The organism is Haladaptatus sp. DYF46 (assembly GCF_021083305.1).
Classification (GTDB): Archaea; Halobacteriota; Halobacteria; order Halobacteriales; family Haladaptataceae; genus Haladaptatus.
Window position 1 is genome coordinate 987,135 of the sequence record NZ_JAJFAY010000001.1, and the last position, 54,836, is coordinate 1,041,970.

The 54,836-nt window shown below is 63.1% G+C and carries 59 protein-coding genes and 1 tRNA gene (2 of these 60 cut by a window edge); 30 read left to right on the forward strand and 30 right to left on the reverse strand.

What is annotated here, in order from left to right; all coding sequences use genetic code 11:
- Positions 1-418: the end of a BGTF surface domain-containing protein gene (locus tag LJF34_RS05585; RefSeq protein WP_231183810.1), read on the forward strand. The gene continues 1,601 nt to the left of window position 1, outside the view; the window shows 418 of its 2,019 coding nt (coding positions 1,602-2,019); its start codon lies off the left edge, out of view; it ends in the stop codon at positions 416-418.
- Positions 419-528: 110 nt separating this feature from the next.
- Here LJF34_RS05585 and dph5 read toward each other — a convergent pair whose 3' ends face one another.
- The gene (dph5, locus tag LJF34_RS05590) at positions 529-1,332 is read right to left on the reverse strand and encodes a diphthine synthase (RefSeq protein WP_231183811.1); all 804 of its coding nucleotides are present in this window, start codon (positions 1,330-1,332) and stop codon (positions 529-531) included.
- Positions 1,333-1,413: 81 nt separating this feature from the next.
- Between dph5 and LJF34_RS05595 the strand changes: the two genes are divergently transcribed.
- A complete protein-coding gene (locus tag LJF34_RS05595) occupies positions 1,414-2,394 on the forward strand; it encodes a class I SAM-dependent methyltransferase family protein (protein WP_231183812.1) in 981 nt (326 codons plus the stop codon).
- 171 nt (positions 2,395-2,565) lie between these two features.
- Positions 2,566-2,640: transfer RNA gene (locus LJF34_RS05600), tRNA-Thr, on the forward strand.
- Positions 2,641-2,821: 181 nt separating this feature from the next.
- Here the strand turns inward: LJF34_RS05600 and LJF34_RS05605 are convergent.
- The gene (locus LJF34_RS05605) at positions 2,822-3,949 is read right to left on the reverse strand and encodes a GNAT family N-acetyltransferase (RefSeq protein ID WP_231183813.1); all 1,128 of its coding nucleotides are present in this window, start codon (positions 3,947-3,949) and stop codon (positions 2,822-2,824) included.
- A 189-nt stretch (positions 3,950-4,138) separates the two neighbouring features.
- On the opposite strand from LJF34_RS05605, the gene LJF34_RS05610 reads away from it, so the two are divergent.
- Together LJF34_RS05610 and LJF34_RS05615 are read left to right on the forward strand one after the other, a co-directional pair.
- Positions 4,139-5,755 carry an AMP-binding protein gene (locus LJF34_RS05610; protein WP_231183814.1) on the forward strand — a complete coding sequence of 539 codons (1,617 nt, stop codon included), beginning with the start codon at positions 4,139-4,141 and terminating at the stop codon, positions 5,753-5,755.
- Between the two features lie 355 nt (positions 5,756-6,110).
- Positions 6,111-6,479 (forward strand): hypothetical protein, encoded by a 369-nt coding sequence (locus LJF34_RS05615; protein WP_231183815.1) that lies wholly within the window; start codon positions 6,111-6,113, stop codon positions 6,477-6,479.
- 21 nt (positions 6,480-6,500) lie between these two features.
- Here the strand turns inward: LJF34_RS05615 and coxB are convergent, their stop codons facing one another.
- Entirely contained in the window at positions 6,501-7,313 is an 813-nt protein-coding gene (gene coxB, locus LJF34_RS05620; protein WP_231183816.1) for a cytochrome c oxidase subunit II, read from the reverse strand.
- Positions 7,314-7,485: 172 nt separating this feature from the next.
- Between coxB and LJF34_RS05625 the strand changes: the two genes are divergently transcribed.
- From LJF34_RS05625 to LJF34_RS05635, 3 genes are read left to right on the forward strand one after another with little or no spacing between them, the layout of a single operon-like run.
- Positions 7,486-9,747, forward strand: a complete 2,262-nt coding sequence (locus LJF34_RS05625) for a DUF6789 family protein (protein ID WP_231183817.1) — start codon at positions 7,486-7,488, stop codon at positions 9,745-9,747.
- On the forward strand, positions 9,747-10,307 hold the full coding sequence (locus LJF34_RS05630) for a hypothetical protein (protein WP_231183819.1): 561 nt from the start codon (positions 9,747-9,749) through the stop codon (positions 10,305-10,307). The genes LJF34_RS05625 and LJF34_RS05630 overlap by 1 nt, the downstream gene beginning before the upstream one ends.
- A 50-nt stretch (positions 10,308-10,357) precedes the next feature.
- Complete coding sequence (locus tag LJF34_RS05635) at positions 10,358-10,777, forward strand: VOC family protein (protein ID WP_231183821.1); 420 nt, start codon at positions 10,358-10,360, stop codon at positions 10,775-10,777.
- Position 10,778: 1 nt separating this feature from the next.
- Here LJF34_RS05635 and LJF34_RS05640 read toward each other — a convergent pair whose 3' ends face one another.
- From LJF34_RS05640 to LJF34_RS05650, 3 genes are all read right to left on the reverse strand, one after another.
- The gene (locus LJF34_RS05640; RefSeq protein WP_231183822.1) at positions 10,779-11,612 is read right to left on the reverse strand and encodes a heme-copper oxidase subunit III; all 834 of its coding nucleotides are present in this window, start codon (positions 11,610-11,612) and stop codon (positions 10,779-10,781) included.
- A gap of 46 nt (positions 11,613-11,658) precedes the next feature.
- Positions 11,659-12,438: a GHMP kinase gene (locus LJF34_RS05645; protein ID WP_231183823.1), complete on the reverse strand. Its 780-nt coding sequence runs from the start codon at positions 12,436-12,438 to the stop codon at positions 11,659-11,661.
- A gap of 108 nt (positions 12,439-12,546) precedes the next feature.
- On the reverse strand, positions 12,547-12,906 hold the full coding sequence (locus tag LJF34_RS05650) for a hypothetical protein (protein ID WP_231183824.1): 360 nt from the start codon (positions 12,904-12,906) through the stop codon (positions 12,547-12,549).
- A gap of 82 nt (positions 12,907-12,988) precedes the next feature.
- Here LJF34_RS05650 and LJF34_RS05655 point away from each other — a divergent pair, with 82 nt between their 5' ends.
- From LJF34_RS05655 to LJF34_RS05665, 3 genes are all read left to right on the forward strand, one after another.
- Positions 12,989-13,783: a winged helix-turn-helix domain-containing protein gene (locus tag LJF34_RS05655; RefSeq protein ID WP_231183825.1), complete on the forward strand. Its 795-nt coding sequence runs from the start codon at positions 12,989-12,991 to the stop codon at positions 13,781-13,783.
- A gap of 66 nt (positions 13,784-13,849) precedes the next feature.
- Positions 13,850-14,149 carry a hypothetical protein gene (locus tag LJF34_RS05660; protein WP_231183826.1) on the forward strand — a complete coding sequence of 100 codons (300 nt, stop codon included), beginning with the start codon at positions 13,850-13,852 and terminating at the stop codon, positions 14,147-14,149.
- A 220-nt stretch (positions 14,150-14,369) separates the two neighbouring features.
- Positions 14,370-14,684 carry a spore germination protein GerW family protein gene (locus LJF34_RS05665; RefSeq protein WP_231183827.1) on the forward strand — a complete coding sequence of 105 codons (315 nt, stop codon included), beginning with the start codon at positions 14,370-14,372 and terminating at the stop codon, positions 14,682-14,684.
- Between the two features lie 29 nt (positions 14,685-14,713).
- Here the strand turns inward: LJF34_RS05665 and cruF are convergent, their stop codons facing one another.
- The 3 genes from cruF to crtI are packed head-to-tail and all read right to left on the reverse strand — an operon-like array spanning position 14,714 to position 17,860.
- A complete protein-coding gene (gene cruF / locus LJF34_RS05670) occupies positions 14,714-15,544 on the reverse strand; it encodes a bisanhydrobacterioruberin hydratase (protein ID WP_231183828.1) in 831 nt (276 codons plus the stop codon).
- Positions 15,537-16,364, reverse strand: coding sequence for a prenyltransferase (locus tag LJF34_RS05675; RefSeq protein WP_231183829.1), 828 nt, complete (start codon positions 16,362-16,364; stop codon positions 15,537-15,539). The genes cruF and LJF34_RS05675 overlap by 8 nt, the downstream gene beginning before the upstream one ends.
- Positions 16,365-16,372: 8 nt before the next feature.
- The gene (crtI, locus tag LJF34_RS05680; protein WP_231183830.1) at positions 16,373-17,860 is read right to left on the reverse strand and encodes a phytoene desaturase family protein; all 1,488 of its coding nucleotides are present in this window, start codon (positions 17,858-17,860) and stop codon (positions 16,373-16,375) included.
- Between the two features lie 363 nt (positions 17,861-18,223).
- On the opposite strand from crtI, the gene LJF34_RS05685 reads away from it, so the two are divergent.
- On the forward strand, positions 18,224-18,532 hold the full coding sequence (locus LJF34_RS05685) for a hypothetical protein (RefSeq protein ID WP_231183832.1): 309 nt from the start codon (positions 18,224-18,226) through the stop codon (positions 18,530-18,532).
- Between the two features lie 37 nt (positions 18,533-18,569).
- Here LJF34_RS05685 and LJF34_RS05690 read toward each other — a convergent pair whose 3' ends face one another.
- Complete coding sequence (locus LJF34_RS05690; protein WP_231183834.1) at positions 18,570-19,907, reverse strand: ATP-binding cassette domain-containing protein; 1,338 nt, start codon at positions 19,905-19,907, stop codon at positions 18,570-18,572.
- Positions 19,904-21,013, reverse strand: a complete 1,110-nt coding sequence (gene btuC, locus LJF34_RS05695; RefSeq protein ID WP_231183836.1) for a vitamin B12 ABC transporter permease BtuC — start codon at positions 21,011-21,013, stop codon at positions 19,904-19,906. Before btuC ends, LJF34_RS05690 begins: the two co-directional genes overlap by 4 nt.
- Before the next feature lie 60 nt (positions 21,014-21,073).
- Between btuC and LJF34_RS05700 the strand changes: the two genes are divergently transcribed.
- A complete protein-coding gene (locus LJF34_RS05700; RefSeq protein ID WP_231183837.1) occupies positions 21,074-22,159 on the forward strand; it encodes a PGF-CTERM-anchored ABC transporter substrate-binding protein in 1,086 nt (361 codons plus the stop codon).
- Between the two features lie 82 nt (positions 22,160-22,241).
- Here LJF34_RS05700 and LJF34_RS05705 read toward each other — a convergent pair whose 3' ends face one another.
- Positions 22,242-22,625 carry a hypothetical protein gene (locus LJF34_RS05705; RefSeq protein ID WP_231183838.1) on the reverse strand — a complete coding sequence of 128 codons (384 nt, stop codon included), beginning with the start codon at positions 22,623-22,625 and terminating at the stop codon, positions 22,242-22,244.
- 255 nt (positions 22,626-22,880) lie between these two features.
- Between LJF34_RS05705 and srp19 the strand changes: the two genes are divergently transcribed.
- The 6 genes from srp19 to LJF34_RS05735 all read left to right on the forward strand — a co-directional run bounded on the left by srp19 (position 22,881) and on the right by LJF34_RS05735 (position 26,684).
- Positions 22,881-23,162 (forward strand): signal recognition particle subunit SRP19, encoded by a 282-nt coding sequence (gene srp19, locus LJF34_RS05710; protein WP_231183839.1) that lies wholly within the window; start codon positions 22,881-22,883, stop codon positions 23,160-23,162.
- Positions 23,162-23,389 (forward strand): Gar1/Naf1 family protein, encoded by a 228-nt coding sequence (locus LJF34_RS05715; RefSeq protein WP_231183840.1) that lies wholly within the window; start codon positions 23,162-23,164, stop codon positions 23,387-23,389. Before srp19 ends, LJF34_RS05715 begins: the two co-directional genes overlap by 1 nt.
- An 80-nt stretch (positions 23,390-23,469) precedes the next feature.
- Complete coding sequence (locus LJF34_RS05720) at positions 23,470-24,513, forward strand: presenilin family intramembrane aspartyl protease PSH (RefSeq protein WP_231183841.1); 1,044 nt, start codon at positions 23,470-23,472, stop codon at positions 24,511-24,513.
- A gap of 73 nt (positions 24,514-24,586) precedes the next feature.
- Positions 24,587-25,903: an ATP-grasp domain-containing protein gene (locus tag LJF34_RS05725; protein ID WP_231183842.1), complete on the forward strand. Its 1,317-nt coding sequence runs from the start codon at positions 24,587-24,589 to the stop codon at positions 25,901-25,903.
- Positions 25,904-25,954: 51 nt separating this feature from the next.
- The gene (locus LJF34_RS05730) at positions 25,955-26,215 is read left to right on the forward strand and encodes a hypothetical protein (RefSeq protein ID WP_231183843.1); all 261 of its coding nucleotides are present in this window, start codon (positions 25,955-25,957) and stop codon (positions 26,213-26,215) included.
- Between the two features lie 100 nt (positions 26,216-26,315).
- Positions 26,316-26,684, forward strand: a complete 369-nt coding sequence (locus LJF34_RS05735) for a hypothetical protein (RefSeq protein WP_231183844.1) — start codon at positions 26,316-26,318, stop codon at positions 26,682-26,684.
- Positions 26,685-26,698: 14 nt separating this feature from the next.
- Here the strand turns inward: LJF34_RS05735 and LJF34_RS05740 are convergent, their stop codons facing one another.
- From LJF34_RS05740 to LJF34_RS05750, 3 genes are all read right to left on the reverse strand, one after another.
- Positions 26,699-27,697 carry an ornithine cyclodeaminase family protein gene (locus tag LJF34_RS05740; RefSeq protein ID WP_231183846.1) on the reverse strand — a complete coding sequence of 333 codons (999 nt, stop codon included), beginning with the start codon at positions 27,695-27,697 and terminating at the stop codon, positions 26,699-26,701.
- A gap of 174 nt (positions 27,698-27,871) precedes the next feature.
- Positions 27,872-28,093, reverse strand: coding sequence for a hypothetical protein (locus LJF34_RS05745; protein ID WP_231183847.1), 222 nt, complete (start codon positions 28,091-28,093; stop codon positions 27,872-27,874).
- A gap of 277 nt (positions 28,094-28,370) precedes the next feature.
- On the reverse strand, positions 28,371-29,630 hold the full coding sequence (locus LJF34_RS05750; protein WP_231183848.1) for an OFA family MFS transporter: 1,260 nt from the start codon (positions 29,628-29,630) through the stop codon (positions 28,371-28,373).
- Positions 29,631-29,717: 87 nt separating this feature from the next.
- Here LJF34_RS05750 and LJF34_RS05755 point away from each other — a divergent pair, with 87 nt between their 5' ends.
- Complete coding sequence (locus LJF34_RS05755; RefSeq protein WP_231183849.1) at positions 29,718-30,359, forward strand: SdpI family protein; 642 nt, start codon at positions 29,718-29,720, stop codon at positions 30,357-30,359.
- A 10-nt stretch (positions 30,360-30,369) separates the two neighbouring features.
- On the opposite strand, the gene LJF34_RS05760 is transcribed toward LJF34_RS05755, so the two are convergent.
- The 3 genes from LJF34_RS05760 to LJF34_RS05770 all read right to left on the reverse strand — a co-directional run bounded on the left by LJF34_RS05760 (position 30,370) and on the right by LJF34_RS05770 (position 31,893).
- Positions 30,370-30,771, reverse strand: a complete 402-nt coding sequence (locus LJF34_RS05760; RefSeq protein WP_231183850.1) for a TIGR03618 family F420-dependent PPOX class oxidoreductase — start codon at positions 30,769-30,771, stop codon at positions 30,370-30,372.
- 88 nt (positions 30,772-30,859) lie between these two features.
- Positions 30,860-31,279 (reverse strand): DUF3054 domain-containing protein, encoded by a 420-nt coding sequence (locus tag LJF34_RS05765; RefSeq protein WP_231183851.1) that lies wholly within the window; start codon positions 31,277-31,279, stop codon positions 30,860-30,862.
- 23 nt (positions 31,280-31,302) lie between these two features.
- Positions 31,303-31,893 carry a methyltransferase domain-containing protein gene (locus LJF34_RS05770; protein ID WP_231183852.1) on the reverse strand — a complete coding sequence of 197 codons (591 nt, stop codon included), beginning with the start codon at positions 31,891-31,893 and terminating at the stop codon, positions 31,303-31,305.
- 100 nt (positions 31,894-31,993) lie between these two features.
- Here LJF34_RS05770 and LJF34_RS05775 point away from each other — a divergent pair, with 100 nt between their 5' ends.
- From LJF34_RS05775 to LJF34_RS05795, 5 genes are all read left to right on the forward strand, one after another.
- The gene (locus LJF34_RS05775) at positions 31,994-32,539 is read left to right on the forward strand and encodes a GNAT family N-acetyltransferase (protein ID WP_231185041.1); all 546 of its coding nucleotides are present in this window, start codon (positions 31,994-31,996) and stop codon (positions 32,537-32,539) included.
- Between the two features lie 112 nt (positions 32,540-32,651).
- A complete protein-coding gene (locus LJF34_RS05780; RefSeq protein WP_231183853.1) occupies positions 32,652-33,677 on the forward strand; it encodes a thioredoxin domain-containing protein in 1,026 nt (341 codons plus the stop codon).
- A 107-nt stretch (positions 33,678-33,784) separates the two neighbouring features.
- On the forward strand, positions 33,785-34,765 hold the full coding sequence (fen, locus tag LJF34_RS05785; RefSeq protein WP_231183854.1) for a flap endonuclease-1: 981 nt from the start codon (positions 33,785-33,787) through the stop codon (positions 34,763-34,765).
- 40 nt (positions 34,766-34,805) lie between these two features.
- On the forward strand, positions 34,806-35,099 hold the full coding sequence (locus tag LJF34_RS05790) for a hypothetical protein (RefSeq protein WP_231183855.1): 294 nt from the start codon (positions 34,806-34,808) through the stop codon (positions 35,097-35,099).
- A 60-nt stretch (positions 35,100-35,159) separates the two neighbouring features.
- Positions 35,160-35,408, forward strand: a complete 249-nt coding sequence (locus LJF34_RS05795) for a BolA family protein (RefSeq protein ID WP_231183856.1) — start codon at positions 35,160-35,162, stop codon at positions 35,406-35,408.
- Positions 35,409-35,449: 41 nt separating this feature from the next.
- On the opposite strand, the gene LJF34_RS05800 is transcribed toward LJF34_RS05795, so the two are convergent.
- From LJF34_RS05800 to LJF34_RS05815, 4 genes are read right to left on the reverse strand one after another with little or no spacing between them, the layout of a single operon-like run.
- Positions 35,450-36,610, reverse strand: coding sequence for an ABC transporter ATP-binding protein (locus LJF34_RS05800; RefSeq protein ID WP_231183857.1), 1,161 nt, complete (start codon positions 36,608-36,610; stop codon positions 35,450-35,452).
- Positions 36,611-36,647: 37 nt separating this feature from the next.
- Positions 36,648-37,574: a carbohydrate ABC transporter permease gene (locus tag LJF34_RS05805; protein WP_231183858.1), complete on the reverse strand. Its 927-nt coding sequence runs from the start codon at positions 37,572-37,574 to the stop codon at positions 36,648-36,650.
- Positions 37,571-38,563 (reverse strand): sugar ABC transporter permease, encoded by a 993-nt coding sequence (locus LJF34_RS05810; protein WP_231183859.1) that lies wholly within the window; start codon positions 38,561-38,563, stop codon positions 37,571-37,573. Before LJF34_RS05810 ends, LJF34_RS05805 begins: the two co-directional genes overlap by 4 nt.
- Before the next feature lie 19 nt (positions 38,564-38,582).
- The gene (locus tag LJF34_RS05815; protein WP_231183860.1) at positions 38,583-39,848 is read right to left on the reverse strand and encodes an ABC transporter substrate-binding protein; all 1,266 of its coding nucleotides are present in this window, start codon (positions 39,846-39,848) and stop codon (positions 38,583-38,585) included.
- A gap of 229 nt (positions 39,849-40,077) precedes the next feature.
- Between LJF34_RS05815 and LJF34_RS05820 the strand changes: the two genes are divergently transcribed.
- The gene (locus LJF34_RS05820; protein ID WP_231183861.1) at positions 40,078-41,490 is read left to right on the forward strand and encodes a class II fumarate hydratase; all 1,413 of its coding nucleotides are present in this window, start codon (positions 40,078-40,080) and stop codon (positions 41,488-41,490) included.
- Between the two features lie 158 nt (positions 41,491-41,648).
- On the opposite strand, the gene LJF34_RS05825 is transcribed toward LJF34_RS05820, so the two are convergent.
- Positions 41,649-42,572 (reverse strand): hypothetical protein, encoded by a 924-nt coding sequence (locus LJF34_RS05825; protein ID WP_231183862.1) that lies wholly within the window; start codon positions 42,570-42,572, stop codon positions 41,649-41,651.
- 236 nt (positions 42,573-42,808) lie between these two features.
- On the opposite strand from LJF34_RS05825, the gene LJF34_RS05830 reads away from it, so the two are divergent.
- A complete protein-coding gene (locus LJF34_RS05830) occupies positions 42,809-43,270 on the forward strand; it encodes a PH domain-containing protein (RefSeq protein WP_231183863.1) in 462 nt (153 codons plus the stop codon).
- On the forward strand, positions 43,267-44,781 hold the full coding sequence (locus LJF34_RS05835) for a PH domain-containing protein (RefSeq protein WP_231183865.1): 1,515 nt from the start codon (positions 43,267-43,269) through the stop codon (positions 44,779-44,781). The genes LJF34_RS05830 and LJF34_RS05835 overlap by 4 nt, the downstream gene beginning before the upstream one ends.
- 10 nt (positions 44,782-44,791) lie before the next feature.
- Here LJF34_RS05835 and LJF34_RS05840 read toward each other — a convergent pair whose 3' ends face one another.
- Positions 44,792-45,973: a PAS domain-containing protein gene (locus LJF34_RS05840; RefSeq protein WP_231183867.1), complete on the reverse strand. Its 1,182-nt coding sequence runs from the start codon at positions 45,971-45,973 to the stop codon at positions 44,792-44,794.
- 165 nt (positions 45,974-46,138) lie between these two features.
- Between LJF34_RS05840 and gatE the strand changes: the two genes are divergently transcribed.
- Entirely contained in the window at positions 46,139-48,007 is a 1,869-nt protein-coding gene (gatE, locus tag LJF34_RS05845; RefSeq protein WP_231183869.1) for a Glu-tRNA(Gln) amidotransferase subunit GatE, read from the forward strand.
- Positions 48,008-48,023: 16 nt separating this feature from the next.
- On the opposite strand, the gene LJF34_RS05850 is transcribed toward gatE, so the two are convergent.
- The 3 genes from LJF34_RS05850 to LJF34_RS05860 are packed head-to-tail and all read right to left on the reverse strand — an operon-like array spanning position 48,024 to position 51,006.
- Positions 48,024-48,914 (reverse strand): ABC transporter permease, encoded by an 891-nt coding sequence (locus LJF34_RS05850; RefSeq protein WP_231183871.1) that lies wholly within the window; start codon positions 48,912-48,914, stop codon positions 48,024-48,026.
- Position 48,915: 1 nt separating this feature from the next.
- Positions 48,916-49,860, reverse strand: a complete 945-nt coding sequence (locus LJF34_RS05855; RefSeq protein ID WP_231183872.1) for an ABC transporter permease — start codon at positions 49,858-49,860, stop codon at positions 48,916-48,918.
- A gap of 6 nt (positions 49,861-49,866) precedes the next feature.
- Positions 49,867-51,006, reverse strand: a complete 1,140-nt coding sequence (locus LJF34_RS05860) for a PotD/PotF family extracellular solute-binding protein (RefSeq protein ID WP_231183873.1) — start codon at positions 51,004-51,006, stop codon at positions 49,867-49,869.
- Positions 51,007-51,177: 171 nt separating this feature from the next.
- Between LJF34_RS05860 and LJF34_RS05865 the strand changes: the two genes are divergently transcribed.
- Complete coding sequence (locus LJF34_RS05865; protein WP_231183874.1) at positions 51,178-52,245, forward strand: ABC transporter ATP-binding protein; 1,068 nt, start codon at positions 51,178-51,180, stop codon at positions 52,243-52,245.
- 61 nt (positions 52,246-52,306) lie between these two features.
- Here the strand turns inward: LJF34_RS05865 and LJF34_RS05870 are convergent, their stop codons facing one another.
- The 3 genes from LJF34_RS05870 to LJF34_RS05880 form a co-directional block, all read right to left on the reverse strand.
- On the reverse strand, positions 52,307-53,536 hold the full coding sequence (locus LJF34_RS05870; protein ID WP_231183875.1) for a chloride channel protein: 1,230 nt from the start codon (positions 53,534-53,536) through the stop codon (positions 52,307-52,309).
- 60 nt (positions 53,537-53,596) lie between these two features.
- Positions 53,597-54,028, reverse strand: a complete 432-nt coding sequence (locus LJF34_RS05875) for a universal stress protein (protein WP_231183876.1) — start codon at positions 54,026-54,028, stop codon at positions 53,597-53,599.
- Between the two features lie 72 nt (positions 54,029-54,100).
- Positions 54,101-54,836, reverse strand: the 3' portion of a protein-coding gene (locus LJF34_RS05880) for a phosphatase PAP2 family protein (RefSeq protein ID WP_231183877.1). Its footprint extends 101 nt past the window's final position; 736 of the gene's 837 nt are visible here — the last part of the coding sequence; the start codon falls outside the window, past its right edge; its stop codon occupies positions 54,101-54,103.

Here is a 54,836-nt window from a genome sequence, read left to right on the forward strand (position 1 = left end):
GATTCAGTCCCGTGCATCGGGTGTCTTCTTCATGGACCAGGACGTCAAAGTCAACCAGGACGGCACGTTCTCGGGCATGTTCGACTTCAGCGGCTACGACAACGGTACCGAATTCAGCGTGAAATCGATGGTGAACGGTCACACCGATTCCGTCAGCGGCACGCTGAACCAGAACGCCGACGAACCGGAAACGACGACTACGACGACCACGACGACCACGACCACGACCACGACGACGTCCTCGGAGACGACCACCTCGTCCTCGGAGACGACCACCTCGTCCTCCGAAAAGACGACCACCTCGTCCACGGAAGAATCCACCACGACGAACGACGATGGTCAGCCCGGATTCGGCGTCGCAATCTCCGTCGTTGCACTCCTCGCGGCTGCGCTCCTCGCGCTCCGCCGAGAGAACTAAATCGGACACCGAGTCTGGTTTCGACTGACGAAAACTACTTCATTTTTCGCACACTCGACCCGTGAGCGGCGGCGCTATCGAACGTGCTGAAATCGAGAAAACGAACCGTTCTATGCGACGTCGAGCAGGTCGCTCGGTGCGTCCGCGAGCGATTCCAACGCGTCCGCTTCGATGTGGTGTAAGTCGCCCGGAACGACGAGGAGATGCAGCGGGTCGCCGAAATCGCCGGTCGCGAGTTCCGAGAGTCGGTCGGCGTGGACCAGCGGGTCGGGGCTTCCGGCACGTGCGACGACGACGGCGAGCACGTCGTCGTAGCCGTCAGCGAGGAGTTCCGCCGCGTGGCTCGCCGTCATGTACTCGTCTTCCTCGGTTTCTTCTCCCTTTCTCGGGTTCCAACCGACTTTGATGTCGAGGTAGACGAGCGTGTGCAGGCCTCGCTCGCGGTTGTCGTCCAGCACGTCGGTCACGCTGGCAGGGAGGCCGTCCGCGCCGTGTGCGTACTCGAACGGCAGCGTGGTGGCTTTCCCGAAGCGATAGTTTTGCAGACCGGTGAGGCCGCTGGCCGCGGATTCGGCGGTCGGCGCGTGGATCACTCGCGTGTCGATACCGCGGTCCTCGGCGCGGAGTCTGAGGTCGACGTGCGTGGTGGAGATCATCGTGTCGCCGGCGGTGAGGAAGGCGGCGTGACCCGTTTCGGCGGCGGCGAGGATGTCCTCGGGGTCCTGTTCGACGCCGGCGCGGTCTCGAACCTCGATGGCCGTGTCGTGGAACGCTTCGAGGTCGGTCACGTCGGCACCGATGAGTTTGCTGGTGTAGAATTCGGCGAAGACGCCGTCGGCGTCCGCGACTGCGTCACGGCCCTCGACGGTAATCGAGCGCTCGTCGTACAGGCCGAGTCCGATGAAGGTGAGCATGCAGGGTGTTGGAATGAGGGACGTTTAAGGGGTGCGACCCGAAGCGTCAGCGTTAACGCCCGGTTCCGGCTACCATGACGTATGGACGTACCGTGCGTGCGCGTCGAACGGAGACAGGGGGAGGCGGCGCGCCGAGAACTCGCGGCGTCGGATCTGATAGTGGACGAGGTGGAAATCGTCGTCAAGGACGGCTGGCTTTACATCCCGGTCACGGATCCCGACGCGGTGTCGGAGAAGTTCGAGGTGGTCAGTCACGACCTCCCCACGCGGACGACGCAGCAGATGCCCGCCGACATCCTCGGCTTCGAACCGAGCTACGAGCGACTGGGCGAAATCGTCCTCATCGACGAGGAGGACCCCGAACGGGCGAACGAAATCGCGGAAGCGGTGGTTTCCTCCTCCCTCCCGGTCGGGACGGTGCTCAACCGCGCGTCGAAGGTGAAAGGCGAGACTCGCGTGCGCGACTGGGACGTGCTGGCCGGGAACGGCACCGAAACCGTCCATCGCGAATATGGCTGCGAATTCCTGTTGGACGTCGCGCGCGTGTACTTTTCCCCCCGACTCGCCACGGAGCGCCATCGCGTCGCTGAGCATGTCGAACCGGACGAACGCGCCTTCGACATGTTCGCGGGGGTGGGACCGTTCGTGGTTCCGTTCGCGAAGCGCGGTGCGACGGTCGTCGGCGCGGATGTGAACGACGTCGCCATCGACTACCTCCGCGAGAACGCTCGCCGGAACGGGGTGGAAGACCGTGTGACGGCGATCTGCGGAGACGTTCGGGAGACGGCGGCGGAGTACGAAAACTGGGCCGACCGCCTCGTCATGAACCTCCCGCACAGCGCGAACGAGTTCCTCGACACGGCGGTTCGCCTCGCAGGCGACGACTGCGTCGTTCACTACTACGACATTCAGCACGAGGACGACCCGTTCGGACCGGGAGAGGAAGCGATTCGCGCGGCGGCAGAGCCGGAGTACGACGTCTCGGTCGAGACGCGGCAGTCGGTGCGATCGTACGCGCCACACGAACTCAACGTCTGTCTGGACGTGCGATTGACGCGGTAGCGGGATGAATTAACACCACACGGCGCGGGCGTTTCGCAACCCTTATGCACTCCGTGGTGTCTACGTTGTAATGCAGTTAGACGCCCCACGCACGGGACGTAAACGCACGTGTGTGCCGGTGTTCGACCGAACGAAGTGAGGTCGAGCTCGGGACGCGAACGAAGTGAGCGTGCCGGTGTAGCTCAGACTGGCTAGAGCGATTCCTTCGTAAGGAATAGGCCGAGGGTTCAAATCCCTCCACCGGCTTACTTTTCAGCGAACTACTTGGTGAGTGGTGAGTTTTTGGAGGGATTGGAATCAGGGAGTGAAGCGAACGAAGTGAGTGGAACGACCGTGGTTCAAATCCCTCCACCGGCTTACTTTTCAGCGAACTACTTGGTGAACGGTGAGTTTTTGGAGGAGTTGAACAACGGTGTGAACGGTAGTTTCACCCGACTTCCAACTCGCAGAACGATAAGTTCCAGTTCTCCTCGTCGGCCAGTCGTCGTCCGTTGACCGTCCACTCCTCGCCGGACCCGCCGACGGGGCGGGCCGAGAACCAGTAGGCGGAGGTCAACCGCGAGAGCGGGAACCGGTCGGTCGGCAGGAATCCGTGTTCCGCCAGTACGGACCGGGGGAGCGTGGTTCCCGCCGCGGCGACGACGTCGGCGTCGCTGTAGACCGAGAGGAGGTGCCCGAAGAGCGCGGAGAGCGCCCGATTCCTCGATGGTCCGCCGGAAACCGGGAGCACGTCCGAGATGTGAACGATGGTTTGGTCCGTCCCGCGCTGTTCGCCGACGACGACGGCAACCGGGCCGTCCTCGCCGCGGTGGACGTAGGTCGTGTACTTGTAGCGGGGGTTTCGAAAGCGCCACGCGAAGAACTCCTCGTCGCGCACGGCGTGGGCGAGCGAGGTTCGTTGCGTGGCAGCGATGTCGGCGAGCATGGTCGGGTGGAGGTCGTCGTAGCGGTCGATGACGGCGTCCGATGCCGACGAAAACAACTGGTCGCGGGCGGCGAGATAACCCCGAATCGCGGGGAGCGCGGCGCTCGCAATCGGCGAATCGGTCAGGGCAGTGGGGTTCTGCACGCGGTAGTGTTCGGTGAAGTTCGTGAGAACGCCGTCTCGGAGGGAGAGTTTGTCGGCCAACTTCTCCAGTCCCGCTTTCACGGCCTCGTTCGGGAATCCGACGACGATGGACGGTTCTCGCGGGCCGTAGTAGTCGTAGACGTGTTTCGCCATCCGGGTGAACAACCCCTGTCGGCGGTGGTCCGGGTGGACCATTGGGTCCACCTGCACCAGCGCGAGTTCGCGCGTTCCGCCGACCGAGAGGGGAATCGGAAGGCTCGGTCGGGCACCGACGACGTTCCCGTCCCGCTCCGCGACACAAATCGGGACGTGTGACAGATACGGGTTGTCCCGGAACTTCCAGTCGAACCATTCGCCGCGGCCTCGACGGTCACCGAACACGGTTTCGTACAACGCCAGCACGCCCGAGCGGTCGTTGGGGGCGTACTGACGGACGACGTACGACCCGTCGGTTCCAGCGTCGGCGGTTGCCATCTCGTCGGCCATCGGGAAGTGGACGACCACGTCCGACGTAAATCGAGACGGTCGTTCAGGTATGTAGGTTCACGCTTCGGCAGCGAACGGAGGATACGGCTTCCCTGCTTCGATGGAAGAGATGGCGTAAATCGTTCCCCGACTGGCTCCACGGATGAACGATGCTCCGCGTTTTTCATGGGGTGTATCGGGTATGTCCGCATGAAGGCAGACTCGTTTTCGGTCGCGACCCGGACGGGGAACGTCGCGCGACTGTACGACGAAACCGCGGAGCACCACGCGGGGAAACTCGCGCTCGAAACGGACGGCGAACGGTACACGCACGTCGAACTTCGGGACCGTTCCGCGCGCTTTGCGGGCGGATTACGCGCTCGGGGGTTTCGCCCCGGCGACCGAATCGCACTCTTTCTCCCCAACTGTCCGGAGTTCGTCGTCGCGGCCCTCGGCGCGTTGAAGGCGGGGACGCCGTTCGTCCCGATGAACCCCCAGTATCGAACACGGGAAGTCGCCTACCGATTGGAGGACAGCGACGCGAAGGCCGTCGTCGTGGACGAATCGCTCCGCGAGACCGCCTTCGATGCGATACGGCAGGTCGATACCGACCCGCTGGTCGTCGGGCGACAGGCGGGAGACGGAAGAGAGGACGACAAGGTGGGAAGAGAGGACGATGAGACGGGGGGGGAGAATGATGAGGTGGAGAGCGAGGAAGTCCCCTTCGAAGCGGTGGACGACGACCCGTTCGTCGCCGATCGAACGTCCGACGACGTGGCGATGCAACCGTACACCAGCGGCACGACGGGGAGACCGAAAGGCGTCCTGTTGACCCATCGAAACCTCCGGGCACAGTCGTTCATGGGTTTCGAGCGAACGGTCCTCGACGCCGACGAGGAGCGGTTTCTGTCGGTTCTGCCGTTGTCGCACATCGCGGGGTTCATCAACCGGACGTGGCAACCCCTCGTTCGGGGTGCCAGCGTGTTTCTCCGCGATTCCGAGTCGTGGGATCCCGAGGATGCGATGGCGACCATCGAGGACGAACGGATCACGAAGTTCGGAGCAGTCGCCGCGATGTACGTCGATATCGTCGAGCACGAGTCCTTCGGCGAGTACGACCTGTCGAGCCTGAAGGAGTCGATGGAGGGCGGCGCGACGATGCCGACGCCGGTTCAACAGACGTTCGAGGACGGCGTCGGCGTGGAACTGTTCGAGGCGTACGGATTGACCGAGACGGGTGGCGGCACGCACGCCGGAATCAACGCGACGTTCGGGCCGCGCTCGGGCACCATCGGACAGCCGTTTCGTGCGACGGACTGTTTGGTGGTCGACGAGGAGGGCGAGGAGGTTTCGCCGGGCGAAGCGGGAGAACTGCTCGTCCGCGGGCCACACGTCATGGCCGGCTATCACGAGCGACCGAAGGCGACCGAGGAAGCGTTCACCGACGGCGGCTACTTCAAGACCGGTGACATCGTGCGTCGCGACGAGGACAACTACTACGAGGTTCTGGGACGGAAATCGGACCGCATCGTGACCGCGGGCTACAACGTTTATCCGCAGGAAGTTGAAGAAGTGCTCTACGACCATCCCGACGTGTCCGAGGCGGCCGTGGTCGGGAAACCGGATGAGCGGCGCGGCGAAACCATCGTGGCGTACGTCGTTCCGACCACCGGCGTGACACCGGACGCGAACCGACTGCGCGAGCACTGTCTGAAGACGATGGCGGCCTACAAACATCCGCGCGAAATCGAGTTCGTCGGGACGCTCCCGCGGACGACGAGCGGGAAGGTCCAGCGATTCGAACTCGGTGGACAGGCGGACGATTGAGTTCCGCGACGTCCTACCGGAAGACTGCGTGGGATGATGAACCGTCGTCGTCGAGAGGGGAAACGAGGAGTCGGTCAGTAGCCATCGATGGCAGTGCCGTACTCCGGCTTGCAGGCATCCGCTGTTTTTCGGGTAGGGCGACCCTATCTCGGCGAACGAGCCCACAACGACCACACGATTTCTCGTCCGATTTCGAGCGAGAGAAATCGGACGGTAGAACGCTCAAAACGCATCACAAGACTTTTTGACGGTTCTTTCAAACGAGGAAGCCCCTCAATGAACGGCCGTGGACTCGACAGAACCGTCGAAACTATCTACGCTGTTTTTTCCCGTTGGCGTCGGAGAAGGGAGTACCATGAGAGTTACACCGCGGAGACTCCTCGCAACCATGTCGATAGTCGCCCTCCTCCTCAGCGCAAGCGCGGGCGTCGCGCTCGCCGATGGACAGGCCACCGACAGCACCGTCACGAAAGTGGGTGGACAGGACATCACCATCAGCGACGCCACGATAACCGTCGCGGACACGACCCTGTCCGGGCCGGGATTCCCGAACCTCGACGTCGACCAGCAACAGTACACGCTCGAATGCTCCACGATGTCCATCGACGGCCTTCACGTCTCGTTCGACGGGAAGACCTACGAGGTCGGCCACGTGAACGTGACGCTGAAGAACATCGGCCTGACGCTCGAAAACGTTCACGTCTCGAACAGCGACGAAGCGTAGATACGACCGCCGAGAACCCTTTTATCCGGTCGCGTTGCCGTTCGTCGTCGAACTGTCGTTCACCGTCGCGTTGTCCTTCCCCGTCGAATTATCGAGCCACTGCCGATACTCATCCCTCGGGAGGACGCGAACGTTCGTTCGCATGCGGGCGTGACCGGTTCCACAGAACTCGGCGCAGTAGCCGCGGTACGTTCCCGGTTCGAAAACGCGCGTGTGGATCACCGTCGTTTTACTGGGAAACACGTCCTGTTTGACCCCGAGTTGCGGGACGAACAGGGCGTGTATCACGTCCGCGGAGGTCATCCGAACGTAGATGTCGGTGTGTGCCGGGAGGACGAGCTCGTCGTGCGTCGTGACGTTCGTCCCCGGATAGTCGAACTGCCATCCCCACTGGTAGGCGAGGGCGCGAACCGTCACGGTGTCGTTCCCGTTCGCGGCGTCGGCGAGGCCCGCCTTCGCGCCGCCGTCCGCCCCCGCGCCGCCCGACGGTTGGGTCGGCGTGATGTACGGACTCGTCAGCACGGTGAACGCGGCGACGCCGACGAACAGCAGGATGATGGCGGTTGCGATCGTCCACGTGATTTCCAGCGGCGGGTCTTCCGCCGTCGGAAGCGGATCGTCGTTGTTCCGAAACCGGAAGACCGCGTAGGCCAGAATGATTTCGACGAAGAGCGTCAGCGGCAGCGCCACGTAGGCGAGTTGGAAGTTGAGCGAGTCGATGAGGCGTTTGTTGACCGACTGTGCGACCGCTGGCTGGACGGCGGCGATTCCGGCGACGACGAACAGGCACACCAGCGTCCCCCACCGAGATGCCCCCCTGCGACGAACTCGCATCGTTCCCGAGTCAACAGACGTGCGGATATAGCTATCGTGCGCTCGGTGAACTGTATTTTATGTGTCAGAAATGGCGAACGCGCCCTGCGCTTTTATCGTGGTCGCCATTGACACGAGTGAGTATGCACGAGGGGTGGGGGACGAGCGAACGCTACCGGGAGGGGTTCCGACGATGAATCGAGCGCTGGTCGAGTTCACTGCACTCTTCCTCGTCGTCGCCGGTTGTTGGCTACTCGCGCGACGGTCACAGGGGCGGGCCGCGGAACCGGACGGCGGCTATCCCGCGCGGCGCGAGTTCGACTTCGACCTCGGTTCGGTGTGGCGAGGTATCACCCACTGGACGACGACGACGAACCACCGAGAAATCGGGACGCTGTACATCATCTTCGGGACGTTTGCGGCGCTCTGGGGCGGCATCGAAGCCATGATGATGCGGACGGAGTTGCTGACGCCCAACGCGAGCATCTGGTCCACCGAGACGTACAACGCGCTGTTCACCTCACACGGCCTCACGATGCTGTTCTTCTTCGTCACGCCGGTGTTCTTCGGCATCGCGAACTACTTCCTTCCGCTACTCATCGGCGCGGACGACATGGCGTTCCCGCGCCTGAACGCCATCGGGTTCTGGCTGCTTCCTCCCTCGCTGCTTCTCGTTCGTGGCGGCCTTCCAGCACAGGTCGTCGGCCAGTTCCTCCGCCTGTTCGGCGTCCACGGACCCCTCTTCGAGTTCTTCTGGACGCTCCGCGACCCGGAACTCGGGTGGACGCTGTACACGCCGCTTTCCATCCAGAGTACGAACCCGCAGATAGATTTCCTGCTCCTCGGCCTGCACCTGTCCGGCATCGCCACCACCCTCGGGGCCATCAACTTCATCGTCACCATCTTCTACGAGCGCGCCGAGGACATCGGGTTCGACTCCCTCGACATCTTCGTCTGGAACATCCTCGTGACGAGCGGGATAATCATCTTCGCCTTCCCGCTGCTCGGAAGCGCCGCCCTCATGCTTCTTTCCGACCGGGTACTCGGGACGACGTTCTACGCGCCACAGGGCGGCGGACCGCTCCTCTGGCAACACCTGTTCTGGTTCTTCGGTCACCCCGAGGTGTACATCATCTTCCTCCCTGCGGCGGGGCTGATGAGCTTCATCCTCCCGAAGTTCGCGGGCCGGAAGCTGTTCGGGTTCAAGTTCATCGTCTACTCCACGATGGGTATCGGCGTGCTCTCGTTCGGCGTCTGGGCCCATCACATGTTCACGACGGGCATCGACCCGCGCCTTCGCGCGAGTTTCATGGCCGTCTCCATCGCCATCGCGGTGCCGAGCGCCATCAAGACGTTCAACTGGATAACGACGATCTGGTCGGGGCGGGTTCGGCTCACGGCACCGATGGTGCTCTGTATCAGCAGCATCGGCACCTTCGTCGTCGGCGGCGTGACGGGCGTCTTCCTCGCGGCCATCCCGGTCGACATCGTCTTCCACGGCACCTACTACGTCGTCGGTCACTTCCACATGATTCTGATGGGTATCATCCCGTTCATGATGGTCGCCGCGAGCTACTTCTGGTACCCCATCCTGACGGGGCGGATGTACGACCGCCAACTCGCGCTGTTTCAGTCCCTGCTGTTCGTCGTCGGGTCCGTCGTCACCTTCGGGACGCTCATCGTCATGGGTCTGCTGAGCCTCCCGCGACGCTACGCCGTCTACCCGCCCGAGTTCGTACCGTTCCAGCAGGTCGCCACCATCGGCGCGTACCTCATCGGCATCTCGGTGTTGTTGTGGCTCTACAACATGCTCTGGTCCTACTGGAACGGGAGGCCGGTCCAAACCGCCGACGTGTGGGGGCTAAAGCGCACCCACCAGTTCACCCGCGAGTGGCAGTGGTTCGAACGGCGGTTGGAGGCCAAATACGGCATCGAACCGACCGAACCCGAGACGACCCGACCCTCCTCGACGAGCGTCCCCGGCGAAGGGAGCCCCAACGTCCTCGTCGGCGTCGAACCGCTGGTCAACACGCTTCCGCGCGTCGCGGGCGCGGCGGCCATCGGCGGTTTCGTCGGGACCATGCTCATGTCCGGCGTGCTGTTCACCGCGACGATTCTCGGCGTCTTCGACCTCTCCTCGTTTTCCGACCTCGCGGGATTCATCGGCGAGCAGAGCGTCGTAGTCGGCTATCTCCTCTTCCTCGTCGGGGGGATGACGACGTGGGCGCTCCTCTTCGCCGTCTTGGCCGAATACCTCCCGGGCGGTCCGCGCATCGTCACCGGATTGGCGTTCGCCACGATAATCTCCGCCGGGTTCGGGTTGGCCTTCTACACCGGGCAGACCGGGCTTCAGCTCCTCGCGTACGGCGTGTTCGTCCTCATCGCCCACTGGTTCTACGGCTTCGGACTGTCCGCCACGTTCGAGTACCTCGCCGAACGCTGGGGGGTTAGCTGATGAGCGACGGCGAGCGCCACGTGGAACCCATCGACGACGAGAGTCCGCTCTCCGAGACGCTGTTGACCTACGGCGCGCCGTTTTTCGGAACGCTCCTCGTCGCCGTCGGCATCGCCGGCGGGACGCTGGGGGGCTACGCAGTCGTCCAATCCCAGTTGAACCTCTGTGGAAGCCCGTCCATCGTCGTTTACTCGCCCGGCGCGACGGAGCAGTTGACGGCGGCGACGCGGGAGGACCCCCTCCGACGGTTCGGAATCGAGGAGCTTTCGCCCGCGGAACGTCGGGCGTTCGAGGACGCGCTCGAAAATCCTCGGGACATCGGCGAGGTCAACGGCCGGTTCGTCCATCGGCAAGCGTTCGATCGGGGCGTTCTGGTCACGTCCGGCGGGACCACCCGGTACGTGACCATTTCCTCCGCGAACCCGTGTCTCGCCGTGGACCCGCTCCTGTTCCCGCTCGGCGTGGTGTCCATCCTCCTTGGCGCGCTCGGGATTCTCACGCCGCCGCTGTACCGAAAGCTCCTCGAACGCGAGGAGCGAGCACGCGAGGCGAATCGCTAACTTTCGCTCGCGTATATCGTGGTGCCCGTCGTTCGTTCTTTGGGGGAACCATGACACAGAAACCGACCGGGCACGTTTCCCGGGTGACGCATTTCGCGCTGATAGTCGGAGACCAGGAAGAAGCCCTCGACTTCTACACCGAGACGCTCGGCTTCGAGAAGAAGGAGGACAGCGAGATGGGCGAGGACAGATGGCTCACCGTCGCACCCGCCGGACGCGAGGGCGTCCACATCATCCTCAGGTCGCCGGACTGGTTCGACGGCCGGGACGCCGATCGATACGAACGCGTGGTCGGCCACAATCCGATGATCGGTTTGGAAGTGGACGACTGTCACGCGACCTACGAGGAGTTAGGCGCTCGCGGCGTCGAGTTCGCGTCCGAACCGCGGGAACGGGAGTACGGCGTCGAAGTTATCGCGCTCGACCCGGAGGGGAACGAGCTCCTCTTCGTCGAACCGGCGCGGGAGTGACTCACCCCGCCACGCTCGACCCGACGTACAGCACGACGACGAGGAAAATCCAGACGGCGTCCACGAAGTGCCAGTACATCGAGACGGTGCTGACCGACGTGTCCCGCTCCGAATCGTATTGGCCGCGCAACGCCCGCCCGAGGAGGACGAACAACAGAATCACGCCGAGCGTGACGTGAAGGCCGTGCAGCCCCGTCAGGCCGTAAAACGCGCTGCCGAACAGTCCCGAGGTCAGCGAAAAACCCTCTCCGACGATGAAGTCGTAGTACTCGTAGGCCTGCCCGGCGACGAAGCCGACCCCGAGGACGACGGTGACGCCGAGGAGCGCGAGGAAGCGGTTTCGCTTCCCCTTTCGAAGCGCGATATGCGAGAAGTGGAGCGTGAAACTGCTCAGGACGAGAATCGTCGTGTTGACGAGGAGGAGCGACGTCACCACGTCGGGCAGTTCCGTCGGCGGCCACGCTCCGGCGCGGACGAAGAAGTAGTAGGTGAACACCGCGCCGAACGTTCCGAGGTCGGTCAACAGGAACGTCACCATTGTCGCCTCGTAGGAGTATTTCTTCCGCTTGCTCGTCCCCCGTTGCCAATAGTTCCGGAGATAGGCTTGGTCGAGCCACCCGGCGAGTCCGACGACGAGGACGACGAACCCGACGACTGCGAGGGCGACGCCGGCGATTTGCGGAAATACGTCCGAGACGGTACCCAGTATCGCGAGCGCGATGCCGAGGTACAGGGCTCCTGCACCGGCCGCGCCGACGATGGGCCATCGGCTCCGTTCGTGATGCGCCGATTCGTCGTCGTGCGCGGACGCATCGGACGCCGCTGTGTCGGCCATAGCCGATAGAGACACGCCGTCGAACGGCAAAAATTCGACGGCGATTTTACAGCAGGTGCGCGCCGTCGAAGGAGACGTTCGTTCGGTTCGGAAGGGCGTCCTCGACGCCGACGGCGAAGACGGTTTCCCCGAGCATGGCCATGCTCGCCGCGCCGCCCGCGGCCTCCACGTCGGCCACGGTGTCCCGGACCCGCTCCGTCGGCAGTTCGATTTCGCGCGCGAACGACCACGCATCCCGCGTGAGGCGTTCCAGGGACGGTTCGTGGGGAAGGGCATCGAGCGTCTTTCCGCCGACGCGTCCGATTCGCGCCATCAGGTTGGCGTCGCCCAGCGCCTCGCTGGTCGCCATCCCGCCGAACGAGACGTACTCGATGGTGTCGGTCGGTTCCCAGCGGCGGCGGCCCGACCCCTTGTTCATCAACGCGCCGCCGGCCGTCTGGATGAACACGTCGCCCAGTCCGGTTCCGGCGTTCACTTCGGCGACGTGCGACGCCTGCACGAGGTCCTCCCGCGAACGCCCGAGGTCGAACTCCTCGTTCGCCGCCAGCGCGGTTGCGAGGGTGGCCGCCCCGCTCGCGCCAAAGCCGCATCCGATGGGAATCCCGGCTTCGAGGTCCACGCGGGCGGAGAGCCCCAACCCGTCGAGGACGCCGGAGACGGGGTCGAACTCCGTCGTCTCGCCGTCGAGTCGTATCTCGGTTTCGTCCGCGGACCGTACCGACGCGACGATACCGTCCTCGATGGCCATGCTCGCGCCTCTCGATTCGTCGGCTGACTCGGCCGGTGCGAACACCGCCGTCACGCTTCCGGGAGCGAACGCTCTCATATCCCTATCGAGGCGAAAACGGTCCTTCAATCCCCCTGTCTACGGACTGCCGTCTGAAAATCGCCCCCGGCGGCGGGTTTAGACCGCGTATAAAACGGCGGGCGGCGTTCACATCGCGCCGTCGTCGAATTCGAGCGTCACGTCGAGGAGGTCGGAGAGAACGTCGGGGAACGAGACGACCTCCACCCGTTCTTCCTGCTCGTGAAGGCGGACGATTCCGGCGGCGGTGAACCGTGGGATGTCCGTGTGATGGAGTTCCGTGTAGATGTGAACCTGTTCCTGTCCCGAAAGGGGTTCGCTCCGCTCCGCGTCCATCCACCCCGCGACGTTGTCGGCGAGACGGGTGACGGTGGTCTCCTCGTGCCGTCGGAGATGGTACAACGCGTACCGTCGGCGAGGTTCCGAGAGTATCTGCAACAGTACTCGTAACGAGTTGTCGTCGCCGTCCATTTCTTCGCTTACCGACACATGCGTTTTCAGCGGGTCGTAATAAAATACGTGGAACGGCTTCGTCGGGCAACGTTATAATCCCCGCTTGGGATGGTAGGGTATGGTCGACTTCCTGCCCTCCACCGTCGATTCCGTCGCGGACGAGGACCGCGACCCGCGAGTCGTCGGCGTCGACAGCGACGAGGCGGACGCGCTGGTCGCGGCGCTCTCCTCACAGACCGGCCGCGACATCCTCGCCGCACTGTACGAAGAGCCGGCGACGCCCGCGACCATCGCGGACCGCGTCGAGACGTCGCTTCAGAACGTCCAGTACCACCTCGGAAAGTTGGAAGAGGGAAATCTCGTGGAAGTCGCGGACACGGCCTACTCCAGCAAGGGCCGGGAAATGAAGGTGTACGCGCCGACGGCGGAACCGCTCGTCCTCTTCGCGGGAAACGAATCGGACACGGTCGGGCTGAAATCCGCCCTCTCGAACCTGTTCGGCGGCCTCGGAATCCTCGGACTGGCGAGCCTCGTCGTGCAGCGACTCGCCACGAACAGGCCGGTCATCGGCCCAATATTCCCAAAGTTCGGTGGGAGCTCCGACAGCGGGGACAAGGTGGCGACGACCGCGGCGGATGCTGGCTCGGGAGGTAGCGCCGGGAACGGGGCGACGACAACCCACGCGGCGGGCGGGGACGGGGGAACCACCCACGAAGCGGCCCGAACCACCGCTGAAGCCGCGACGACGACGGCACACGATGTGACGACGACGGCGGTGCACACGGCCACGACCACGACGCGAACCGTCGCCGAAAGCGCGTCGGGTGCCGGAATTCCGCCCGGTGTGCTCTTTTTCGCGGGCGGCGCGCTGATTCTCGTCCTCGCCGTCCTCGTCTGGTACCGGCGACGGTGAGTGGGGGCAACGTAACGGACTCGGCGTCGTCTCTAAGGGAATCGGCGTCGTCTCCCGGGACGGCCGATGCTCGACCCAGAAGCGACCCACCGGGCCGGAGCGATCGCCATCGTTTTCGGAGCGGCGACGGTCGTCGTCTCGCTTCCGCTCGTCATCGTCGGCATCGCTACCGTTTTCGGACGCACGGCGTCGGTTGCGGCGGCAGTAGACGTGCTGGTTCACGTCGTGCCGGTTGAGGCGGCACTCGGAAACCCACGGGGGCGACTCCCGATGGGACTCATCGGTCTCGGAGTCGGATGCTGGTCGCTCGGCGTCGGACTATGGGTACAGGGTCGCGCCGAGCGGCACGAAAAAACTGACGGATGAGTGGCAAGGAAACGTGTTGTGCGATGTGTTGATGTGTGGGTAGTTGATGGATGACGTGTGATATGTCACGACAACGCTGACCTCGCCACAATTCACCGATGGAGGTGATAGAACATATATGTACCTATTTGTGCCATATTGTTCACATTAGTCAGATGTTGTTCGGAATGGATAGTATGGCATCCGAAATCATTTGTCCCTCCTTCGTTTTCGGGGAAATATGGACGCATTCGAACGACTCGAAGCCCTGCTCCGGCAACTCCGTCGAAACGTGGGGGTCGAAACGGTGTACGGAACACCGATACAGATCGGCAATCGAACGATCATCCCCGTCGCGAAGGTCGGCTACGGGTTCGGTGGGGTCGGGGGCACGAACGGCAGTCGAATGGGCGGCGGCGCGGGGGCAGGGCCGGTCGGCGCGCTCGAAGTATCGCCCGAGGGAACGCGATTCGTGCGGTTTTCCGATTCGCGGCGGACGCTCGTGGCCCTCGGCGTCGGAATCGCCATCGGCCTCCTCGTCGGCTATCGAAACTGAACGGGTTCCCTCATCCCCCTATTTCGCGCTCAGCGGGATGTTCCAGTCGGTCGGAAGACGGCGAAGTCGAACCGGTCGATTCTCCTGAGACCGACGAACAACAGGACGGCGATACCCGCCGGAATCCAGTTTCCGAAGTAGGCGTTCATCGCGCCCCAGAGGATGACGAAGCTCACCATGTCGTCCAGCATGAACTCGCAGTCGTCGAGCCTGTCGCGGAGCGCCCGCCAGTCGAAGCCGAGTTCGACCAAACCGACCGCGACGGCACCGCTGACGATCCAGCCGAGATAGTTCACGAGCGGGACGCCGTAGTACGCCCCGCCGTCCGCGTACGTCCAGAATCCGAGCGCAACGGCCGCCGGGTCCAACACGAGGTCGATGACCACGACGACGGCGAGCGAGGCCGCGAATCGGGCGAACCGCGAGTCCGCCCGCGGACCGAGGAGAAGGAGACAGAGCAGGTAGCTGTTCAGCACGAGCGGGAAGAAGAACACCGGCAGTCCCGCCGGAACCGTCCCGAACAGCATCGGCCCGAGTTCGAGGACGTAGTGGAAATCGCCGTAGGGGAAGCCCGTCGTCACGCCGACGAACTCGATGAGGTAGGTGTACGCCGTGAGCAGGACGAGCGCGATACCCGCCCGCCGGTCCACGAGCGGCGCGAACCCGGCGACGAGCGGCGAGCGCATGACGAGCGTCCCGAAGATGATGAGGAAGGGGTTTCGCGCGAGCCATGCGGGAACCCACGCTTCGTAACCCACCACGAACAGCAGGGCACCGATGAGCGGGAAGACGACGGCGATGGTAAAGCGGTTCTCGCGGACGAGCGCGGATAACCGCGCCTCCGCTGCGCGTCTATCCACGGACGACACCCCACAGACCGCCCACGGTCAGGGCGGCCCCGACGGCGGTGTTGATGGCCGGATACCACCAGTAGGCGCGCGAGATGTTCACGTCGCGGACGACCCACGCGACGACGAGGAGGGGATACGCCAGCAGAAGCGCTCCGGCGCGAACGTCGAGGATCGCGAACAGGCCCGCCGCGAAGAGCCAGCAAATCGCACAGTAGGCGAGGGTTCGGGACTCGCCCAAAACCGTTGCAGTCGTTCGAATCCCGGCGCGACGGTCGGGGTCGATGTCGGGAATCGCGGAGAACGTGTGCATCCCCATGGCCCAGAGCCATCCCCCGACAACAGCGAGGAACGGCGGTTGCGTCCCGGACAGCGCGGCGTAGGCCGCCGCACCCGGAAGGACGTACAGTCCGTTCGAGAGCGAATCGAGGAACGGCGTCGTCTTGAACCGGAGCGGCGGCGCGGAGTACTCCGCGCCGAGGAGGAGAAAGCCGACGAGCCACGGCCACGCCGCGGACGGCGTGACGAGCAGGAATCCGACGCCGAGGGCGGCACAGACCGTGACCGCAATCGGAACCGTCCTGTCGCCGCGATACCGCGATTCCCGCTCCGCTTTCTTCGGGTTCCCCTCGTCGACGTCGGCGTCGAACACGTCGTTGATACCGTAGAGGAAGACGTTGGCCGGGAGGAGGAAGTAGACGAAGAGGGCGACCGAGATGGGGGAGAGCAAGTCGCCGACGGTGGACGCGCCGTAGGCGATGCCTACCAGTACCGGCCCGGCGAGATAGAGCCAGAAGCGCGGCCGCGACAGCGTGAGGAGGGAACGGAGCACGGTGGAAGTTAGTAATCCTCGACCATGGCGTCTGCGGTGTGCTGACCGCCGATGAGACACATCGGGACGCCGATGCCGGGCGTCGTGTACGACCCGGTGAAGTACAGGCCGTCGACCGTCGGCGAACGATGGCCGGGACGCATCGGCCCGGTCTGCAGGAGCGTGTGGGCGAGTCCCAGCGCGGTTCCCTTCGTGCTGTTGTATCGGTCGGCGAACTCCGAGACGGAGAAGGTCTTCTCGAAGACGATACGGTCGCGGAGCGAGACGCCCGTGTTCGCCTCGATGTCGTCCAACAGCTTTTCGCGGAACTGTTCGCGTATCGCCGGGCCGTCGGGGAGTCCGGGCGCGATGGGAACGAGCGCGAACAGGTTGCTGTGTCCCTCGGGCGCGACCGAATCGTCGGTTTCGCTCGGTACGCAGAGGTAGTAGGCCGGGTCGTCCGGCCACGCCGGATCGTCGAATATCTCCTCGAAGTGGTCGTTCCAGTCCTCGGGCAGGACGAGCGTGTGGTGGGCGAGCGGTTCCACGTCTCCCTCGACGCCGAGATACAGGAGGAACGCCGACGGCGCGTACGTCCGTGACTCCCAGTAGTCGGCGTCGTACTGCCGGGACTTCGGCGGGAGGAGTTCCTGTTCCGTGTGAGCGTAATCCGCGTCGCTCACCACGAGGTCTGCGGCGAGTCGTTCGTCGCCGCTGTGGACGAAGAAGTCCCCCTCGTTGCCCGTGATGTCCGTCACCTCGTAGTCGGTTCGGAACTCGACGCCCAACTCCTCGGCGAGTTCGACGATGCCGTCCACGACGCCGCCGAGGCCGTCTTCGGGGTAGTAGACGCCGAGGTTGAAGTCCACGTGGCTCATCAGGTTGTAAATCGCGGGCGTGTTGTTCGGCGACCCGCCGAGGAAGACCAGCGTGTACTGCATTATCTGCTGGAGTCGCGGGTTATCGAAGTACCCCTCCACGTGGTCCTGCATCGACCCGAGGAGGTTCAGGCCGCGGGCGTTTCTCGCGACGTCCATCGAGACGTAATCGCGAAACCGGGAACGGTCGGTGTAGACGAAGTGTTCCATCCCGACGCCGTAGTTCCGCTCGGACTGGTCGAGATACCGTTGCAACGCCTCGCCAGCGCCCGGTTCGATCGACTCGAACAGTTCCTTGTTCTTCTCCAGTTCGGGAAGAATATCGACGGCGTCGGTTTCCTCGCCGTCGGTCTTGAAGAAGATGCGATAGTGCGGGTCGAGTCGTTCGAGACGGTAGTAGTCGCCCGGCGTGCGGTCGAAGTGCCCGAAGAACCGCTCGAACACGTCGGGCATGAGGTACCACGAGGGTCCCATGTCGAACCGAAACCCGTCCGCCTCCAGCCTGCTCGCGCGCCCGCCGAGCTGTTCGTTCTTTTCGAGGACCGTCACGTCCGCGCCCGCATCGGCGAGATAACACGCGGTCGAAAGTCCACCGAAGCCACTTCCGACGACGATCACGGCGCTGTCCGCGAGATTCATACCGGATGTCCGGGTTCGAGTCAGATAAAAACGACTCCCGGACGTGTTGGGTTTCGCGCGAAAACGATCGGATTTTCGACCGTTTAGTCGGCGTATAACAAAGGTGGCGAGTATCCTACGGTAAGATGCGCCCCTTCCTGACTCGGGCGCGTTCAGGTGCCAGTGTGAACGTGAATCTCGGCGGCGCCGGAGGCTCTGGCGGGAGGTTGGCTTCCTCCCAAAGTGTCACCAATCCTCCCACGTAAGTTCTCATCCCGGGAGATCGTAGACCCACACGGCACTCTCTCACTTGCTTTCCGTGAAAACCTTCGATAGGCTTATGTGTTGACGCCCCACCATGAGTATCAACAGGGTCAATCCCACGTGGAGTTAGACGCATTCTTTCTGTTGTTGGGTGTCGCCGCGCTCTCGTTTCTCGCCGTCGTTTCGTTGTACGTCGTCTGGTCACGAATCGTCGGTCTGGACCCGACGGTCGCACAGACGTTCGCCTCGCTCAGCGGCATCAAACGGTTTTTCACGGCGCTCCTTTCGGGTGCCCTCCTCGGAACCGCGGCGGTCGTCGCGCCGTCCGTTCCGGTCGGCGTCGCGGCCATCGTCATGCTCGCGGCGAGTACCTTCGCCGCCCTGATGCTGTTCGAACTGGTTCAGCGACTCCACGCGAATCGGACCTGACTCCCGACGCGAACCCGTGCCGTTCGGCCACGGCGGGTCAGACCGCATCGGAAACGGCCGAGAGTAAATCGTCCGGGGAGACGACCGTCGCTCGCTCGCGGAGCGTCCGGTACCGCACCGCCGCATCGCTCCCGGCGTAGTTTCTCTCCTCGAAGGGACGTTCTTCCACGACGACGACCGATTCGGCGTCGCCGACGGCTTCCAGATTCGCCACGTTGCCCGCCCCGATTTCCACGTCGGCGAGGACGGTCACGTCGGCCGAACGGATCCGGCGTTCCACGGCGGCCCGTGCGTCCGCCCCGATGGGTGCGAAGGGTTCCTCCGTTACCGTATCGAGTCCGAGTAGCCGTGCGGTTTCGAGGTCGGAATCGCCCTCGTTCAGCACGCCGACGGACACCTCGTACCCCGCCGCGGAAAGCAGATAGAGGAGACGCGAGACCGTTCCGCCGCCCCCGACGACGTGAACTCGACCGCTACTGGCGTCTGCACCGTTCTCACCGTTGCTTCCGGCAGGTCGCTCGGGCAGTGCCGTCACGTACGTCGAACCGGTGACAGGGTGTCGGGAGACGACTGCGCGGGCATCGAACGCTTCGCGGAGCGTTTCCTCTTCGAGGACGGCCGTGGGCGAACCGCTGGCGAGTACCGACCCGCCCGCGAGGAGCAGGAGTTCGTCGCAGTAGTGGGCGGCGAGGTTCAAATCGTGAATCGCGGCGACGACGGTTTTCCCGTCCGCGACGAGTTCGCGGACGAGTTCGAACGTTCTGACTTGGTGATTGATGTCGAGGCTGGCCGTCGGTTCGTCCAACAGGAGGACCGGGGTGTCCTGTGCGAGCGCTCGCGCCAGCAACACGCGCTGGCGCTCGCCGCCGCTGACCTCGGTGATGGAGCGGTCGGCGAACGAGGACACCTCGGTTCGGTCCATCGCGCGTGTCACGACGTCCGTTCCCGTTTCCCTGTCTATTCTCGGTTCTCCGTCCGTCTCCGCTTCCCCGTCCGTCTCCGCTTTCCCGTTCGTTCCGTCGTTTCGGGTCCCCGCTTCCCTGATTTCGTTTCCGAAACGCGTGCGGTACGGGTTTCGACCCATCGCGACCACGTCGCGCACGTCGAAGTCGAACGAGAGCGAGGTGTCCTGTGGCACCGTCGCCACGCGGCGACTCGCGGCCTTCGAGGAGAGGGAACCGACGGCCTCGCCGTCCACGAGGACGCGACCCGAGTCGGGCGAGAGAACGCCGTTCATCGCGCGGAGGAGCGTCGTTTTTCCCGCACCGTTCGGCCCGACGAGGCCGACGAACCGTCCGTCGTCGACCTCGGACGACACGCCGTCGAGGATTTCGGTGCCGCCGAGCGTTACCGAGACGTCCTCGATTCGAATCACAGCGAGCGCACCTCGCGTTTGCGGAGCAGGTAGAGGAAGAAGGGCGCGCCGAGGAACGCGGTGACGATGCCGACGGGGAGTTCCGCCGCGCCGATGGCCGAGCGGGCGACGGTGTCGGTTGCGACGAGAAACACGGCCCCGGCGAGCGCACTTGTGGGGAGCAGGATCCGGTGGTCCGGGCCGACCAACAGGCGCATGACGTGCGGAACGACGAGGCCGACGAAGCCGATGACGCCCGATACCGCGACGGCGGCGGCGGTGACGACGCTGGCGACGGTCAGCAGCAGGCGCTTCGTCCGCTCGACTTCGACGCCGAGGTTGTGGGCGTCCTCCTCGCCCAACAGGAGCACGTTGAGGTCGGCGGCGAACGCGAGGAGGACACAGAAGCCGAGGACGGCGACGGGGAGTGCGATCCAGACTTTCGTCCACGACGCGTTGTGGAGGTGGCCCATCAGCCACAACACGGCCTCGCGGAGGCTTCGCCCGCTTCGCAGGAGGAGGAAGGACACGACGGCCCCGAGGAGGGTCTGGATGGCGATACCCGCGAGGAGCAGGGTGGCGACGGGCGTTCGCCCGTTCTGCGTCGCCAGCAGGTACACCGCGAATGCCGCGACGATAGCGCCCGCGAACGAGAAGATCGGGAGCGCGAACGGTATCGAAATCGAGAGCGCGATGGTCGCAACCGCGCCGACGGCCGCTCCGGAGGAGACGCCGATGATGGACGGGTCGGCCATCGGATTGCGGAAGAACCCCTGCATCACGACGCCCGCGGTGGCGAGGGCGAACCCGACGACCCCGGCGAGGGCGATTCGCGGCAGTCGAAGCCGAACGACGATGATTTGTGCGGTGTGGGGAACCGCGAAGGAGAAGAGGTGTCCGTACCGAAAGTCGAAGGTGGGAACGCCGACCGCCAATCCACCCGGCACGACGAGCGCCCGCGTTCCCAACCGAAGACCGGTCGGTACCGCGATCGCGTTGAGGATGGCCTTCCCGACGACGAGGGGCGAGAGCGACGTCGGACCGATGGCCGCGCTCACCAACACGACGGCGACGAGCGCCGCCGCCAATCCCGCACACCACGTCGTCACGCGCGTCCCGTATCGCATCTCTCTGAAAGTGAAGTTGCTTTAGATAAATATTTATTGAATACGGCCGACGCCCGATGTATGCGACACCTACTGCTCTCCGCACTGGTGCTCCTCGCCGCGACCGTCGGCTCCCTCGGAGTCGGCGTCGGCGCGGGCGTCGCCGGTGCGCAGGAGACCTGCTCGTTCCCGGTCACGAAGACCGACGCGACGGGCACGCAAGTCACGATAGCGGAGGAACCGAACCGAATCGTCACGCTCTCGCCGAGCGCGGCCCAGACGATGTGGAAGATAGGCGGGAAATCGAAGGTCGTCGGCGTCTCCAAATACTCCGCGTACCTCGACGGGGCGAGCGCGAAAACGAACGTCTCGGGTGCCGGAATGACGGCGGTCGTTCCCGAGAAGGTCGTCTCGCTGAACCCGGACCTCGTTCTCGCGCCGAACGTCATCTCCGACGAGACGGTGAAAAAGCTCCGGAGTGCCGGGCTGACGGTGTACAAATTCCGCGAGTCGAAGTCCATCGACGACATCTACGCGAAGACCGAACGCATCGGCCGACTCACCGGCGAGTGCGGCGGAGCGAAGGAAACCGTCTCGTGGATGAAAAACCGCATCGACACCGTCCATCAGGCCGTCGAGGGCGAGGACAGTCCCAAAGTCATGTACGTGATGAGCGGCGGGTTCACGGCCGGGACGGACACGTTCATGGACACCATCATCACGCAGGCCGGCGGGACGAACGTCGCCGCGGAAGCCGGAATCGAGGGGTATCAGCAGATAAGCAGCGAAGTCGTCGTCGAACAGCAACCCGAGTGGTTCATCGTCTCGGCGGGCGCGAAGGTTCCCGAGGATTACAGCGACACCCCGGCCGCGAAGGGGAACAATACGGTCGCGCTGAACCCGAACTACGTGAGCCAACCCGCCCCGCAAATCGTCACGCCGATCTCGAAACTGGCGAAGACGCTCCACCCGGAGGCGTACGCGCAGGCCAACGTCACCACGACGGCGGCCGACGAGACGGAAACGACCACGGACGCGATGGACTCGAAGACGACCACGACCACGAACGCCGCCACGACGACGCAGTCCTCCGGCCAACCCGGTTTCGGCGTTCCCGTCGCCATCGTCGCCTTCGCGCTGGTCGGACTGCTGACGCGTCGCGACTGAATTAGGGTTCGTCTAAATTTTCAACCTCCATTTTTTACTTCTACAGGTTCCTCGAACGGAATCGTGGCGTCGAAATCGTCGTTCAGACGAAGTACGAGAGTCCAGCATCGACGAGGACCACGAACGCCAGTATCGACCCGGATGCGATGGTAAACGGACCGCCCCAGTACACACCCGAAGCGGATACGGCGTAGTCGTAAACCGCCCACAGACCGACGAGTAGACACGGGACGGCGAGCAGGCCGAGAACGATTTCTACCGGCGTTCGGGACGCTGACCGTAGTAACACAACCACTGCAAGAGCGAGTGGCAGTCCGACGAAAACGGCTACCGAAAGGGAACCGTCGGTCATCGGTGTACCACTCGCCAGAGACGGGAGCACCGCCGGAACGGGAACCGGATCGAGAATACCGACGACGAGGACGGCGACGACGAGTACCAATCCGGCGAGTACGTATGAGCTCACGCGAACCGCCCGGTGTGAAATAATGTCCATTCTTCTACCAGTCATCGATTCGTCTTTTCCACTTAAATCTACGTTTCGCCCCTACCGAGGCCCGTTCCCGAAATCGGAATCGTCGCATTCGCGGTTGCAGTCCGCTGCAAAGTGTTCCAGTTCGGCAGGGGCTCGACCGAGTGATGGGAGTGCCCGTATCAGCGGACGAACCACCCTCGGCGTGACACGAAAAGGCGTTTAACGCGGGACTGTGGAGAGGTAGGTATGGTCGAGATAGTCATCTGGCCCGCCTACATCGACGCGGCGTTGACCCGCGGCGAGGGGCGGCGGGTGCCCGAGCGGTCCGCCGTCGAGGACCCGACGGTGGACGAGATAGCCCGAGCAGTACAACAAGTCGGCTACGATACGGTCATCGAACGCGACAAGGCCTACTCCCGCGAGGGATGGGAAGCGCGTGGCCGGGTCTTGGTGCAAAACGCCGACGACTCCTCCAAGAACGACCTCATTCAGGCCGTCGCCGCGTACGTCACGGCCATGCGCAACTGATGCAGCGACTCGGACAGGTCGTTCGGACGGCCCAAGGACTCGCCATCGTTCGGTCGCCGAGCGAGGAGTATCCGAACATCGGAACGAACGTGGTTGACGAGGGACTGTCGACGGTCGGTCGGGTCGTCGACGTGTTCGGTCCGGTTTCGCGGCCGTACGTGGCGGTGTCGCCGGACGAGGAAACCCAACTGGCGACCCTCGTCGGGTCGAAACTCTACGCCCGCTAGCGGCTTCGTGTACGGTTCGTGACCTACCAGTCGCCCGACGAACCCAAAACCGAAAAGAGGGGGCACTTCCTTCTCCGCGTATGGATACTCGAACGCGGGAGTTCGTCGCCTCCGGGTTCACCGTCGCCATCTTTCTGGCGGTGCAACTCGGCGCGTTGGCGCTGGTCGGGCCGTTCAAGACGAGCGGCTACCAGACGGTGGAGGACCCGTCCGACCCGACGAACAGCCTCGTCTACATCGGCGTCATCCTCGTCTTCACGGCGGGAATGTTGTTGGTCATCAAACTCGGCGTGGAGTGGATTCTCCGCGCCATCATCATCGTCACGAGCGGGATGCTCTCGCTCTACGTGTTCAGCGTGGTGATTCCGGACGTCGTGACCGTGACGCTCGGCGGAACGGCGTTCAACGTCGTCGCGTGGGGTGCCGCCGCGCTCGTTTCGGTCGCCCTCCTGCTCTATCCCGAGTGGTACGTCATCGACTCGGCGGGCGTCGTGATGGGGGCCGGGGCGGCAGGTCTGTTCGGCATCAGTTTCGGCCTGCTCCCCGCAATCCTCCTGCTCGCGGTGCTCGCGGTGTACGACGCCATCAGCGTCTACGGGACGGAACACATGCTCACGCTCGCCTCGGGCGTGATGGACCTGAAGATACCCGTCATCCTCGTGATTCCGCTGTCGCTTTCGTACTCCTTCATCGAGGACACGGTACAGGCCACGAGCGAAGGGGCGGTGAACGAGGACGGGATGGAAGAACGAGGGACGAGCAAGGACGAGATGAACCAAGAAGCGGTGGACGGTGGTGAGGGCACGGAGCACGAAACGGACGCCGAAGACCACAGTCGGGATGCCTTCTTCATCGGCCTCGGCGACGCCGTCATGCCGACCGTGATGGTCGCCAGCGCGGCCTTCTTCTCCCCCGCCGAACCGCTCGTTTCGGGTATCGCGCTCAACCTGCCCGCCCTGACCGCAATGGTCGGGACCCTCGTCGGACTGGTCATCCTCCTCTGGATGGTCATGAAGGGTCGAGCACACGCCGGACTTCCCCTTCTGAACGGCGGCGCTATCGGCGGCTATCTCCTCGGCGCGCTGGCCAGCGGCATTCCGCTGTTGAAGGCGCTCGGACTGTAACAGGACCGTTCTCGGACATCTCATAGTTTCCGAGCGACGAAACGGACAGGCTCATACCGTTCCTAGGTCGCCCATGACACGCACGCTCGACACCACGGTTCGGGTCGGCGTCCTGAGCTTTCACAACAGCAAGGAGACGAAGGCGATTTTGAACGCGGTGGAGGACCTCGGCCACACGCCCGTCTGGCTTCGAAAGCGAAACACCCGGATTCAGGTAATCGGCGACGAGCCACGACTCGACCCGGACGTGGATATCGTCGTCAATCGACTGCTGTTGACGACCGCGGAGCATCCGCTCGAACACCTCGAAATCGCCAACACGGTCGCCGGACTTCGCCCGACTGTCAACCCGCCGGACGCCGTGCTGACCGCGATTCACAAGTACGCGACCGCGGTCAGACTGTCGAACCACGGCGTCAAAACGCCGGATTCGTACCTCGGCCTGTCCGCCGCCACGTTCGCCGAGGGTCGCCGCTATATCGGTGGCCCGATGCTCCAGAAGGCCGGAATCGGCACGCACGGCGAAACCGCGTGGAAGATGGAGAAGAGCAAGCACCCGACGCCCGTCGTCGGCAACAGACACACGTTCCTCCAGCGGTTTCTCGACCAGGACGGGAGACAGTCCGACGTTCGGGTGTACGTCATCGGCGACGAGATCGCGGGCGCGATGCGTCGGTCGGCCCCGAACGACGACTGGCGAACGAACGTCGCACGGGGCGGGACGCCAGAGGACGTGACGGACGACCTCCCGGAGGAAGTTCGGTCCATCGCTCGGGACGCGACGCGCGTCCTCGGACTCGACGTCGCCGGCGTGGACGTGATGGAGTGGAACGGGGACTGGTACGTCCTCGAAGTCAACCCGACCGCGGGGTTTACCGGACTCTTCCGTGCGACCGGGAAAAGCGCGGCCCCGTTCATCGCCCGCTACGCGATCGAACGGGCCGGGGGTGACGTTTCGTCCGAGCGGGTCGACGAGGTTTCGCGGACGCTGGACGACTCGATTCCCGGTTGTAAGCCCGACGATTCGAACGCGGCCGACGCACGGCGGACGGTCGGCTACACGGAGTGGGTGACGGTCAACGGAACCCGCGACGCGGAGTCGACCATCGCCAAGGCGGACACCGGCGCGACCCGAACCAGCATCGGCATCGACCTCGCGTCGCGGGTCGGCGCGGGTCCCATCAGGAGCAGCGCCGCCGTGAAGTTCGGGAGCGCGAAGACGCGCCGAACGCGGCCGTTGGTCGACGTCGACATCGGAATCGGAAGGAACTGGCATCGGGTCACCGCCAGCGTCGAGGACCGAAGTCACATGCGCCATCACATCATTCTCGGGCGTGACGTGCTCGCCGACTATCGCGTCGATATCCGTCGCCGCGCGAAGGAGGAGTGAGTTCGTTTCCGGCCGAAGGAGGTTTCCGTTTACTCGCCTCACTCACGAACGATGCCAGACACCGGTACCGCGACCATCGTTTACGACGACCCGGATGGAGAGGTAATCGAACGAGAAGTCGAGAACGACGACATCGTCTACTTCGACGACCATTGGCTCCTCAAAGTCGGCGTAAACGACGAGGGCGACGACATCGTTCGACGGGTTCCGCGCGAGCGGGTCCACTACGTCGAACGCTCCATCGACGAACTCGAAAAGAAGGTCGAGAGCGCCGTCGAGAAGGCGAAAGAGCAGTTCGGGTGGTCGGTCTAACCCCCTGCCACCACACCTATCGACACGGCCCTCGTGGGTTTGTCGTATGCTTTCGAGCGTGAAAAACGGATTTATAGGCGGACTTTTCAGCACCGTCGTCATGACGGCGTTTCGGGAATCGATCTCCCTGTCGTATCCGCCGACGGGGAAGTTCCTCGCGAAATATCTCGGCGGCGAACCGAACGACCACACGATCGGTGCGATAGCGCTCCACCTGCTGTACGGCGGTTTCGCCGGATGCCTCTTCTCGGTTCCGTTCGGTGAAGGGTCCAACTCGGCACTCGACACCGAGACGGAGGGCCTCATCGCCGGTCTCGGCTACGGACTCCTGCTCTCGGTGTTCGGCGAGCGAGTCATGCTCGGCCGGTTGGTGGGCGTCTCGCTCGAAGAGGACGAATCCACGATATTTCACGCCGGGCACGCGATGTACGGCCTCGCGCTCGGCGCGTGGGTCGGCTCGCGGTCGTGAACGGAACTGCACCGCTACTCTCCGGTCAGCGCTTCGCTCGCCGGTGAGAGCGAAATCGTCGAGCCGAGTCCCTCATCGCGTGCCTTCTCGTAGAGCATGTACGCCGCCGCGACGGTTTCGATGCCGGTTCCACCGCTGTCGAAGACGGTGATCTCGTCTTCGGATTCCCGTCCCGGTTTCTCGCCCGCGACCACCTCGCCGAGTTCGGCGTGGATGTGATCTTCGTCCACCGCGCCGTCTTCCATCGCGGCGAGAAACGACCCCGCGTCCCGCGTCGCTCGCTCGCGAAGGTCGGGAACGTACGTGGCGCGTTCGACCGTCTTCGCGTCGAGTTCGCGCTTTTTCGGGTGATATTGGCCCATCGCGGTGACGTGCGTTCCGTCTTCGAGGATGTCCCCGTCGAACACCGGTTCGCTGGCCGTCGTCGCGGTGATGACGATGTCCGAATCCTCGACGGCCGCGGCGCTGCTGGCGACGGCGGCGACGGACGCCGAGAGCGCCTCGTTCATCTCGGCGGCGAACGACTCGCGGCTTTCCTTCGTCGGCGAGAAGACGGAGACGGTTTCGATGTCGCGGACGGTCACGGCGGCCTTGAGTTGCCCGCGTGCCTGTGCGCCGCTGCCGATGATGGCGAGGGACGTCGCGTCCTCGCGGGCGAGGGCGTCGAGGCCGACGGCCCCCGCCGCGCCCGTCTTGAAGGGATTCATGCTCGCCCCGTCGATGAGCGCGAGCGGTCGCCCGCTCTCGGCGTCGAACAGCGGCGTCATGAACCACGCGTCGCCCGCGCCGAAGCCCGCGGAGTACATGTAACCCCCCATCGCGCCGGTTTCCGGGAGAATCGCGGAGTAGCCGGTCAGCATCCCCGCCGGGTCGTCGTTCACCAGCGTCGTTCGGGGTTTCGCGGGCGCGCCCAGTCCTCGCTGGCGATAGCCGTCACGGACGGCATCGACGAATTCGTCCATCTCGGCCAATCCTGCAACGTCGTCGCTCGTCAAAACCAGCGTCTCGGTCATGACTCACACAACGGATGCCAGCGACAAAACCGTTGAGGGACGGAGCGGAGGAAAGTGGGAGACGGATGACGGGACGCGGGAAAACGGACCCGACGGTAGAGGAAAAGTGTCGAAGGGTCAAAAACGGAACGAAGGGAGAGGAGTGGAAAGGAGAGGAGAAGAGTGGAAGCCGAATTAGTCAGCGGAGTTGACTGGCGTGGACGACTGTGGGTTCGGTGCGGGCGCTTCGTCGACGGGTCCGTTCACGAACAGCGCGTGTCCGATGAGGAGGACCGAAACGATCGCTCCGAGCGGAACTGCGGTGGTCAGTGCGAGTCCGGCAACGCTGAACGCTCCGGTGACGCCGACGAGTGCGAGCGGAATCAGTCCAAGAATGAGGTCGTAGTATCCAGTCATAATGTATTCTATAATATGCGGGGTAGGTATATAACTGTTCCCCATAGGAAAAGCAGCTGTTTCCTGTATGACTTGAAAATGCTCTCAGGAATCTACGGATTAAATACCCATAACTTATGAGAATCTATTCGAAATACAGGGCCTGAAACGCACGAATACGCCATGATAGACGGGAGGAGTAATGTCCAGTAGTAATCCTTCGCTCGAAGCGAATCGTGTCAACGGCAACCGTGATACCGGTTGACATAATATTCCGGGGTGAAATTACCCCGAATAATCAGACGTTCGCGTCCGAGGGTGGGCGGAGGAACAGCGCACCGATCGCCGCCACGATGGCGAGAACGCCGCCGACGAGGAAGGCGACCGTCCAACTCGTCGCCGTGACGAGAAAGCCCGCCACCGCCCCGCCGAACAGCCCGCCCCACATCTTCCCCGAGTAGAGGAGCGCGTAGTTCGCCGAGGAGTGTTCCCGGCCGTAGTAGTCGCCCACGACGCTCGGAAACAGCGTGTACTGCGGACTCCAGAAGAACGTGGCGACGATGACGGCGAAGATGAATCCGATGTTCGACCCTGCGCGTGCGAACCAGACGACCGCGAACAGGCCGACCCCACAGAGGAAAAAGGACGCCGCCATCGCCTTCTCGCGGTCGAGGCGGTCCGAGGCGTCCCCGACGACCAGACGGCCGACGCCGCCCGCGACCGGCAACACCGTCGCGGAGACCGTCGCGATTATCGCCGCCAGTTCGAGATTTTCGGCGAAGGAGACCACCTTCGCGGTCAACATCAACCCCGCCCCGCTAGCGCAGACGAACATGACGTACATCACCCAGAACTGCCACGTCCCTGCCATCTCGCGCCACGTGTACTGCTTCCCCGCGGCCACGTCCGATCCCGAATCCTCGTCGCCACCGTCGGCGGTGGCTTGGAGCCATCCCTTCGGCGGGTCCCGAAGCACCACCGCGCCGACGAGAATTCCGATACCGATGAGCAGACCCATGTTCCGGAGGACGCCGGAGTAACTCGACGCCGTCGCGTTCGCCCGGACGTACGGAACGACCAACGCGCTCCCGCCCGCGAAGGCCATCGTGCCGAGTCCGGTCGTCAGACCGCGCCGGTCCGGAAACCACTTGAGCGCCGTGTTCACCGCGACGGTGTAGACGATGCCGACGCCGATGGCACCCAACGAATAGAGGACGTACAACTGCCAGACACTCGTCGCACGCGACAGGCCGATATATCCGCCGCCGGCGAGGATTCCGGCGAGCAACGTCAGCGCGCGCGGGCCGTGTCTGTCGCGCCACCACCCGACCGGAAACTGCGACCCCGCCTGAAAGATGACGAAGAGGGTGAACACCGCGCCGAGCGCCGCCGGTTCGATGGCGAGATTGTCCGCCATGGGCGAGCGGATAGACGACCAGACGTACTGGTAGGGGCTGACGAGCCCCATCATCACGACGGCGGCGGCGACCTGCCACCATCTGGAGAAGCCGAGCACGTCTTTCGCACGTGCAGAATAATCGATATCGGTAGTACTCATGGCGAAACGGACCGACCGGAGGTCAATCAGGATTGCGTTTGAGGAAACCCGCGTAGGTTTATAATGGAATACGAACAATTATCGGCTATGGAGGCGAGAAAATCGTATTTCGTTGCATGCGCGCTCGTCCTCGTTTCGTTCGTCCTCAGCGCGTACTACTACCCTCGGATGCCCGGACAGATGGCGACCCACTGGAACGCGAACGGCGTCGCCGACGGGACGATGCCGAAACTGTGGGGCCTGTTGTTCCTCCCGACGCTGACCGCCGGACTCCTCGTCCTGCTCGCCGCGATTCCGCGAATCGACCCGCTCCGGGAGAACATCGCGGCGTTCCGTGAGTACTACGACCTGTTCATCGTCCTGTTCACGGCCTTCATGCTGTACGTCCACCTGCTGGTCATCCTGTGGAACCTCGGCTACCGGTTCGACTTCACGATGGTCCTCTCGCCGGCCATCGGCGTGCTGTTTTACTTCGTCGGCGCGCTGATGAGCCACGTCCAGCGCAACTGGTTCATCGGCGTCAAAACCCCGTGGACGCTCTCGAACGACGACGTGTGGAAGCGAACACACAGGCGAGCGGGGCCGCTGTTCAAACTGGCGGGCGTCATCGCCGTCCTCGCCGTCTTCGTCCCGCGTTACGCCATCTACCTGATGGTCGGGCCGGTTCTCCTCGTCTCCGTCTACCTCACGCTGTACTCCTACGTCGAGTATCGGCGCGTCACCGCCTGAACGCGACTCCTCAGTCGCCGCCGTGGGCGATGACCTCGTCGGGGCGGATTTTGAGGAGGACTCGCGCCGTTTGAATCTCGGGTTGATACTCCTCGCCGGTGTATCGTCGCGAGAGTTCGTCGATGTGTTCGCGGGCACCGTCCTCGGTTATCTCGTCAACCTCGCCGAGAACGGAGAGCGCACGATAGCGGTCGTCGGGGTCCGTCATCCCCATTCCGACCTTCGGGTTCTCCCGTACGTTTTTCTCCTTCCGCCGGCCGCGCTCGGTGTTGACCAACACCCTGTCCTCGTCGGCGTCGTAATCGACCCACACCGGAGTGACGTGCGGCAGTCCCTCCGGCGTGAGCGTGGCGAAGTACGCGAACACCGGTTTCTCGAACAACTCGTGAAACGCCGCTGGGATGGATGACATCACGGAACCCACAGTCGGGAAGCACTTCACGCTACGGGCCACGGGGAGAGGAGAGGTGAGTACGACTCGTAGAACAGGGAAGTCCGAGTTACAGCGCGTCGGATGCGACGCCCGCCACGAGTCGCCAGACGGTCATAAACACCAATCCGAATCCGAGCACGACGAGGACGAAGGTGAGCGGCGAATCGCCGTGGAAGAACGACGTCGCGCGGAGGCCAGCTCCGATGAGCGCGGCGATAACCCACGTCCCGTCCGCGAACAGCACCGAACTGCGGACCGATTGGCGGGCGCGCGAACTGTACAGTCCGACGACGAGTGACGCGATTATCCACCCGATGAGGAACGGCGCGACGGTCCCGGCGAAGTGGGCGGGACTCGCGAGGATGTTCTCGTTGTGTCGCATCGCTCCGATTCCGAGGAGGACCACCAACACGATCACGTCGCCGATGACCAGTCCTGCCGTGGTTGACGAGCGGTCGAACCGTCGGGTGCCGAAGGCACTGCTCATGCCCCCGAATTGGACCGCCGGGGTTATGGCGTTCCCGATGTGCGCTTCACGCCGGCCACGGTGTAATCGAATCCGCGGTTCCGAACGCGCGGGACGAGGCCCGCCGCGTCCAACTTTCGCACTAGCGCTTCGGGCGTGAAGAACGTCGAATCCATGCCCATCAGGTGTTCGCCGCGGACGACGAACCACCCGCGAACCGTTTCCGGGTTGAATTCGCGGACGACGACCACGCCGCCCGGACGAAGGACTCGCTCGACTTCCGCGAGCGTCGCACCCGGGTCGGCGATGTGATGCAGGGCATCCGAGATAACCGCCGCATCGACGGATTCGCTCGCCAACGGAAGTCTCGTCGCGTCACCGCGCACACAGGTCAGACCCCGCGCACGGGCCTGTGCGAGCATGCCCGCGGAGGCATCGACTACGAACCCCTCGTCCACGTCGAACGCTCGAACCGCACGGCCGGTGCCGCCCGCGATATCGGCGACTCGCGCTATCGGGCGTTCGGCTTGCACGAGTCCCTCGCGGAGGACGTCGTAGTCGGAATCCGGCGAGAAGTAGTCGTAAAACCGTGCGATGCGGTCGAAGTGCTCGATGTCGCCGTCTGCGGAGGCCATACCGGACGAACGCGCGCTACCGCATAAAATCCGGCGGGAACCGACCGTTCGCCCCGACCGGCCCGATGGATGGATATATGTCGCGTCGAAACCACGGGGCATGGAGTACGCGGTGCTGGGGTGGCCGGACGACGGGCCGAAACTGCGCCTCGATTACGAACGGTTCAGCTACGCGGGCAAGTTCGTGATGTCGAACACGGGAAAGGCCGTCGCCCGCGCGTCTCGGCCCGAGGAACGCCCGTCCGTCGACTTCGGCGACGAATCGGTCGTCGCGGCCACCGCGTTCAACGTGGACCGCACCGACGACGGGACGGTGTGGATTCGCTACGTGACGGTCCACGCCGACCGACGCGGCGAGGGAATCGGCTCCGAACTCGCTCGGTTCACGACGGAGCGCGTTCACGACCGAGGATTCTCTCGGGTGAAGATTGCGGTAAACAACCCCTACGCGTATCAGGCGCTCTATCGTGCGGGGTTCGGCTTCACGGGCGAGGAGACCGGACTGGCCGAGCTCGTCCTGAAACATCCGAAACCGGACGAAGAGCGCTATCAAGACGGGTTGAATCACTACCGGGAGCGTGACCTGTCGCCGGGGGAGGAAGCGTTTCTGGCGACGAAGGAAAACGAGCGTCCCCCGCGGGGATGAAATGGGTAGACCGTGCCTGATTCGGTCGGCCACAGTTCTCACGCCCCTTGCCGTATTCATTCAGTCGTTAACGACCAATTAACGAAGATAGTGTATCCCTTCTCGTATCGCAATGAGAGACGATAGAAGACGAATACTCGGCGTCATCGGGGCGGGGCTGTCGGTCGGGGTCGCCGGTTGTTCGGCGTTTTCGATGGACGACGGCTCCGGTTCGACGAGTGAACGAAGCGGCGATGAAGCGGAAACGACCACGGATCGGTTTGCGCCGTCGACTTCGACCGAGGACGAGGGCGAAAACGGGACGGACTCGGAGAAGACCCTTCCGGAGAAAATCGAACCGTCGCCCGAGGCGTATCGGTCCGTTCCGCTTCCGAGCGAGCCGAGCGAACACGCGTACGCGACGATGGGGGCGGACGACGCATCGGTGACGGCGGAGTTTTACGGCGCATGGAAATGCCCGTACACGCACGATTTCGTCATGAACTTCCTGCCGACCATCATCGAGGAGTACGTCGAACCCGGCGACGTCGCCATCGAGTTCCACGCCGTCGCGTACGAAGACGGCGAGGGGTTCCACGGCCCGGACGAACCGCGCGCAGCGCGCACCGGACTGGCCATCTGGAACGAGGACCCGAAGGCCTACTGGACGTTCTTCGGCACCATGTTCAAAAACCAGGACAGTTCGTCGGGGTGGGCGTCGATGGAGACGCTCGCTCGTATCGCAAAGAAAGCGGAGGTCAGCAACCTCTCCGAGATCGCCTCGCAAATCGAGGCGGGGGACTATCAGTCCCAAATCGAGAAGACGATGGACCAGGTCAACAAACTCGGGATTTCGAACGTCCCGCGCATCGTCGTCGGCGACACGGTGACGGCACCGACCGTCAAACCGAAGAAGACGAGAGCACAACTCGACGACGCGCTCGGAAAGGGGTCGGATTCGGACTCCGAAACGACCACGACCACGGAGACGACGGACGACGAGTCCGACACCACGACGGACGAGGACGGAACCACCTCCACCACGACGAGCGACGACGGCGGTTCCGATACGACGACCGGTACGACGACCGACGGAACCACCTCGACGACGACCACGAGCGACGAAACGACTACCACGACGACGGACTCTAGCGACTAGTCCAAAACCGATACCGCTCCACAGGTTCTCGATTTTCGTCCGGTTTTGTCCCCGCCCGCGGCATCGAAGACGGAGGCTTAAACCCTCTCCTCCCGTAGCATCGGCAAATGGGAAACTCCGCACTTCGACAGCTGGCGTCCCTCGAAGAGATCAGTTTCGACGACATCGAGGGGTCGCTCGTCGCCATCGACGCGCACAACTGGCTCTATCGGTATCTCACGACGACGGTCAAATGGACGCGCGACGAGGTGTACACCACCGATGACGGCACCGAAGTCGCCAACTTGGTCGGCGTCGTCCAAGGCCTGCCGAAGTTCTTCGAACACGAATTGACCCCGGTGTTCGTCTTCGACGGACACGTCGCCGACCTCAAGAGCGACGAAATCGAGGACCGGCGCGAACAGCGCGAGAAACTGGAGGAGCGCTTGGAGGAGGCTCGCGAGGAGGGCGACGCCATCGAAGTCGCACGCCTCGACGCACACACCCAGCGACTCACGCCGGTCATTCAGGAGACGACGCGGGAACTCCTCGACCTGTTGGACGTCCCGGTCATCGAGGCACCGGCGGAGGGTGAGGCTCAGGCGGCACACATGGCCCGGACGGGAACCGTCGATTACGCCGGGACAGAGGATTACGACGCGCTCCTGTTGGGCGCACCGCTCACGCTTCGCCAACTGACCAGCAAGGGGGACCCCGAACTGATGGACTTCGACGCGACGCTGAAAGAACACGACGTTACGTGGGAACAGTTGGTCGATATCGCCATCCTCTGTGGCACCGACTTCAACGAGGGTGTCTCGGGCGTCGGCCCGAAGACGGCGCTCAAAGGCGTCAAGGAACACGGGGACCTCTTCGGCGTCCTCGAAGAGCGGGACGCCTACATCGAGAACGTGGACATCATCCGGGGCATGTTCCTCGACCCCGACGTGACCGACGAGTACGAGTTCGACCCGGAGATGGACCCGGACATCGACGCGGCGCGCGAGTACGTCACCGAGGAGTGGAAGGTCCACGAGGAGGAGATAGAACGCGGATTCGAACGAATCGAGGAGAGCATCACCCAGACCGGCCTCGACCAGTGGACGTAGGGCCGGTACGTTCAGGGAGTTCGAGAAGGTACGGTCGATGATGGCCGACAGGACGCTCGAACCGAACGAGATAGCGGAAGGGATGGTAGTCACGTTCGACTGGTCCCCGGAAAAATCGGGGAGCGGCGGAACCGTCGAAGGGAAAATAACTCGCGTGTGGCGACCGGAAAACGACGTTCAGGAGTTCACGGTCGAGGAGGACGACGAAACGGTGTGGAACGTCTACACCGAATACCGGCGGCCGCCGGTCGAACGCATCGACCTGTCGGGCGACGGCGACACCGAACCGGACGCCGAGACGGTCGGCCGACTGGACGAAATCGTCCGCTCCTGACGCCGACCGGGTCGTACCCGAACCCGTCTCCTTTTGGTCGCGCACGGGAAACGGGTTCCCATGAACGCGAACGAAGTCGCCGAACTCATCGAATCCGGATTGGACGACGCCGACGTGACCGTGAGCCACCCGCGCGGCGTTCACGACGAAGACCACCTCGCCGCGACCGTCGTCTCGCCCGCGTTCGACGACAAGACGCTGGTCGAACAGCACCAGATGGTGTACGACACGCTCGGCGATCACATGACGACGGACATCCACGCGCTCGAACTGAAGACCTACACGCCGGAAGAGTACGACGCGCGATAAAGTAGCCCGAGCGAATACGGGTCCGGAACCGGCGAGCCAGTTCAGCGGCTCGGAAGCGCCGCTTCGCGGTCGAGACGTCGATTCCGAAGTGCGATTCCCGTGTCGGAGTCGAAGAGGTGAATCGCGTCCTCGGGAATCCGAGCGACGACTTCGTCTCCCGCTTCGATGGTTCGCATGCCGCTCAGCGTGGCGACGAACGGCTCTCGCTCCTCCATCAATTTCGCTTCGCCCTCGCCCACGAACTGGAGGTAGACGTTGTTTTCGTTGCCCATCGGTTCGACCACGTCCACGATCGTTTGGAACTCGTGGTCACCGCTCCCGCTGGCGACGAGTTCGACGTCCTCGGGGCGGACGCCGAACGTGACGTGCTCCGCGTCGCCGAGTTCGTCCGCCGTCTCGGATGACAGTGGATACTCGAATCGCTCGGCGACGAGTACGTCCCCGTTCCGAGTCGTTTCGAAGAAGTTCATCGACGGTTCGCCGATGAACCCGGCGACGAACCGGTTCGCCGGTTGGTGGTACGCCTCGATGGGCGTTGCGACCTGTTGGAGTTTCCCGTCGTTCAGGATGGCGATTCGGTCGCCCATCGTCATCGCCTCCGTCTGGTCGTGGGTGACGTACACCGTCGTCACGCCGAGGTCCTCCTGCAACCGCTGGAGTTCGGTGCGCATCTGCGACCGAAGCTTCGCGTCGAGGTTCGACAGCGGTTCGTCCATCAGGAACACCTCGGGGTCGCGGACGATGGCCCGGCCGAGCGCGACGCGCTGTTGCTGCCCGCCCGAGAGTTCGCCGGGCTTGCGGTCCAGCAGGTCCGAGATTCCCAACATCTCGGCGGCGTCGTCGACCGTTCGTTCGATCTCGCTATCGGGCATGTTCGTCGATTCTTCCAGCCCGAAACTCATGTTCTCCCGAACCGTCATGTGCGGATAGAGCGCGTAGGACTGGAACACCATCGCGATGTTGCGCTCCTGCGGCGGAACGTCGTTCACCGTCGTCTCGCCGATCGAGAGGCGACCGTCCGTAATACTCTCCAATCCGGCGATCATGCGGAGCGTCGTCGATTTTCCGCAGCCGGACGGGCCGACGAGGACGAGAAACTTCCCGTCGTCGACGTCTATCGAGAGGTCGTCGACCGCGACGACGTCGTCCCCGCCGGACTGTCCAAACACCTTCGTCAATCCATCGAGCGTTAACTTTGACATATTTCCTCCATCGTGTTCGTTTGCGTATCGATCGTCATTACGTTGCGACCCCCTTGGCGAACTCCTCGCCGAACGCGATGTAGACGAGCAGCGTCGGAATCGCGGCGATGAGCGCACCGGCCATTCGAAGCGGGAATACCGTCCCGGACAGCGACTCCCCGAGACCCGAGAGGATGAGGACGACCGGTGCCGCGGAACTGCTCGAACTCGACACGAGGATGAGCGCGAACAGCAGGTCGTTCCATATCTGCGTGAACTGGTAGATGAGCGTCACCGCGAACATCGGCGTCGAGAGCGGCAACACGATTCGCAGATAGATGCGTCCGAAACTCGCGCCGTCGAGTCGGGCGGACTCTATCATCTCGGTGGACATTCCCTGATAGTAGCCGCGGAACAGCAGCGTACAGATGGGGATGCCGTAGGCCACGTGCGTGACGATCAGTTTGACGAGCGCCGAGTGTTCGGACGTGAGGAAGGGAAGGGACCACATCGGCGCGAGCATCTCCTCGACGGGGATGTAGTTCCAGAACTCCGAGAGCGGAACGAGCACCGCCTGATAGGGGATGAAGATTCCCGCGATGAACAGCGCGAGAATTCCCGCCTGCCCCTTCCAGTTTATCTGTGTCATCCCGTACGCCGCCAGGCTTCCGAGCAGCGCCGAGAGAACGGTCGCCGGAACGGCGAACAGGAAGCTGTTCACGAGACCGCGACCCAGCGCCGAGATAGCGACCGACCAGTACTTGGTGGTGAATCCGTCCGGTCCGGGCGGGAGGAACGGGACCGTCCGAGAGACGGCCGAGTTCGTCTTCAACGAGGTGACGAGTCCCGTCTCTATCGGGACGAGGAAGAACGCTACCAGAGAGACGAGGACGCCGTACAGCAGAACTCGCCGCACGTCCAGATCGAACAGCCACGCCGCGATATCTCCCCGGCGCGATTCGGTTGTGTGTGATTGATTGCTCATAGGTTACCGTGTCTGTATTGGTTGATGAGGTACGGACCGATGATGCCGAGCGCCAACAGGAACAACATGATGGCGATGGCGGACCCGTACGCCCAGTGTTGGTTTCGGAACGCTTCCCGGACCATCTTCGTCGCCAGAATGTCCGACCCGTTCGGGGGCAGAAAGCCGCCGACGAGCGAGTAGAGGAAGTCGAAGGCCTTCAGCGCGAACACCATCAGGACGACGGCAGCGCTGATGACCGCGTTCTTCAACTGCGGGATGATGACCCGCCAGTACATCCGCAACGTACTCGCGCCGTCGACTTTGGCGGCCTCGTAGTGCTCGGTCGGAATCGCGCGGAGCGCCGCCAAGTACACCACCATGGCGTAGCCGCTGAACTGCCAGACCAGCGCAAAGACGACGGCCCCGAGAACGAGTTGCGGGTCGCCGATCCACTGGTACTGCCCGAGGCCGAACGTTCGGAGGACGATGTTGACGATGCCGTTCTGGTAGTTGTACATCCACAGCCAGAACTGCGCGGTCACGACGAACGAGAGGCTGAACGGCAACAGGTAGATGGTTCGGAACGTGTTCTCGAATCGAATCTTCCGATCCACCAGAATTGCCATCACGAGACCGACGACGAGACAGGCCCCGGTGAACGCGAGTAGCAACACGAACGTGTGTACCGTCGCGGAAATGAATCCGGGGTCGTTGAACGCCTGCGTGTACATCTCGAAGTCGAGATTGCCGTAGTCGACCGAACCGAACCCCTGGTAGTCGGTGAGGGAAATGATGAAGTTCCAACCGATAGCGCCGTACACGAAAAATCCCATCAGCAGGAACGGCGGGAGCCAGAACGGAAGCGACCCGACGAAATCCTCGCCGAGGTACGCACGGAGACCCGACCGCGAACTCGACTCGGTCGCGGTTGCGGTACCACCGTCGGTTCGGACGGTCCCGGTATCACCAGTTACCCGTCGTTTGACGCGTCGTATTGTGTTACGCATGGAAAGAGTGGTCGGCTGATTAGCCCTGAACCTTGTCGATCATTGCGTTCGTCGCGGCGTCGACGTTGTACGGCCCGGAGAAGTTGCTGGAGATGACCTCCTTGAGGCTAGTGAGCGTCTCCGGTTCGACGGCGAGACCGTGTGCAATGGTGGGTGGCCGGTGTTTCGCGTTCTTGAAGTCCTCGATGGTCTCCGTGAGATACGGTCCGAACTCGTCGGTACTGACGTCCTTCCGGGTCGGGATGGACCCTTTCCACTTGTTGTACGCGACTTGCGCATCCTTGCCGCCGACGAAGCGCATCCACTCCTTGGACTTCTTCGGGGACGGATTGTTGCTCGGGTAGAGGAACGCGTCGATGTGCAGCGTGTACATCCCTTTCGTGCCCGGGTACGGGACGAATCCCCAGTCCTCGTTGTACTTCAGGTCCTCGGACTTGTACGCGCCGGCGACCCAGTTACCTTGGTGGATGAACGCAGCGTCACCGCTCATGATCTTCTGGTTCGCCTCGGTGAAGCCGATGGTGGAGGCATCCTCGTTGGTGTACCCCGTTATCATCTCCTTCGTCGTTTCGAAGGAGCTTTTGACGGCGGATTTGGGACCCTTTCCGTTGACGTAATCCATGTACTTCGAGTAGCCGCTCTGTCCGAGCATGTTCACGGCCCAGAGCTGAAGCGTCGGCCACGTGTTCTTTCCGCCGAGCGCCATCGGTGCGGCGTCGGTCTTCTGTTTGACCTTGTCCATCGCGTCGACGAGCGCTTTCGGGCTGTCGAGCGATTTCGGGTCGACGCCTGCCTTCTCGACGACGTTGACGTTGTAGAAGAGACAGTTGAGGCGGTGGGAACCGATGGGAACCGCGCTCATCTTATCGTTATATTTACATTTGTCCACGGCTTCCTTGACGTGTGACGATTTCAGGTCGGCTTCCTCCCACACGTCCTTCTCGATGTTGCCGAGGGCACCCTCGTACTTGATGAGGTTCTTGCCCGGCCAGTTGGCGAACGCACTCGGCGGGTTGTCGTTCCGGAGACGTTTGGCGACGACGGCGTCGAGGTTCTCGTTACCACCGCCCCCGATGGGACGGAAGTTCGTCTCCATGTCAGAATGACTGTCTTTGAAGGTACTTGTGAGGTTGTTGACCGCCTTTTTCCCGTCACCGCCCGTCCATCCGTGCATCACTTCGAGCGGTTCGTCGGTCGATTCATCACCGTCTCCACCGCTTCCACCGCCGAGACAGCCTGCGAATCCAGCCATACCCGCCGCACCGATGAGACCGGTCGTTTTCATATAACTACGCCGTGACAAAGTATCTGATTCATTGCCTTTCATACTTAACTATCATCCACGCCTACGATTACCATTTGTCACGGGGTACTTAACCATTTTTCTATTACTTCATTACCGAGTGAATATTTCATATCTTACTTTTCCGCATTAATCCCTCTTCGATGAAACGAGGCGAGATCAGCCCCGTTTCGATGGGTTTTACGCCCGCCCACATCCACCCTCCACACGCATGAGCGACGAGGATTATCGAATCGAGGAGGACAGCCTCGGGGAGATGCAAGTACCTGCCGACGCCTACTGGGGCGCACAGACCCAGCGCGCGGTCGAGAACTTCCCCATCTCGGGAATCACGTTCGGGCGGCGGTTCATCCGCGCGCTCGGAATCGTGAAGAAGGCCGCCGCGCAGGCGAACGAGGAACTCGGGATGATAGAGGAGGACGAGGCAGCGGCCATCGTCGAGGCCGCGGACGAGGTCATCGCGGGCGAACACGACGACCAGTTCCCGGTGGACATCTTCCAAACGGGATCCGGCACCTCCTCGAACATGAACGCGAACGAGGTCATCGCCAACCGCGCCGCCGAAATCTACGGGGAAGAGATCGGGGACCGCGTCATCCACCCGAACGACCACGTCAACTTCGGCCAGTCGAGCAACGACGTGATTCCGACCGCGATGCACGTCTCCGCGCTCGAAGCCCTCGAGAAGGACGTGCTTCCCGCACTCGACACCCTCCGCGAGGCGCTCGCGGAGAAAGAAGCGGAGTACGACGGCGTGGTGAAGACGGGCCGCACGCACCTGCAAGACGCCACCCCCGTTCGCGTCGGACAGGAGTTCGGCGGCTACCGCGCGCAAATCGAGAAAGGTCTCGCGCGCGTCGACGACGTGCGAGCACACCTGAGCGAACTCGCGCTGGGCGGCACGGCGGTCGGGACGGGACTGAACACCCACCCCGACTTCCCCGCGCTCGCCGCCGACTACATCAGCGAGGAGACGGGCATCGCGTTCCGCGAGGCGGACAACCACTTCGAGGCGCAGGCCGCCCACGACGCGATGGCGGAAGCACACGGCGCGCTCCGCACCGTCGCTGGGTCGCTCAACAAGATCGCGAACGACCTTCGCCTGCTGGCGTCGGGGCCGCGTAACGGACTCGGCGAAATCGACCAACCCGAAAACCAGCCCGGCAGTTCCATCATGCCCGGCAAGATCAACCCCGTCGTCGCCGAGGCCGTCAATCAGGTCCACAAGCAGGTCGTCGGCAACGATACCACCGTCGAGTACGGTGCGGCGGAAGGTCAGATCGACCTCAACCTGTACAAGCCCGTCCTCGCGCACAACTTCCTCGAATCGGCGGAACTCCTCTCGAACGTCAGCGAGACGTTCGCGGACAAGTTCGTGCGGAAACTCGACGTGAACGCGGAACACTGCGAGGAACAGGTCGAACAGAGCATGGCGCTCGCCACGGCGCTCAACCCGCACATCGGCTACGACAAGGCGTCGAAAGCCGCGAAGGAGGCGCTCAAGGAAGGGAAGACCGTTCGACAGGTCGTCATCGAGAAGGGCTACCTCGGCGAGGAGGAAGCGAACGAAATCATCGACCCCGAAGCGATGACGCACCGCGGCATCCTCGGACAGGGCGAGTAATCTTTCGGCCTTTTATCTCCCCGTGAACGCCGTTCTACGGGCTTGCGCGGCGTAACCGTCGGCATCGGCGAGGTTCCAACGATACGAGCGACGGCGCTGTCGGCGTATTCGCGTAATAAACGGTCGGTCGGAGTCGGTCCGAAAAACGTCGGACCGGGCTAGAACAGGCTGGTGAAAAAGGACACGACGCCTTCGATGAGGGAGATGAACCCGCTCCAGAGCTTTCCGAAGAAGCCTTGGCTCCCGTTGGAGGGCGCGGACGTAGTCGTCGTCTCCTTCATCGAAGTGGTCGTTTGCCCCTTCCCCTCCGTCGTCTGCTGGGAGGTCTGGGTCGTCGTCTTCGGTTGACACCCTTTCGAAGAGATAGTGACCCCCTTGTTCATGTTCAGTTTCGTGCGCGTCGGGTTGTTTACGTCCCCCGACAACACCTCCCATTTCTTGATTTTGCCGTCGTACACGCCACCTTCACCCGCCAACACGGCCTGTCTGTTGAACTGCGGGTGGATGGTGAACTTGAAGTCGTTCCCCAGTCCGCGATAGACGGCCCCGTCGGAGCGGCCCTCCTGCCACGTCCAACTGATGTTCGCGCTCGCGGTTTCCTTGCCGTTCCAGTTGCGGTGTTTCGAGTAGTCGAACGTGTCGCGGTTCGTGGAGGCGTCGTACGAGTCGTCTTTGACGACGAACTTCCCTTTGACGGGAAGATTAGTCATCCGGAATGTCGCCGCGCCTCCTTTCCCCGCATCTAACTTGTCGTGGATGATGACGAGGCTGAGTCCCTTCGGACCCTTGTAAAGGAACATGATGCTGGTATCCTTTCGCTGGAGGTTCTCCGTTCCGAAGGAGGCGTACTTGAACGACGATGGGTCCGTATCGGGCGTTCGATAGTCGTAGAACTCCTCGACCGGCAATCCCGACATCGAGAGCGGTTCGATGGGGATGCATTTTCCGTCCTGTTCGATGGAGAACTGGGCGTTGCTCCCGGATTGTGCACCTACCGACGAGATGCCTCCGAGTATGGTAGTCGAGGCGACGGTCGCCTGAACGAACCGGCGACGGTTGATAGTGGGCGAGTTCTCGGTCATGCTGTCCACGAAAGGTACGATTTCCCGGGACCTTTGTTCCACGCCGACTGACTGAAATCAGCGCCAGCCGAACGAAACGGTAGGACGGCCGTACTCCCCCGGTAAGGGTGATATTCGGACACAGTAGGGTAGTCATTCTCTGACGGGGATCGAACCCGACCGGGGCGTGCGTTCGCCGGCAAACCGACCGGTACCCCACGCCTACTTTTATACCACGTCCTCCCCGTCGTGTATGTATGGAGACACTCAACCCCCGAATTCGCCTCGTCTGGTTCGTGAGCGTCCTCGTCGTCGCGACGCTCGTCGGCGGCGCACTCGCTGGGGTTCGTCGATTTCTCGTCGAGTTCGCGCTCACCTTCGTCGTCGCCGCCGTCGCCATCGCCGTACTCCTCGGTATCGCGTACATCGCGTTCAAATTCCGAGCGTGGCGGTTCGAAATCCGGGACGACGACCTCTACCTCGAACGCGGCGTCTTCACCCGCGTCACGACCGTCGTCCCCTTCGTTCGGGTGCAGCACGTCGATACCCAACGCGGCCCCGTGGAGCGACTCCTCGGCCTCGGAAGCGTCGTCATCTACACTGCCGGGTCACGCGGGGCGGACGTGACGATTCCCGGACTCACGCCGGAACGGGCAAGCGAACTACAGGGTCGTCTTCGGAACCTCGCGGTCGAAAGCGAGTACGAGGACGCGGTATGAAGTTACATCCGCTCTCGCTTCCGTATCGAATGGTGGTTCGGGGGGGCCGCGTCGTTTCCGCCGTCCTGTTCGCCGGGTTCGCGGCCGTCGGCGGGATAGAGTGGTTGACGCTCGAAATCTTCGCGGGGTTCCTCCTCCTCGTCCTGCTCGCCGTGATTGGGTGGGAGTTCGCCTACCACCGACGGTTCGAGTACGAACTCGCCGACTCGTCGCTCGACATCGAGTCGGGCGTCATCTCGCGACGACGGCGGGAGATTCCGCTCCGGCGGATTCAGAACGTGGACATCCATCGAAACGTCGTCCAACGCGTCGCCGGTATCGCCTCCCTCGGACTGGAGACGGCGGGAGGCGGCGAAACCGAAGCGAATCTCGAATACGTCGCCTACGAGGAGGCGCGACGACTCCAGCGGGAGATTCAACGCCGGAAGAACGGTGCGCCGGCATCGACGGGAACGGAAGCGGAATCCGAAACGCCCGACGAGGAAGTGTTGTACGAGATCGGTTCGGAGGAACTGCTGTTGCTTTCGGCCGTTTCGGTCGAACCGCGTGCCATCGGGTTGGTGTTCCTCGTCGTTCCCTTCGTCATGGGCACGACGGACCTCGCAAGCGTGTCGTTCTTCATCGGATTCTCGCGCGTCCTGTTTTCCGCACTCGTCCTCTGGGTGAGCAGCGCGATGATAACCTTCGCGCGCCACTACGGATTTCGGCTGATGCGCGTCGGCGACGAACTCCGCTACGAACGAGGCCTGCTCCAGCGCTACGACGGGAGCATCCCGCTCGACAAGATACAGACGCTCACGGTGCGGGAAAACCCCGTCATGCGACTCGCGGGGTACGCCTCGCTCTCCGTCGAGACGGCGGGCTACGCGCCCGGGCAGGGACCGTCGGGCGGGTCCGAGGCGGCGGTTCCACTCGCCGTTCGAAGCCGCGTTCGCTCGCTCGCCCACTCGCTCGAACCGTTCGACGACCCGACGTTCGAGCGTCCGCCCCGTCGAGCGCGACGCCGCTACGTCGTCCGCTACGCTCTCGTGGCCGTGGTTCTCACGGGCATCATCTACGGCGTGGACCGGTTCACGGGATTCGTCGATTTTTGGTACGCGCCGCTCGCGCTCTTGCTCCTCGCGCCCGTGGCCGGACACTTTCGGTGGAAACACCGCGGCTACCACGTCGGCGACGACCACGTCACGACGCGAAACGGATTTTGGCGACGGACGACGCGAATCGTCCCCTATTACCGAGTTCAGACGGTCATACAGCGGGAGACGCTCTACCAGCGTCGGTGGTCGTTGGCGACGGTCATCGTCGATACCGCGAGTTCCACGGGACTTCGAGGCACGGACGGCCACGCCGCGGACGTGGACGGGGACGACGCCGACGAACTCCGGGAACTGGTCGCCCGTCGGCTGGGCAGGCAGGTCAAACGCAGACGAAGCGAGCGACGGAGAGGAACGGACCGACGTCGATCGGAAACAGTGGCGGACGGCGTGGACTCGCGTTCCGAGAACGATTGACTGCGATCCGCTATCGCTCGACGTCGGCCCCCGAGTCCGTCAGATCCTCGACGATGAAGACGATACGTTCTCCGGTGCCGTCCTCGGCGTTGACGGGGGCTCCGTTGACCGAGAGACGACGCCACTCACCCGTCGGTGTTCGGTACCGCATTCGGACACCTCGAACGGTCGTTCCGTCCTCGAAAACGGCCCTCAGCGGGTGTCCGTTCTCTCCAAGAGGAGTACCGTTTTCGTCCGTCACCGTCCATTCGCGGGAATCGTAGCTTCGTCCCGTGATCTCTTCCTCCGGAAGTCCCAACATTTCGACCATCCGCTCGTTGACCCGTTCGATGTTCCCGTCGGTGTCGAGGATGAGGATGCCGACGGGACTCGTCTCGAACACGCGTTCGAGCAGTTCCCGCTCGCGGCGGTGTTCTTCCCGAAGCCTGTTTTCGTCGGTGACGTCGCGGAAGTACACCGATAGTCCTTCGGTCGAGGGATAGGCGTGTACTTCGAACAGCGTTTCGAGCGGTTCGAAGTAGGCTTCGAACGTCGTCGGCTCCTGTCGTTCCATCGCTCCCCGATACTCCGCTTCGAACGTCGAACCGACCGATTCGGGAAACGCCTCCCAAACGACGTTTCCGAGGAGATCCGGTTCCGGACGGTCGAGGAGTTCCTCCCCGCGAGCGTTGAGGAACGTGAACCGCCAGTCGGTGTCCAACGCGAAGAACGCGTCCGTCACCCGGTCGTAGACGGCGCTCATGTGCCGCCGATACGCATCCGTCGCCCGCTCGGCGCGATAGCGCTCGACGACGTTCTCGATGCGGTTCGCCAGCACGGCGTACCTGTCGGGGCCGCCTTTCTGGAGATATTCGGTCACGCCCGCGGAGATGGCCTCGCTCGCTATCTCCTCGCTTCCCTTTCCGGTGAAGAGGATGAACGGTAACTCCGGTTCGCGGTCCCGAACCGCTTCGAGGAATTCGAGGCCGTCCATCGAACCCATGTCGAAGTCGCTGACGATACAATCGACCGAGACGGCATCGAGCCGTTCGATGGCCTTGGTAGGTGCCGTTTCGGTGTGAACGACGATATCGGGGATGTGTTCGGACAGCAACGGGTCGGAGAGGCGCACCCGTGCCGGGTCGTCATCGACGTGGAGAATACGAATCGGCGCGTCCTCGCCGGGATTCCTCGACGCGAGGAAATCGTACATACAGTCGATACTGTCGCTATCATTTTTATATCTATGGACCGGCGACCGTGACGGAGTTCACGGCCGCAAAACCCGTCGGTGAACCCGAACGGCGGCCCCATTCCTCGGGGGACAAACTCGCCCGAACTGGTCGGTTTTTTACCCCTCCACCTCCCATGTCCGTCAATGAGTGAGTACGACTACGAGGACCTCGGTCTCGTGGCGGGGCTGGAGATACACCAGCAACTCGACACCGAGGAGAAGTTGTTCTGTGGCTGTCCGACCGAACTGCGCGACCCCGATGAGTCGTCCCGAACGTTCACCCGCTATCTCCATCCGACGCGAAGCGAACTCGGCGAAATAGACGACGCCGCGCTCGAAGAGAGCCAAATCGACCGCGAGTTCGAGTATCTCGCCTACGACACCACCTGTCTCGTGGAGGCCGACGACGAACCGCCACATCGACTGGACGCGGAGGCCGAACAGGTCGTCCTCGAAATCGCACAGCTCCTCGACATGACCGTCGTGGACCAAGCCAACGTCATGCGAAAAATCGTCGTGGACGGGTCGAACACGTCGGGGTTCCAGCGCTCCACGCTCGTCGCAACCGGCGGGGAAATCCGAACGAGCGACGGTCCGGTCGGCGTCGAGGACCTGATGCTCGAAGAGGAGAGCGCCCAGCGCGTCGAGGAGCGCGAGGACGGCGTCACCTTCAGCCTCGACCGACTCGGCATCCCGTTGGTCGAAATCGGCACTAGTCCCGATATCAGTTCGCCGGAGCAGGCCCGCGAGGCCGCCGAACGCATCGGAATGCTCCTCCGCTCGACGGGTCACGTCAAGCGCGGCCTCGGCACCATCCGACAGGACGTGAACGTCTCCATCGCGGACGGCGCACGCGTGGAGATGAAGGGCGTCCAGAGCCTGGACGACATCGACGACCTCGTTCGGTTCGAGGTCGGTCGGCAGGTCGAACTCCTCGACATCCGCGACGAACTCCGGTCCCGCGACGCCGAGGTAGGCGAGGTGCAGGACGTGAGGGACGTGTTCGAGGGAACCGAGAGCGGCGTCATCTCCGGCGCGCTCGACAACGGCGGAAAAGTCACCGCCGTCCCCCTGTTCGGCTTCGACGGCCTCGTCGGGCGGGAGATTCAACCCGACCGTCGCCTCGGGACGGAACTCTCGGACCACGCCAAGCGCCACGGCGCTGGCGGCATCTTCCACACCGACGAACTGCCCGCCTACGGCGTCACCGAGGACGAAGTCGATGCGCTTCGGGACGCGGTCGATGCGGGCGACGAAGACGCGGTCGCCATCGTTGCCGCCGGTCCCGCGGTCGCGGACGGTGCCATCGAGGCCGCCGCGAAACGCGCGGCGGTCGCCATCGAGGAGGTCCCCGAGGAGACCCGCGGCGCGAACGAGGACGGCACCTCCGGCTACCTCCGTCCGCTCCCAGGCGCGGCGCGGATGTACCCCGAAACCGACGTGCCGCCGGTCGATTTGGACCCGACGGAGGTCGAAACGCCCGAACTGTTGACCGAGAAGGTCGAACGCTACCAGTCCGAGTTCTCGCTCGGGGCGGGACTCGCCGAACAGGTCGCCTACGGTCGCCGGATGCCGCTGTTCGAGCGCGCCGTCGAAACCGGTGCCGACCCGACGTTCGTCGCCGGACTGGTCGAGAGCACGGTCACGGAACTCCGGCGCGACGACGTGCCGGTCGAGAACCTCGACGACGACCACTTCCTCGGCGTCATCGCGCTCGTCACCGACGGCGAGTTGGCGAAGGAGGGCGTCAACGACGTGATGACGCTGCTGGCCGAGAACCCCGACCTGTCCGCCGAGGAAGCCGTCGAAGAGGCGGGACTCTCCGGTGTGGACGACGAGGAGGTCCGCGAAGCGGTGGTCGAAGTCGTCGAACGAAACGACGAACAGGTCGAAGAGGAGGGCATGGGTGCCTTCTCCGGCCTGATGGGCGAGTGCATGGGAAGCCTCCGCGGGAAGGCTGACGGCGACCTCGTGAGTCAACTGCTCCGCGAGGAAATCCAGAAGCGCGCCTGAAAAAGAAATCGGGTGGCTACTCTTCTTCTTCTCCGCCGCCCGTTCCCGCCACGTAGCCGGTAACGTTGCCGACGTTCATCGCCACCGCCAGCGCGACGGCGATGACGAAGACGATGAACGTCGAGATGGCGTTCATCTTCGGCGCGGTTCCGTACTTTATCATCGAGTACATGGACACGGTTATCACGTTCATCGTTCCGCCGACGAAGTGCGCCCGAATGAAGTCCTCGAACGACCGAATCCACGCGAAGAGGAACCCGGCACCGATTGCTGGAGCGACGATGGGGAGCGTCACGTCCCAGAACGTCGTGAGCGGGTCGGCCCCCAAATCGCGGGCCGCGTCCTCCAGCGACCTGTCGAAGGTGTAGAGACGGGCCGACACCATCAGCAGGACGAACGGGAAGCCGTAGATGCTGTGGGTGAGGATGAGCGTGACGGGTCCCATGGTCATCCCGAGAATCGTCTGGAAGTAGATGATGAGCGCGATGCCCAACACGACGCCGGGAATGACCATCGGGAGGATGCCGAACGTCCGGTACAGTTCCTTGAACGGGAAGTCGTACCTGGCGAGCGCGAAACTCGCCAACACGCCGAGGACCGTCGCGATGAGCGCCGAGAACGTCGCCACTTGAACGCTGTTCAACAGCGCGATCATCAACGACCCGTCGGCGAACGTCGCCGAGTAGTGGGCGAACGTGAACCCCTGAAACGGGAAGAACGTGCTCGAATTGACCGCGAACGAGAGGAACATCATGGCGACCAGCGGTATCCACAGGAACACCAACAGCAGTCCCACGACGACGTACAGGCCGCGGCGGAGAAGTTGCTGTCTCCGCTCGTGTCCGAACGTCGGCGATTCGCTCGGTTCGTCCGCTCGTTCCGTCGTCGTTCCGGTTTCAGTCGCCATCTCAGACACCTCCCAACTCTTCGATGCTGACGTAACGGAACGCGAGCGCGAAGGCGACCACGATGGAGACGACGATGAACATCGACGCCGCGCTTCCGTAGTCGATGGCGTACTGTCCCGTGATTCGTCCCTCGATGAGTTGCCCGACCATCAACACCTTCCCCTGCCCGAGGAACCGCGGCGTGATGAACGCGCCGAGCGCGGGAACGAACACAAACAGGCTCCCGCTGATGATTCCCGGCAGGGTCAGCGGTAGAATGACGTCACGGAGCGTTCCCGTCCGGGACGCACCCAAATCGCGGGCCGCCTCGACGAGCGAGAAATCCAACCCCTCCATGCTCGCGTACAGCGAGAGGAGCATGTAGGGGAAGTAGGCGTGCGTAAGCCCAACGATGATGGCCGGAACGCCGTAACTGAACAGGCCCACCGGGCCGTTCACGATGCCGATCTTCAACAGCGTTCGGTTGATGACCCCGCTCGGGCCGAACATGAGGTACCACGAGTACGCCCGCACGAGGTACATCGTGAAGAACGGCAACAGCACGAGGAAGATGACCACCTTGAACGTCCGGCCGCCGCGCTTCGCAAGGAAGTACGCGAGCGGGAACGCCATCACCAGACAGAGGATCGTGGTGATGCCCGCGATCGCGTACGAGAGCAGGAGCGAGTGGAAGAAGGGCGTCTCCCAGAACGGACCGGGACCGGCGAACAGCCCCGAGTAGTTGGTCATCGTCGGTTTCCAGACGATTTCGTAGGCGTCGTTGATGCTCATGAAACTGAGGACGACCATGAACGTCAGCGGTGCCATCAGCAAGAGCAACAGCCAGAGCAGGCTGGGAGTGAGCGTGAAACCGAGCGTGCGCTCCCTCGATGCGAACGCACCGATGATGGATCGTCGAATACCGATGATGGCTCCCCGAATCGACCCTGAGGTATCGGAAGACATCGTGAATCAGGCCGTTTTCACTTGGTCCCACGCGTTCTGCCACGCGTCCTCGTTCTCGACGGCCTTGAACGGGATGAAGTCCTCCAACCGCGACGGTTTGATGGACCCGTACATCTCGTTTTGTTCCTTCGAGAGGTGTTTCTGTGTCTTCGGGTTACAACTCGGCGAGTAGCCCGCCTTGGCGAGGTCCGCGCCGAGTTTCGGCGCGATGAACTCGTTTATCACCTTCCACGCGAGGTCCTTGTTCTCGGATTTCTTCGAGACGACGGCGGATTCGAACCACGCGAGCGACCCCTCCTTCGGCGTCGCCATCTTCGGCCAGTCGGTGCCGTTCGCCCACATTTCCACGATTTCGTTGCGGCCGGACTGTCCGACGAGGAAGTTACCCTGCTTGAACGACTTGATATACGTCGGGTCGGCGGCGATGTACCCCTGTAGGTTCGACTTCTGGTCGATGAGGGTCTGTTTCACCTTCTTTATCTGCTTCTCCGAGAGGGAGACCTTGTTCCCCTCGAAGGCCTTCTTGTACCCGAGATACAGCGCCGTCGCGCTCATCGCCTTGAAGTGATTGTCGTACATGATGACTTTCCCCTTCAGGTTGGTCCCCTTGTACTTGTCGCTGAACAGTATCTCGTAGCTCTGGTCGTGATCCTCCGGAATCTTGCGCGAGTCGTAGGAGTAGCCGTACCATCCGAATCGAATGGGAACGCCGTACTTTTTGCCGTCCTTCGTGAACTGGTTCTCGCTGAACTGCTTGAAGGTGTCGTAGATTTCGGACTGGTTTTTCACGATGTCGTCGGGAACTGGGTCGACGAGGTCCGCCTCCATCATTTTGGGCACGTAGTTGTTGTTCGGAACGGCGATGTCGAACTGCTCGTCCTTGCCGGATTTCCACCCGGTGAACATGTTCGAGGAGGACGTGGATTTGGTGAACTTGACGGTCACGTCCAGTCGCTTCTCGATTTGCTCCTTCAGGTCGGCGTACTCCTCCCACGTAAGGATGTTGATGGTCTTGCTCCCGCCGCCGCTTCCGCCGCCACCGCCGCTGAAGAGACATCCCGAAAGGCCCGTCATTCCGACCGCACCGGCCGTTCCGGCAGCCTCCAGGAACGTTCTGCGACTATCTCCCGCGCTATATTTACTCATGTCTTCGCTACCCGTGTCTTTGTCATCCATACACATGAGAAAGTCACGAACCCATATGATATTAAATCTTTGGCGGAATACCGTTACTCCGTGGGCACTAATTAATACTACTCCTGAAAATACCTAAATTTCTCCAGTACATTTATACTAAGTCCTGAGAGTACATATCTCATGGTAGGCGATAACGATGTCCTCATAGATTTACACGGGATCAGAAAGGAGTACGACGAGGTGACGGCGGTCAAGAATATCGACTTTACCATCCGGCGCGGGGAGTTCTTCTCGCTCGTCGGCCCGTCGGGATGTGGGAAGACGACGACGCTTCGTATGATTAGCGGGTTCGAGACGCCGACGGCGGGGACCGTCTCGCTCAACGGCGAGAACATGGCCGGCGTCCCGCCGAACGCGCGGGACACCAACCTCGTCTTTCAGCACCTCTCGCTGTTCCCCCACATGACCGTCGGGGAGAACGTGGCGTACGGTCTGAAGAAGTCGGGCGTCGATTCGGCGACGCGGGAACGGAAGGTGAGCGAGTACCTCGAACTCGTGGACTTGGGCGGCTACGAGGACCGCCGTCCCGACGAGCTGTCCGGCGGGCAACAACAGCGGGTCGCGCTCGCCCGCGCGCTGGTCAACGAACCCAGCGTCCTCCTGTTCGACGAACCCCTGTCGAGCCTCGACCGGAAACTCCGCAAACAGATGCAGGTCGAACTCAGGAAGATTCACGAGAAGACCCAAGGCTCCTTTTTCTACGTCACCCACGACCAGGAAGTCGCCATGACCCTCTCCGACCGGATGGCCGTGATGAACGACGGCCGCATCGAACAGGTCGGCAAACCCGAGGACATCTACCGCGACCCGAACAGTCCCTTCGTCGCCGACTTCATCGGCGACACCAACCTGTTCGAGGGTGAGGCGCGGGCCGAGAACGATACCACGACGGTCGACATCGACGGCGGGACCTTCTCGTTCGTGGCCGCCGAGGAGGTCCGCGACGGGTCGGTCACGGTCTCCATTCGCCCCGAGGAGTTCGTCCTCGCGAACGGGAGCGGGTCCGTCGAGGGTCAAATCGTCGAACGCTACTTCCAAGGCGACCAGACGAACTACATCGTCGACCCCGACTCCGAGTCCCTGTCGGACGTGCGCGTCGTGATGCAGGGCCGCGAGTCGCCGGTGTCCCGCGGTGAGCGCGCATCCTTCGACGTTCGCGACGGCGCGCCGGTCGTCTTCGAAGCCTGACCGGTCGTTTCTCCCCCGTTTTCGTCGTCGATAGTCTCGACGCGTCGTGACGAGGTTCGTCTCAGTCCCGAACGTGGAACGACGGCGGTTCGGTCCGTGCGGCGGTCGTTTCGATGAAACGAATGAGCGGGCTCGCGACGAAGGCCGTCAGACTCGCCAAGAAGACCGGAACGATGCTGGCTCCGTCGGTCAATGCGATGGCGATGAGCGCCGAGGAGAGGGGCGTTCCGGTCACCGCGGCGTTGAAGGCCGCCATCCCGGTGAGCATCGCGAGGACGGGTTCGACGCCGGGAATCGCGGTGGCGACGGCGCGCCCGACGAGTGCACCCATGAACATCTGCGGGACGATGAGGCCGCCCTGCCAGTTGCCGTTTATCGTGAGGGCGGCGGCGAGCATCTTCCCGAACAGTGCGAGGATGAGGATCCAGAACGGGAACGAACCGGTCAGTACGTCGTTGATGTGTTTCCCGCCGTAGAAGTAGGTGAGCGGGAGCACGTACCCGAGCAGGCCGATTCCCAGTCCCGCGACGGTCGTTCGGACGTACACCCGCGGGGACCAGCGATTGAACAGCGTTCCGACGAGGGCGAACAATCGCGTGTACACGACGGCGAAAGCGACGCAGACGAGACCGATCCCCAACGCGGTGACGAGGTGTCGGGTGGTGAACTCGCCGATGGCGCTCGCGTGCCACGCCGGGAAGAAGGAGACGCCGCCGAGGCTCACCATCGTGAGATAGCCGGCGAAGCTGGCGACCAGCGTCGGGACGATGGCTTCGTAGTACTCCATCCCCCGTTCATGCGGCAGTTCCAACCAGAGCAGACCCCCGCCGATGGGCGCGCCCAGAATCGCGCCGAACCCGGCACCCATCCCCGCCAACGTGAGGATTTTCTCCGCGTTCCGCTCCCCCGACGCGTGTGCGATTCTCGTCCCGAGCGATCCGCCGACGGCGCTCATCACGCCCTCCGGCCCGGCGCTCTGCCCCGCGAGCAAACCGATAAATCCGGACGGGACGATGGGGACGTTCTCGGACAGCGGAACCGTCCCGTCGCGATGGAATCGGCGAATCAGCGTCGAGAGCGTACCGGGGTAGAACGTCAGGTAGAGAATCCCCCCGATGACGACGCCCGCGACCGTACTGATGACGATTCGGTGGTATCCGGCGGTGAACGTTCCCCAGAGGTGGTGGAACGCGAACGTCCACGCCACGCGGAAGGCCGCCGCGAAGAGACCGACGCAGATGCCGAGGCCGATGGCGACGAGCAGCAGTCTGTTGAACCGTCGTTCCTCCATGACTGCTGAGCGCTAGGAACCCCTACGGAGTGGTGATTTTCGTTTCGTAACGGTCCCCGATCATCGCTGGACGGCGAACACAGGGACATCGGTCGTTCGAATCACGCGTTCGGTGACGCTCCCGGAGAGAAACCGACTCAATCCCGAGCGCCCGTGCGTTCCCATCACGATGACGTCGACGTCGTATTCCGCGGCGTACTCCGCGATGAGTTTGTGGGGTGTACCCTCCACGAGTGTCGTAGAGACGGGTACGTCTCGACGGTCCCCTTCCTCGACGAGGGCGTCCAAGGCGTCTCGCCCGTCCGATTCGTACCGAGTTCGGGTGTCGCTTCCCGCTCCGGTGTCGACGATTTCGGCACCGCTCTCGGTCTCGTCGACGACGTACAGCGCGTGAACGGTGGCGTCGTACGTTCGAGCCAAGCCGAAACCGTGTTCGATGGCGGCCTCGACGGCATCGGTTCCATCGGTCGGAATCAAGACGTCGTCGTACATCCGCTAAACAATACTCCTCGGTTCACTTCAATCACGCTGTCGTCGGGTGTGTGAAAACTCCCTGAACCGTCGCTATCGGTTGGATACCCGACGAACCGCCGCGACCGCCTCCTTCGAGACGACCGACCAGCGCGGTTCGCTGAACTGGCGCGAAAGGGTGTACGCGCAGGCGACGAGGACGAGGGCGAACGCCGCGTCGGTCAGCCAGTGGACGCCCAGATAAAGCGTGGACACGACGATTGCCCCCGAGAGAACCGCCATGGTGTACGCATACGCCGTGTCCGCTTTCCGGGCGTACACCGCCGCGAGTACCGACAGACCGGTGTGAAGGCTCGGGAACGCCTTCACCAGCGTGTCCGTGGAGAAGATGCCGTACTGAATGGCCGGGCTGAGTTGGTACATCAGCGGTTGGACGGAGGTGAGATACAGCGACGACACCTTCACCGGGAAGAGGACGAAGAACGGAACCGCCAGCGTGACGAGGATGACGTACGCCAGCGCGTAGCGGTGGGCCTCCTCCTCGTCGTGTGCCTTCAGTTTGAAGTACGTGAACAGCACGGCGAACGGGAATCCGACGAGGTACACCGCGGTAAACGCGAGCGTCAACGGTTGCGAAGCGACCACTTGAAACGTTGCGACGGTCGCACCTTCGATGGCGTAGACGAACCCGGTGAAGGTCCGGCCCACGTGGAAATGGAGGGCGACGCTGTTCACGACTTGCGTGACGACCCACGCGACGCCGAGGTACTTCCAGTCGGTCTTCAGGAAGTCCCGGAGGAGGGTCGTGAGTCGCTCCTCCGGTAGAAAC

Coding starts and splice junctions, on each gene's coding strand:
- LJF34_RS05730 (WP_231183843.1), top strand. CDS start 25,955: ATGCCAGACACCGGTACCGCGACCATCGTTTACGACGACCCGGATGGA.
- btuC (WP_231183836.1), bottom strand. CDS start 21,013: ATGCGATACGGGACGCGCGTGACGACGTGGTGTGCGGGATTGGCGGCG.
- LJF34_RS05625 (WP_231183817.1), top strand. CDS start 7,486: ATGAATCGAGCGCTGGTCGAGTTCACTGCACTCTTCCTCGTCGTCGCC.
- LJF34_RS05735 (WP_231183844.1), top strand. CDS start 26,316: ATGACGGCGTTTCGGGAATCGATCTCCCTGTCGTATCCGCCGACGGGG.
- LJF34_RS05655 (WP_231183825.1), top strand. CDS start 12,989: ATGGTCGACTTCCTGCCCTCCACCGTCGATTCCGTCGCGGACGAGGAC.
- LJF34_RS05615 (WP_231183815.1), top strand. CDS start 6,111: ATGAGAGTTACACCGCGGAGACTCCTCGCAACCATGTCGATAGTCGCC.
- LJF34_RS05830 (WP_231183863.1), top strand. CDS start 42,809: ATGGAGACACTCAACCCCCGAATTCGCCTCGTCTGGTTCGTGAGCGTC.
- LJF34_RS05715 (WP_231183840.1), top strand. CDS start 23,162: ATGCAGCGACTCGGACAGGTCGTTCGGACGGCCCAAGGACTCGCCATC.
- fen (WP_231183854.1), top strand. CDS start 33,785: ATGGGAAACTCCGCACTTCGACAGCTGGCGTCCCTCGAAGAGATCAGT.
- LJF34_RS05840 (WP_231183867.1), bottom strand. CDS start 45,973: ATGTACGATTTCCTCGCGTCGAGGAATCCCGGCGAGGACGCGCCGATT.
- LJF34_RS05860 (WP_231183873.1), bottom strand. CDS start 51,006: ATGAGTAAATATAGCGCGGGAGATAGTCGCAGAACGTTCCTGGAGGCT.
- LJF34_RS05795 (WP_231183856.1), top strand. CDS start 35,160: ATGAACGCGAACGAAGTCGCCGAACTCATCGAATCCGGATTGGACGAC.
- LJF34_RS05810 (WP_231183859.1), bottom strand. CDS start 38,563: ATGCGTAACACAATACGACGCGTCAAACGACGGGTAACTGGTGATACC.
- crtI (WP_231183830.1), bottom strand. CDS start 17,860: ATGAATCTCGCGGACAGCGCCGTGATCGTCGTCGGAAGTGGCTTCGGT.
- LJF34_RS05665 (WP_231183827.1), top strand. CDS start 14,370: ATGGACGCATTCGAACGACTCGAAGCCCTGCTCCGGCAACTCCGTCGA.
- LJF34_RS05820 (WP_231183861.1), top strand. CDS start 40,078: ATGAGCGACGAGGATTATCGAATCGAGGAGGACAGCCTCGGGGAGATG.
- LJF34_RS05595 (WP_231183812.1), top strand. CDS start 1,414: ATGGACGTACCGTGCGTGCGCGTCGAACGGAGACAGGGGGAGGCGGCG.
- LJF34_RS05780 (WP_231183853.1), top strand. CDS start 32,652: ATGAGAGACGATAGAAGACGAATACTCGGCGTCATCGGGGCGGGGCTG.
- LJF34_RS05610 (WP_231183814.1), top strand. CDS start 4,139: ATGAAGGCAGACTCGTTTTCGGTCGCGACCCGGACGGGGAACGTCGCG.
- LJF34_RS05635 (WP_231183821.1), top strand. CDS start 10,358: ATGACACAGAAACCGACCGGGCACGTTTCCCGGGTGACGCATTTCGCG.
- LJF34_RS05770 (WP_231183852.1), bottom strand. CDS start 31,893: ATGGCCTCCGCAGACGGCGACATCGAGCACTTCGACCGCATCGCACGG.
- LJF34_RS05725 (WP_231183842.1), top strand. CDS start 24,587: ATGACACGCACGCTCGACACCACGGTTCGGGTCGGCGTCCTGAGCTTT.
- LJF34_RS05645 (WP_231183823.1), bottom strand. CDS start 12,438: ATGAGAGCGTTCGCTCCCGGAAGCGTGACGGCGGTGTTCGCACCGGCC.
- LJF34_RS05660 (WP_231183826.1), top strand. CDS start 13,850: ATGCTCGACCCAGAAGCGACCCACCGGGCCGGAGCGATCGCCATCGTT.
- LJF34_RS05790 (WP_231183855.1), top strand. CDS start 34,806: ATGGCCGACAGGACGCTCGAACCGAACGAGATAGCGGAAGGGATGGTA.
- LJF34_RS05850 (WP_231183871.1), bottom strand. CDS start 48,914: ATGGCGACTGAAACCGGAACGACGACGGAACGAGCGGACGAACCGAGC.
- LJF34_RS05775 (WP_231185041.1), top strand. CDS start 31,994: ATGGAGTACGCGGTGCTGGGGTGGCCGGACGACGGGCCGAAACTGCGC.
- LJF34_RS05640 (WP_231183822.1), bottom strand. CDS start 11,612: ATGGCCGACACAGCGGCGTCCGATGCGTCCGCGCACGACGACGAATCG.
- LJF34_RS05740 (WP_231183846.1), bottom strand. CDS start 27,697: ATGACCGAGACGCTGGTTTTGACGAGCGACGACGTTGCAGGATTGGCC.
- LJF34_RS05630 (WP_231183819.1), top strand. CDS start 9,747: ATGAGCGACGGCGAGCGCCACGTGGAACCCATCGACGACGAGAGTCCG.
- LJF34_RS05765 (WP_231183851.1), bottom strand. CDS start 31,279: ATGAGCAGTGCCTTCGGCACCCGACGGTTCGACCGCTCGTCAACCACG.
- coxB (WP_231183816.1), bottom strand. CDS start 7,313: ATGCGAGTTCGTCGCAGGGGGGCATCTCGGTGGGGGACGCTGGTGTGC.
- LJF34_RS05720 (WP_231183841.1), top strand. CDS start 23,470: ATGGATACTCGAACGCGGGAGTTCGTCGCCTCCGGGTTCACCGTCGCC.
- LJF34_RS05855 (WP_231183872.1), bottom strand. CDS start 49,860: ATGTCTTCCGATACCTCAGGGTCGATTCGGGGAGCCATCATCGGTATT.
- LJF34_RS05805 (WP_231183858.1), bottom strand. CDS start 37,574: ATGAGCAATCAATCACACACAACCGAATCGCGCCGGGGAGATATCGCG.
- LJF34_RS05745 (WP_231183847.1), bottom strand. CDS start 28,093: ATGACTGGATACTACGACCTCATTCTTGGACTGATTCCGCTCGCACTC.
- LJF34_RS05755 (WP_231183849.1), top strand. CDS start 29,718: ATGGAGGCGAGAAAATCGTATTTCGTTGCATGCGCGCTCGTCCTCGTT.
- LJF34_RS05865 (WP_231183874.1), top strand. CDS start 51,178: ATGGTAGGCGATAACGATGTCCTCATAGATTTACACGGGATCAGAAAG.
- LJF34_RS05825 (WP_231183862.1), bottom strand. CDS start 42,572: ATGACCGAGAACTCGCCCACTATCAACCGTCGCCGGTTCGTTCAGGCG.
- LJF34_RS05875 (WP_231183876.1), bottom strand. CDS start 54,028: ATGTACGACGACGTCTTGATTCCGACCGATGGAACCGATGCCGTCGAG.
- LJF34_RS05750 (WP_231183848.1), bottom strand. CDS start 29,630: ATGAGTACTACCGATATCGATTATTCTGCACGTGCGAAAGACGTGCTC.
- dph5 (WP_231183811.1), bottom strand. CDS start 1,332: ATGCTCACCTTCATCGGACTCGGCCTGTACGACGAGCGCTCGATTACC.
- LJF34_RS05800 (WP_231183857.1), bottom strand. CDS start 36,610: ATGTCAAAGTTAACGCTCGATGGATTGACGAAGGTGTTTGGACAGTCC.
- LJF34_RS05835 (WP_231183865.1), top strand. CDS start 43,267: ATGAAGTTACATCCGCTCTCGCTTCCGTATCGAATGGTGGTTCGGGGG.
- LJF34_RS05760 (WP_231183850.1), bottom strand. CDS start 30,771: ATGTCATCCATCCCAGCGGCGTTTCACGAGTTGTTCGAGAAACCGGTG.
- LJF34_RS05605 (WP_231183813.1), bottom strand. CDS start 3,949: ATGGCCGACGAGATGGCAACCGCCGACGCTGGAACCGACGGGTCGTAC.
- LJF34_RS05815 (WP_231183860.1), bottom strand. CDS start 39,848: ATGAAAACGACCGGTCTCATCGGTGCGGCGGGTATGGCTGGATTCGCA.
- gatE (WP_231183869.1), top strand. CDS start 46,139: ATGAGTGAGTACGACTACGAGGACCTCGGTCTCGTGGCGGGGCTGGAG.
- LJF34_RS05700 (WP_231183837.1), top strand. CDS start 21,074: ATGCGACACCTACTGCTCTCCGCACTGGTGCTCCTCGCCGCGACCGTC.
- srp19 (WP_231183839.1), top strand. CDS start 22,881: ATGGTCGAGATAGTCATCTGGCCCGCCTACATCGACGCGGCGTTGACC.
- LJF34_RS05870 (WP_231183875.1), bottom strand. CDS start 53,536: ATGGAGGAACGACGGTTCAACAGACTGCTGCTCGTCGCCATCGGCCTC.